Origin of the sequence: Ochrobactrum sp. WV_118_8, from assembly GCF_039631535.1 — a bacterium.
GTDB classification, from domain to species: domain Bacteria; phylum Pseudomonadota; class Alphaproteobacteria; order Rhizobiales; family Rhizobiaceae; genus Brucella; species Brucella anthropi.
In genome coordinates, this window is the sequence record NZ_JBDIUZ010000001.1 from 1,823,488 (window position 1) to 1,881,158 (window position 57,671).

Consider the following 57,671-nt stretch of genomic DNA (forward strand, 5'->3'; position numbering starts at 1 on the left):
CTGCACAGCCTCGGGTTCCAGACCATCGGTCTTGATTCGGAAGGGCCGCAGGAAATGGAAGCCACCTTGTCCGGCGGACGAATCGCCCTGGTACTGGGTGCAGAAGGCAAAGGCCTGCGTCAAAAGACGCGCGAAACAGTCACCGCGCTTGCCCGCCTCGACATGCCGGGCGAAATCAAGTCGCTCAATGTATCGAATGCGGCTGCAATCTCGCTTTATGCTGCTGAGCGATATCTGCGCGCACGTTGATTCGAGTATGACTCTTCAATGAAATGCCTCCCGGCCGGTTGTCCTGCCGGGAGATACAGATATCGAATCGCGATGACCCGGAGCGGTTCCAGCTCAAACAGAAGCGTGGAACCGCTCTATCTCTTTGTTTATACGCATTATCCTGCGCGAAACCGCTTCGCACTTTCGCTGGAAATGCTCTCAGGCAGTGGCGATATAGGTGCGAATATCTTCCGCCTCGCGCTCAACATCTTCGATGCGCCGCTTCACAACGTCACCAATCGAGATGATTCCCACGAGCTTGCCATGTTCTTCCACCGGCATATGGCGGAATCGGCTTCGTGTCATGATTTCCATCACCTGATTGATCGTGTGATGTTCGCGACAAACCTGCACTTTTGCCGTCATGACCTCGGTGACCGGCATGCTCATGGCCTTGGTTTCTTGAGCGGCAACAGCACGCACCACATCGCGCTCTGACAGGATTCCCTTGATTCGACCGGCCTCGTCGCACACCACCAGAGCGCCGATCTTGTATTTGTTCAACATGGCGACAGCATGGGATAGTGTATCGGCAGGTGCGATAACCACTACATCCCTGCCCTTTGTCTCGAGAATCGATCTTACGGTCATGCCAAAGTCCCTCCAAGATTTAGCACTCGCTGCTTCTGGCGTTCAAACGCCATATGAAGCAGAACGCAGCTCCTCCCACCACGTTCCATGATGGTGCGCTTCGATCGTCCGATTAGCAAGTGGCATCAAATGGGGAGAAGGCTTTGTCAAAGCCAAAAGAGTGCAGAACCCTATCGCCTCAGCACGGCATCATAGCTGCGTGGTCGGTCCATCAGTGAAATACCGAAGAAGCCGGCAATGAAGCCGCCTATATGCGCTTCCCAGGCAATGCTGGAAAGGTCCGCCCCGCCAGTCGAATAAAGACCGGTAATGATGTTGATCAGGAACCAGACACCCACAAAAGTCAGGACGGGCTTCAGCGTCAGGGTCAGCCCCACCGGAAGAACGGGACCTGCGAATTCCGATCTGCGTCCATGGCCGATGCGACGAAAACCGTAACGCGCCGCTGCACCCATCATTCCCGAAATCGCGCCCGATGCGCCCACCAGTGGCGAAACGCTGTCCGGATAGATCGCATAATGGGTCAACCCGGCAATCACCGAAGTGAATATCCAGAAAACGATCATTCGTCCGGTACCGATGCGCCCGGCCAATGGGGAACCGAAAGCCGCAAGCCAGATCATGTTGACGGCAATATGGGCGAAGCCGCCATGCATGAAGGAATAGCTGATGAGCGTAAAAAGTGCGGCGGGATCGGTGAACCCGTCCGCCAGCGAGAACCGCGCCGGAATGAGCGCGAAGTTCAGCATGAATTCATAGTTCTGCTGCTCGCTGATGAGGTAGTTCTGATAAATATAGACTGCGGCGCAGAGGCCAATCAGAGCGAGAACAACGCCCGGAATATTGAACATCGGCTCACTACCGCCCGACCGGCGGTTACTGCCGTTCATTTCCGGCTGGGGAACGCTCATGAACTGCTGCTTTCTATTTTATGCGAAGCACCGCAATTGGACCGAAGGAGCCTTTTGCGTCTGGTCGATGCATGTTGATAGGGCAGAATTTGTTAAAAATAAAGGCCGACGGAGGTTCCCGGTCGGCCTTCACGCGAACAGAAATCTTTCGCGAAATTAAATCTGGAGCTCAGAAAAACGCCAACCAAGTCAAAGGCTTCGTCTGATGCCCTATCAAAGCGCGTCTTTCAGTGCCGTGCAACCATTACTTATTCTTAACCTTAACGGACGAGCCCGGTGGATGAAGAAAGGGTTAAACTGGCATCCTCGCCGTTAATACTATTTTAATGCGTTCAACAGCGGAGCCAGCCTCCGCGTGCAACGGACAAATCAACGGCGCATGATGAAACACCGCAGTACGATCGCGATTTTCGCCGAATGGCAGCGCTTGGCCCGCACTGAAAGCGGTTTCTTTCGCGCGCCGATGCGCGAACAGATCGAGCCGCGCAAGCTCGGGCGCCATCTATCCGACCTCTTCTTCCTTGAGGCTGAAAAAGACGGCGACCTGTCGTTTCGTCTGGCCGGAACACGCATCTGCACCCTTTTCGGTCGCGAACTGAAGAACACACGGTTTCTCTCACTCTGGTCCGAGCGGGACCGGGCAGCCCTTGGCGAACTGTCGGAAAATGTAAGTAGCCTGGAAGTCCCTGCCCTCGTATCGCATGTGGGAATCAGCATGTCCGGGCGAAGCCTCGGGCTGGAAATGTTTCTCGCCCCGCTGGAGGCGCCAAACGGGCAGATCAGCCTGCTTGGCAGCATCGCCGTGCTTGATTCCGTCGCATGGGTCGGAGCCGATCCAATCGTCCTCGGGCATTTGAATTCCATCGACCCGGTGGCGCCCGATCTGATTCTTGCGGATGACATCCGAAAATCGGCTGCCATCACGGTGAATGCACCCCGAACAGGCCGGGAATGGACGAATGTTCGCCTGACGCAGCCACAGGAGCACGCCGCTCCGAAATTGCGCGTCATCAAGGGCGGCAAAGCCTGACGTAGGGTTGAAATCGCGATTTCTCTTTATCGACGGCTACTGTATTGTGACGGATAATAAGAGTACCCAATTTCGAGATGGATCGGCTTTGATGAATAGATTTGCTGCGGCATCTACTGCAAGCAATGTGCGGCAGGAAAATTTCAACGCCGTGAATGTCGATCTCAACGGTCGCTACATGCTGGAAAATCGCAGCGAATTTCCCTGCATCATCAAGCGTATGTCGCCCGGAACTGCCCTGATGAGCGGAATTGCAACGCCGCGCAACGGCGAACGGATCATCGCCTATATCGATCACGTGGGACGGATTGAAGGAATTGCCAACGAGGTTACATCCGAAGGTTTCCACATTCTCCTGTCGACCTCCGAACAGAAGAAAGACAAGCTTTCCGCACAGTTGACCTGGCTTGCCAACAAGCACGAACTTGCCCTGCCCGAAGATCGCCGTCACGAACGTGTTGTGCCACGCAAGACCCAGCAGAACATTACTTTTGCCGATGGCGCCCAAAGACTGTGCCGCATTGCGGACCTTTCGCTTTCCGGTGCGGCAATCGAAAGCGAGTTCAAGCCCGCGATCAAGAGCGGCGTCATGCTTGGACCGATCCGGGGAACTGTCGTCCGTCATTTCCAAGGCGGCTTTGCAATCGAGTTCGCCACCATCCAGACCAGCACAACGCTGGACAATCTTTTCGGCTGAAAGCATCCGCCCAAAAGATGAACGCGCGTCAAGGTTACGGAATGGCAAACCACGAAATGCCCGCATTCACGAAAAAGCCGCAAAAACAGCCCATTTTGCCCTGAATTTGTCCGTTCGTTGACAAAAAGTTTCAGCGTTATTTGCAGTTTTAATCGAATTTGACTCGCATTTTCGCGCGCAAATTTGCGTGCCTTCAAATTGTCTAAGTCATCTTGGTCTCCAACAGGGAGACAAAAGAATGACAAAACAAACAATCATCGCAGCCATCCTGATGCTGCTTGGAATCGGACTGGCAGAGGCAGCAAGCCCCGCCTCCAATTCACCGTGGATGACGACCGGCGAACGCACTTCGCAGCCGATTGGCCACTACGAATTCTGCGATCGCTACAAGTCCGAATGCAACATCACCAGCCGCAACAGCAATATGCTGAAGCTGACACCGGAAATCTGGAAACAGATCATCGCGGTCAATGCGAGCGTCAACGAAAAGATTGCGCCGATGACCGATATGGAAGCCTGGGGTCGCGAGGAATACTGGGAATATCCGACAACAGTCGGTGACTGCGACGACTACATGCTTTTGAAGCGTCGTGAACTGATGGCGCTCGGCATCCCGGCAAATACGCTGCTTTTCACAGTGGTTCGCCAGCCAAACGGTGAAGGCCATGCGGTTCTGACCGTTCGCACCGACCGTGGCGACTTCATTCTCGACAATCTCGATACCCGCGTTCTCGCCTGGAACAAGACCGACTATACCTATCTCAAGCGCCAGTCGACCACGAACACCGGTAGCTGGGTCTCAATCAAGAGCGACCGCGAACTCTTGGTCGGCAGCATCAAGAACTAACCAAAAGACAAACAAACAAGGACGGGCCGTCAGTCTCCCTCTGGCCCCGTCCTTTTTATTTTCAGGCCGGCTCCAGCCCACGCATGAAAGACCGGGCCTTCTCGACGTAATGCTCCGCGGAAAGTCTGAGTTTCTCGACCGCAGCATCGTCCAGTTCCCGGAGGATTCGCGCAGGAGAACCGACGACCAGCGAATTGTCCGGTATTTCCTTGCCCTCGGTCACAAGCGCCCCTGCCCCGATCAGACAGTTTTTTCCAATCTTCGCGCCGTTGAGAACGATAGCTCCCATACCGATCAAGGTGTTGTCGCCAACGGTGCAGCCATGAAGTATGGCCCGATGCCCGATGGTACACCCTGCACCGACTGTGAGCGGAAAGCCGATATCGGTATGCATGATGGTGTGTTCCTGAACATTGGTGTCATCGCCAATGGTGATCGGCTCATTATCGCCGCGCAATACGGCACCGAACCAGAACCCGGCATTCTCACCCACAACGATCTTGCCGATCAGGGTCGCATCAGGCGCGATCCAGTTGCTGCTGCGGTCCGCGAATAGCGGCTTGTGCCCGTTATATGCATAGATCGGCATGTTCTTCCTCCATCAGCAAACTCGATATTGAATTGCTAAGCCGTTTCAAGCCGTCATACAAGCACGACTTCACGCTCTGTTAACCATAAAAGACTGATATTCTTTTGCAATATCATCACCATGACACCCAGATGGAAACAGCACCAGATTACACCGCCTCGAAAATGGGAAGCCGCCTCTTCGGCTGGCTGCTGTTGGCGGTTATCGTCCTGATTCTGCTTTCGGTTGCCGTAAATGTTGGCGGGCGCCTGCTTGGCCCGCTGATTGCGCGCGGCGGACACTCCGACAGCACGCACGGTTATGAAATCATCATTGGCAACAATGTCCTGTCGATTCCAGCCAATATGATCCGCTTTTCGAACCAGCGACGTGACGGGGTGACGGGGCGTCTCGATCTTTATGCCCGCTGGCCGGGGCTTACCGGCTATACGGAACGCGACCGCGCTATCTTCAACCTTCTCACTTCGAAGCGGCATCTCATTTTCATGTCTATCGAACAGCGAACCATGTCCCGCGACATGAGCGGGCGCTATCTGCCCATCTATGCCGAGCTGATAGACCCGAACGGGGAAACCGCCCCCGGAAACCTGACGGTACACCGTTTTCTGGAAAGCAGCGGTTATAAGGGCGAGGAACTGGTCCTGTCCGATCCGAGCAGCGGCAAGCCGGAATTCGTTGCACGATGTCTTGCGGATAGCGGTGCGGAAAGCTTCAATTCATGCGAGCGCGACGTCCAGTTCGGCCGCGACTTGCAGATACTTTATCGCTTCCCCCGCTCCATGCTTGGCGAATGGAAGTCACTGGACAAGGCGATTGTCGATTTTGCGAACGCGCATCTTCTGGGAAACGATACGAAACAGATCGACTGATCTCAAAGCATGTTGCTTAAAAGTGGGAACCGCCTCCGCGGGGAAATCGGTTCACTGGGCTGATTTCTGATCCCCGCTACGATGGGATAAAGACATGCTTGAAAACAAAAGCTTAAAGCGTGCCTTTCAAATTTGATAAAGCGCGACACGCTTTATTGCCCAACCAGATACTGAAATTTGGAGCGACCGTCTTCAGCGAACTTGATCTGGCTGAGCGGAACGCCGCTCAAAAGATGCTCCTCCGTGGCAGCCAGCACGATTTCCAGCTTTAGTATTTCTGCCGACCCAAGAAGCTTCCAGCATCCTTTTCCTGCGAGAAGCGAGTAGTTGTGGTCCATGACATAGGCTGCGGCAGCGAAAGCGCCGTCGCATTTCCCGATGCTTTGCGGTTCATCGAGAATCTCAATGACCGACCGTGAGCCATCGTCCTGTTCGGTTTCGATAGTGCCGAGGACTTCTGCGCGCGCCGCTAAGGACAGGGCCACCAAAAGCATGGCCAATGAAAAACCGAATTTCATAAAGACACCCAAGGGTCAAAACTATTTGGCGTTCTCAGGGATAATCGCAAATCTCATAACCGCTCAGCTCTGATTCCACGCCCGCCTTGATCCAGAAGAAAACGCTGCCTTCGCTCGTCATATGGGCGGTGCATAAAGCGACGACATTTTCCTTGCCGACGGGCGCCTTGCTCGCGCAAGAGGCTTTCCAGCTCGCAATCCGCTCGATGGAATCCTTCTTGATATCGGGAAATCCGAAATAGATGGTTTTGAAGTTCTCTGCGAGCTTCGGGCAGGTTCCGTCATCCTCGATAGCCTGCGCACGGACGACTGATGGCAGCATGACAGAAAGGGCCAGCGTGGCAGCTATGATCTTCATGAATCCTCATTAGTCATATCTGGAGTCATATCTGGACAACAAAACGCCCTCTCCATAGGAAAGGGCGTCAAAGAACATCCCTGCCCGGCATCAGCGTCGTTTGCGACGCGATTACCGCGACCGATCAAAGATCGACGTCGAGAATGGCCATCGAGAAATTGTAGGAGAGTTCGCCTTCATCCTCGTCCTTATAGACCAGGCCCAGGAATTCGTCGTTGAGGTAAAGCTCGGCGGAGTCGTTCTTGCGCGGACGCGCCTTCACCTGCAGGCCGGGATTATTGAAAGTCCGTTTGAAATAGGCGTCCAGTTTTTTGAGTTCTTCGGGTTTCAACCGGCTTCTCCTGATATTGAATTGAGCCGGTTTATTGCACCCGGCAATTTCCTATGTAAACCCCCGATAAACGGGGACTCAAGGGATGTTGGCGTCCAATAGCCTCTTTAGACAGAATATAGGCCGCATACTGGAAAAAACCAGCAAGCGGCCTTGTTCAAGCTGCAACGATACGATGTATCGCCTAAATCCCTTCGCCCAGCATCTGGTCCATGACGCGGGAAGGCTCGGCACAACCCGTATCGCCCATGATCCGGGCCGGCACACCGGCTACCGTGACATTGTTCGGAACAGGCTTCAGAACCACCGAACCGGCTGCAATTTTCGAGCAATGACCGACTTCGATATTGCCGAGAATTTTCGCGCCAGCACCGATCAGCACACCGTGACGGATTTTCGGATGACGGTCGCCGCTCGACTTCCCCGTACCGCCGAGTGTGACACCGTGAAGAATCGAAACATTGTCTTCGATCAACGCTGTTTCGCCGACCACAAGTCCGGTCGCATGATCAAGGAAAAGGCCGCTGCCAAGCCGTGCGGCCGGATGAATATCGGTCTGGAAGATCGATGACGAGCGGCTTTGCAGGTAATAGGCAAAATCCTTGCGGCCTTCATGGTAAAGCCAATGCGCCAGACGATGGGTCTGGATCGCATGGAAACCCTTCAGATAAAGGATAGGGTCCATGAAGCGGCTATAGGCCGGATCGCGATCATAAACCGCCTGAATATCGACGCGGACAATCTGCGACCACTCAGGATTGGCATCCAGCATCGCGTCAAAGGTCTGGCGCAGAATATCGGCGCTCAGATCGGCGTGCCCGAGACGCTCGGCGATACGATGCATGACCGCATCTTCCAGGCTCGGCTGGTTGAGGATCGTCGCATAGAGGAACGTGCCCAATACGGGATCGTTCTTGGCGGCTTCCTCCGCTTCGGCACGGATGGAATGCCAGATAGGATCGACCTGACCCAGACCGGGGGTCGCTTTCGCTGATGTGCGAACGGACATATGCATACTCCAGTTTTGCACCGCGCGAGGAGGAGACGGCAGCCGAACTTTCGCTCAGTCCCCACGCCGCAATACGAGTTCGGCGCGCAGCATAACTTAAAATGGTTTGCCTTGACACAGCCGAATTTGACGCGCCCTGTCGGCGCATTCTTTGTCAGAAATCAAATTCGCTTCAGAGTCGATTTTCTTTCAAAAACTGCAACACCGCCTGCTTGTAGACCTTGTCACCAACGGCCAGCATATGGTCGCGGTCCGGAATATCGACGGCCTGTCCATTTGGCAGAAGATCGGCGAGTTCCTGCGCGCTGCCTGCAATATCGTCGGTCGTGCCGACGGCCACGAGAACAGGCTGCATAATGCGTGCAATCGCAGCGGCGGGAACCAACTCCTTGGAGGTAATCACACAGGCTGCAAGGGCGATGCGGTCACTCTTCGTCTGGTCGGCAAATTTCCGGAACATCTGCCCACGTGGATGGGTGATGGTGGTCGGATCTTCTGCAAGCAGCGCCTCGCCAATAGGCTCCCAGTCGCCAGCGCCAGTCACCATACCGATGCCAAGCCCGCCGAAAACAGCGCTATGAACGCGCTCGGCGTGTTCAATCGCCAGAAATGCGGTGATGCGTGCGCCCATGGAATAGCCCATGACATGCGCCTTTTCGATCCCGAGATGATCGAGCAGGGCTGCAGCATCAGCCGCCATTTTGGTCGGCGTGTATTCGTCTGCGTCGTGGGGCTTCGCGGAAAGCCCGTGCCCACGATTATCGATGGCGATAACGCGGTATCCGGCTTCGGTCAGCGTACGGAACCAGCCGGGAGAAACCCAGTTGACGAGACTTGAAGAAGCAAAGCCATGAATGAGCAGGATCGGATCGCCTTCTCCGTCCTGACGATATGCCAGACGCAAACCGTCGTGTTCGAAATATTCGATATCGAGGGCACTCACCTGATTATTCCTCTTGATTTTATTACAGCAGCGTCACGACCGGCATTCGCCACAAATCACGCGATGGACCGCTTTGTCACCAATCTTTATGCCGGTTCGTTTAACCGTACCGGCCAGAACCTCCACGACATACGCTGCCGGAACTTCAGATGAAATGATATTTTCGGAGAATGGCACCGCATTTTCGTGAATGGCCGATACGCGTCCCTTGTCATCAAGGAAAACCATATCAAGAGGCGACGGTGTACTCTGCATCCACATCATGACGCGGCGCATTTCTCCGAACACGAAGATCATGGCGCGATCCTTGGGAAAATCCGTGCGCCACATCAGGCCGCGCACACGCGCATCGTCGCTTTCAGCCACTTCCAGCGCAAAATTTACCTTGTTGCCATTGGAGGTAATGAATGTCAGCGGTTCCTTGTCGACCGGCAGCCGCATCGGCTGTGTCTCATCGGCCTGAGCAACGAATGCGAAGAAAACAAATGCAAAAGCGAGAAAAATGCGGCCCATACCCTGCCCACTCAGATAAACAAACTGGCTTGTAAACAAACAGGCTTGGAACCTAGCAACGGGACAGAGTGACGACAAGACCGCTCAGGCCGCACAAAGCGGCCTTCACCTGCTTGTTACAAGAATTGAGAGATTTGGCGCGCTTTTAACGGTCGCGCCCTAGATCCGTTCTGGTTAAAGCGGAATCATTGGAACCGCTCTATCCATTTGTTTTTTAGCATGTCTTTACCCCGAAACCGGTTCCCACTTTCGGGAGACATGCTCTAATGCGAAACCGGGATTGCCGTGCCGATATCCGGATGGATTTCAGCCGCCATCAGGCCCTTGTCGCCTTCGCCGAAGCGAATAAGCACGACCTGACCGGGGCGCAGCTCCATCATGCCGAAACGACGCAGCGTTTCCATATGGATGAAAATATCTTCCGTCCCCTCGCCGCGCGTCAGGAAGCCGAAGCCCTTGGTGCGGTTGAACCACTTGACGATCACGCGCTCAAGGCCGCTCGACGGCGTAACAGTCACATGAGTGCGCTGTGGCGGCATCTGCGCCGGGTGAACGGCAGTAGACGTATCCATCGACAGGACGCGGAAACATTGCAGGCCGCGATCGCCATTGCGAACTTCACAAACGATGCGTGCACCTTCCAGAGCAGTCTGGAAGCCGTCGCGGCGCAGTGACGTCACATGGAGAAGAATGTCATTAAGGCCCGGCTGGTCTGGAACAATGAAGCCGTAGCCCTTGGCTACGTCGAACCATTTGATATGGCCCGAGACTTCGATGATATCGCCCAGCTCTTCCGAGGCGTGCTGGCTGTGAAACTGGTCATTAGACACAGACTTGTCCGCCATGCGTTCGCCCCTCCTCTGTTCTTCCGTTGCGATTCCGACCTGATTCTTGTCCAAAGAATAACACTTCCTTAACCGGAGGCGGCAAGCCCAAACTTGCATCCGTCCCCATGAAGACCACAGACTTCACAACTTCATGGTTACTTTTCCCGGCACAGCAGCGTTTGAAACTGACCCACCACCTGAAATATGGCCGGTCGTCAATTTGGCAATGACATGTTCAGGACATTTCCGGTCACATCTGCTGCTCAAAATTTTTGAACGTCACTCTGTCCATGATAACTTGACGTTCGGCCTCCGACATCGGATTCGATGTCCTTGCGTTTCCCGAACGTCAACCGCCCGAATTACAACAGCCGAGGAAAAGACTATGCGCTATCTGCACACGATGGTCCGAATTCGCGACATCGACGAATCTCTCGATTTTTATGTAAACAAACTCGGCCTCGAAGAAATCCGCCGCACTGAAAATGACAAAGGCCGCTTCACGCTGATTTTTCTTGCTGCGCCCTCCGATACGGATCGGGCGAAGGCAGAGCGGGCGCCGGAACTGGAACTCACCTTCAACTGGGATCCGGAGACCTATACGGGCGGCCGCAATTTCGGCCATCTCGCCTATATGGTCGATGACATCTACACCACTTGCCAGAAGCTGCAGGATGCGGGCGTCACCATCAATCGTCCGCCGCGTGACGGGCACATGGCCTTCATCAAATCGCCCGATGGCATTTCCATCGAACTGATCCAGAAAGGCGACCGTCTGGCGCCGCAGGAGCCTTGGGCTTCAGCCGAAAATATCGGTAGCTGGTAACAGACCTTGTCTCCCGAAAGTGGAAGCCGGTTTCGGGAAAAAGACATGCGTAAAACAAAAAGCCCGGCCTCACGACCGGGCTTTTTCTCAATACTGAACAGTTATTCCGTTCCCTGAATGGCTGCGAGAAGCCATTCACCGCCATCCGTGCGGGTGAACGTCCAGAGCTCGACGCTTTCCACCGGCTCATCCGGATTGCCTTCGACGACAGCGCCGGTATTGCGATCCAGCATCACGTCGATCGCCGAATAGCGGATTGCAACGGTTGCGTATTCGACATCGCCTTCGCGCCAGGCTTCGGAAACGTCACCCTGCAGAAGCTTGACGTCCTTCACTTCGTTGCGCATGCCGCTGGAAGCGATCTCGCCCAGTTCTTCCGCCAGATAGGACATGGCTTCCGGGGTAGCGAGCTTGCGCAGCGCGGCATAATCCTCACGGCCATAAGCGGTCTGGACTTCAGCAAGCATCTGTTCGAAACGATCCAGATCCTCCTGACCGACATCCATCGGTTCATCTTCAACCGCCGGAGCGGCGGGAGTGACCGGAGCAGCTGCCTGCTTGGTCTCGAACGGGTTCACCGAAGGCGTACGGCCACCAAAACCGGCCTGAGAACCAGCTTGCGGGGCTGCTGTCTTTGCCGCACCGAAAGGCTGCGCGCCTTTGTTACCGGCGCCTGCCGCTGCCGGCTGGCGACGATTTGCGAACATGCGCATGACAAACATCGCAATGAGCGCGATCACCGCAACCTGCAACAACAAGCCAAACATGCCGGCAAGACCGCCAAGGCCGTTGCCGAGCAGCATGCCGATCAGGCCACCGACGAGAAGACCGCCCAGCATGGAACGACCGAAGTTACCGAACATACCGCCGGAACGCTGTGCCTGCGCAGCATTCTGCGTACCTGTTGCGCCCGGACGGTTGGTCTGCGTCGCGCCGGTATTCGGCGTCATCGAACGTTCCATCGGCGCGGCATTGTTAGGTGCAGTGCGCGTCGGCGCTGGCGCCTGATAAGTGCGCGCGCCACGGCTGCCGAAACCGCCACCGCCCGCACGGCGAGCCTCGGCGAAATCGACCGCAGCAAAAGAGGCAATCAGCCCTAATACCATTGCAGCTGTCAGTTTGGTCAGGCGGCTTCCGGAACCCGGCATCGGTTTCTCCCACTTAGAGTCATGTCTGAATGTTTAAATCAGTGCTCATATGGGAATTCGCCCCCACACCTCACAAGAGCGTGAAGACAAAAAATCCAGAAATTTCAAATGGACCCAGAACCTTCAAACGAGCCCGGAACTTTAAACAGGCAAAGCGGCATCCAGAATCTGTATCTGAGGCGTGACCGAGCCATTCCAATGATTTAGTGACAGATTGCCTGCCACATGGACGCTCTGACCGATATTGTTGAACAGGAACCGCCCCAGATCGCCTTCCGCCGCCCGGAAGGCGATGGCATTGACGCGCTTTCCATCCGCGCCACGCAACGCGACACGCACATGATCGCGCCCCACGCCACGCACGTCGGCCAATATATGATGCGGCAGCGCCAATATGGGCTGCGGATGCGCAGAACCGTAGGGCCCAGCCTTCTGCAAAGCTTCGTAGAGCGACACTGTTGCGCCCGATGCGGCCAGCGCGCCGTCGATGGACAGGCTCTGGTTTTCGCGCAGGCGCGAAACGATATGCGCCGATTCTTCTTCAAGATAGGCACGCAACGCGCCAAGATTTGCGCGCTCGATGGTGATACCAGCCGCCATGGCATGGCCACCACCCTTGACGAGCAGCCCGCGTTCCACCGCGCCCCGCACCAGCTTGCCGAGATCAAGCCCCATGATCGAGCGCCCGGAACCCGATCCGACACCGTTGGCGTTGAATGCAATGGCAAAGGCTGGCCGCCGGGCCTTTTCCTTAAGCCGCGAGGCCAGCAACCCGACGATACCGGGATGCCAGCGGTCACTTGCCGTCACGATCACCGATGCGCCCGCACCGCCGGATATTTCCAGCGAAGCCTCCGCTTCGGCCTCCATAAGCATCTCGGCTTCCATGGCCTGACGCTCCTGATTGAGCCGGTCAAGTTCCACGGCAATACGATCCGCCGTTGCGGGATCATCCAGCGTCAGCAATCGAGCGCCAAGCCCCGCATCGCCGATACGTCCGCCAGCATTGATGCGCGGCCCAATGAGATAGCCGAGGTGAAAGACATTGAGCGGTTCGCCAATGCGGGCAACGCGCGCCAAAGCCGCAAGACCGACATTGCTCTGCGACCGCGCAACGACCAGTCCTTTGACGACGAAAGCGCGGTTCACGCCGGTCAACGGCACCACATCGCAAACCGTTGCCAGCGCCACCAGATCGAGCAGGGAAAGAAGATCAGGGCCTGGTCCCTTGCCGCGCTCACGCAGGATTTTGGTCACCTGTGCCAATGTCAGAAAGACCACGCCTGCGGCGCAAAGATGCCCCTGCTGCGAAATATCGTCTTCCCGGTTGGGATTGACGATAGCCACCGCATCTTCAGGCAGATCGCCGCCGACCTGATGGTGATCGAGCACGACGACATCCGCTCCAGCCTGCTTGGCGGCTGTAATCGACGGTGCGCTGTTGGTGCCACAATCGACTGTGACGATAAGGGTCGCACCCTTGGCGACCAGATCGCGCATGGCATCGGGATTGGGGCCGTAACCTTCAAAAATCCGGTCGGGAATATAGATGGAGTGCTGAATGCCGTAATGTTTGAGAAAACGCGCCATCAAGGCGGAAGAACACGCCCCATCGACATCGTAATCGCCAAAAATGGCCACGGTCTCGCGACGCAGAATGGCATCGGCAATACGGCTTGCCGCATTTTCCATATCTGTGAGCGTCGCCGGGTCGGGCATGAGATTGCGCAGCGTCGGATCGACAAATTCCGGCGCGTTTTCTACCGACACCCCCCGCCCGGCAAGCACGCGTGCAACCAGATCGGAAATGCCGTGATGCTGCGCAATGGCAAGCGCCGTATTGGCCTCCCGCAGGCCAAGCCGGTCTACCCATTTCTGTCCGGTTGCGGATTGTTTTATTCCGAGGAAAAAGCGCTCTGTCGTCATAAGTTTCTAAAGACACAAAAGGCGGCAAACGGTCAAGACAGACGATTTTTATCTCGCCAATCAGCGGGACTAAGCGACGTCACCCGTCGAAACTCGCGATTGAAGTTCGATTTGGTCTGAAATCCGGATTCAAACATTACAGCCGTTATAGAAGTGTCGGACTTTTGAAGCCGCCGACAAGCTTCGGCAATTCTATAGTCATTGATGAAGCGGGAAACATTCTTGCCTGTCAGCCGATTGATGGCTCCCGATATTTGACGTGTCGGAATGCAGGCGCGCCGCGCCAACCGCGATAGCGTCAGGTTCTCATCGAGAAAAAGTCTTTGTTCAGTCAAGAGCGCTTCGATCTTGTCCAGAACATTGCGATCCGCTTCCGCGTTTGGTTCGGGTGGTGCTGTTTCGAAATCCAGTTCCGGCGCGACTTTCGCGCGGGCTGCCACCAACGCTGTCAGGCCGATGAGAAACAGACCCAATAGATTGCCATTGCCGATGATCGCAGCCGCAGAATCGCCTTTCTGCCATTGGAAATCCAGAACCACCACCAGATCAAACAAGGCAGAAAGGCACAGCGATGCAGCAGCAATCACAAGAGCCCGATGCGCTGCCACCGCACTATCCAGGCGTGCCGCATCCAATGCATCTGGACCTGAGCGCCCAAGCAACAACAGGGCAAATGCATAGCCAACGTAAAGTCCAATTAGCGCCAGATCGATCAGACCCGGTGCAAAATATACAAGTGCAGCAACACCAAATGGCGGCAATACGTGAAACCAGCCAAGAACGTTATCGCCTGCTTCATCCCGATGGATCAGGCTTCTGAAACTCGTGAGCGTCAGTCCCGGCAAACAACTGGCCAGAACAGGTAAAACATAGCGGAGTTCTGTAACGCCATAGCCCCAGCGCAGTCCTACAATGAGGGATTGCAAGGCACTCAATCCCAACACGAAAAGGAAGGGGCGGTTCGCTCCGTTCCAACCGAAACGGTGCAGCAATACGGCCAGCAGTAACAGAAGCAAAAGTGTGGAGACGAATGGCAAAGGAATGAAAATCATAAAGCACACACGATCAATACGCAGACAACCGATCATGGCCGAAATCGCGATTAGAAACGACCTGAATCATGATTAAGGACGCAACTCTCGCGAAAACAGGTGACGTTTTCCGTGTTCTGTCAACCACGGGAGATAACCATGTTTCGTTTTCATATCGTCAGCGCCCTTCTCACCCTTTTTATCGCCGTACCCAGCCAGGCCCATGATGTCGGCCAGCGAGAAATCAAAATCAGCGGCGCTGAACCGGGCCGCAATCTTGAAGTCAGTGTATGGTACCCAGCCGCAATCGATGGCAAAGCTACCCTTATCGGGGACAATATAATTTTCAAAGGCGCTCCGGCTGTAATCGACGCCACACCGGAAAAGGGTAGCTTCCCACTGCTTGTCATGTCGCATGGCTCCGGCGGCCGCGCTCAGGGTATGGCCTGGCTTGCAACCGAACTAGTCAAGGCAGGCATTATCGTCGCGGCCCCCAATCACCCCGGCACGACCAGCGGTGATTCCACCCCACAAGACACGCCGAAAATCTGGCAACGCACAGGCGACCTGTCAGCAGTAATCGATACGATGACTACAGATCCCGCATGGAGCGGAATAATCGACAAAAACAAGATTAGCGTTCTCGGCTTCTCGCTCGGCGGCGCCGCAGCAATGGAAATTGCGGGGGCAAGAGCCAATCTCGAAGCTTATGCCCGTTATTGCGACACCTACGGCAAGTGGGACTGCGCATGGTATGCTGGCGGCGTCGGCTACCGAGATGATAAGCAGATAAAAGTCGATAAAGTCGATTTGCGCTCAGTGGACAAGAGCCGCTTCGAGCAATCCAATCTCGACCGCCGCATCGCGTCAGCCATAATGATCGACCCCGGCCTCGCGCAAGCTTACAATGCACAAAGCCTTGCATCGATTTCAATTCCCATGAGCTTCATCAATCTTGGAGAAGTTGAGACAATCCCTCCGGGAGTGGTTGCCGATAAGCTGGCATCGATCACACCGCAGGGAACTTATGTCACTGTCGCTGGCGCAACCCATTTCAGCTTTCTGCCCGAATGCAAGAAAGGCGCTGCAGACCGGCTCAAATCTGCGGGTGAGGTAGACCCCATTTGCAGTGACGATGCCCGCCGTCCGCGTGCGGACATCCACGCGGATATCACAAAGCTGGTTCTGAAAGCATTGCAGTCTATGCCCAAAACCTGAGATAACGAGAACATGACAAAGGCGGCATTTTTGCAATGCCGCCTTTGACTATTCTACGCTCAATCCTGCCAAGATTTAGGCTGAACCGTTCTCGCGCAATCCCCTAAAGCATGTCGCTGTTAACCGGATTCGGGATTCCCGTTTGGCTTGATCTGTGATTCACTTGTCTCATGGAAGGAGATGCACCATGGGCAAGCCGCATCCGATTGAGTTGCGTGAGCGTGTCGTTGCGTTTGTGAATGAGGGCAATAGTCACCGGGAAGCCGCTCGGCATTTCCGTGTTTCGCCTCGGTTCGTCAACAACATGATGATCCTGCATCGGTCATCCGGCTGTCTGGCCGCCGCCAGGCAGGGCCACCCGCCTGGAAGTGTGAAGCTTTTGGCTCATGGTGATTGGGTCCGCGAGCAGATGTCCGCCCGTGGCGAAACGACTTTGGACGAACTGTGCGTTGCGCTCGCGGAGCGCGGTATTGAAGTCCACCGCGCCACGGTCGGGCGATTTCTACACCGACTTGGGCTGAGCAATAAAAAAAAGCCTCAAGGCAAGCGAGCAGCGTAGACCAGAGATCGCCAAGGCGCGTGATCTTTGGATCAATCGCCGAAAGCGGTTCTTCAACAAGGCCTTGTCGCGTCTCATCTTTATCGATGAGACTTCCACGAATACGCGCCTGACAAAACGCACCGGATGGTCTGCCAAAGGCAGGCGCTTTGCCGCCTATGCGCCATTCGGAAAATGGAAGACACAAACCTTCATTGCCGGACTGCGCTGCCATGGCCTGACCGCGCCATGGATCGTCGATGCACCGATGAACAGCCGCATCTTCGAAACCTGGATCGAGACACAGCTTGTGCCGACACTGTCAGCCGGTGATATAGTCATCCTCGACAATGTCGGCTTCCACAAAAGCCAGAAGGCTGAGCAACTGGTCAAGGCAAAGGGCGCTTGGTTTCTCTTCCTGCCGCCCTATTCGCCGGACCTGAACCCAATCGAAATGGCTTTCTCAAAACTCAAGGCACTTCTGAGAAAGCGAGCAGCACGCAGCTTCGACGCCATCTCAAAAGCACTTGGCGATATCATCAGTCTCTTCTCCATCAATGAATGCCAGAACTTCTTTAAGGCTGCTGGGTATGAGGCCGAATAAATGCGACACGCTTTAGAACTTGGACAGATCCTGATGCCTTGCCTTGATTTCACGCACCGTCTGTGAGCTTGAACGCATGACGATAGTGTGCGTCTGGATATAGTCGCGGGCAAACTTCACACCGGAGAGCATGTTGCCATCCGTCACGCCGGTAGCGGCAAAAAGCACGTCGCCCTTGGCCATTTCTTCCAGAGAATAGACCTTCTTGGGGTCCGCAATGCCCATCTTCGCGGCACGAGCGATCTTTTCATCGGTATTGAGCTGCAGACGACCCTGCATCTGGCCACCAATGCAGCGCAACGCTGCCGCAGCCAGAACGCCTTCAGGAGCGCCGCCAATACCGATATAGATGTCGATCCCGGTTTCGTCCGGGTTGGTCGTGTGCATCACACCGGCCACGTCCCCGTCGCCGATGAGGCGGATGGCAGCGCCGGTCGCCCGCACTTCCTCGATCAGACGCGCATGGCGCGGGCGATCCATGATGCAGGCGGTGATTTCATTCGGCTTCACGCCCTTCGCCTTGGCGACCGACATGATGTTGTCCGTCGGGCTGGCATCTAGGTCCACGACGCCCTTCGAGTAGCCCGGACCAACGGCGATCTTTTCCATGTAGACATCAGGCGCATAAAGCAGATTGCCCTTCTCGGCGATCGCGATGACAGCAAGCGAGTTCGGCAGATTCTTGGCGCAAATCGTGGTGCCCTCCAGCGGATCAAGCGCGATATCGACGTCCGGTCCCTGCTTGGTACCAACTTCTTCGCCGATATAGAGCATCGGCGCTTCGTCACGCTCGCCTTCACCGATAACAACCGTTCCGGCGATCGGAAGACGGTTCAATTCCTGACGCATGGCATCGACGGCGGCCTGATCAGCAGCCATTTCGTCGCCACGGCCACGCAGCCTCGCCGCGGCGACCGCTGCACGCTCGGCCACGCGGACCAGTTCGAGTGTGAGAATGCGATCCAGTCCGTGGGGGTGCTGCTCTGCGGTCTTGGCCATTTGAACAAAGTCCTGAATTCGAATTGCGTGGACGCGGCGCATGAAGCCCGCGATTGCCGCCTCTTATAGCGACACTGTGCAAACCTTTTGTCAAAGTCCCCCGCCCCCTGCAAGGGCGAGAGAGCTAAAAACAATGTACGCTCAAACTCTTAATCGATTTAAGCTATACACGCTTCGTTTCATGTCCGGGCCGGATGTGAACGCTCACACCCGGCCAGAAGTTGCAGAAATCGTTAAACAACCAAAAGATGTTGCGGGCAATCAGCTTCCGATTCCATCAAAGAAAAACTCCGGACTTTCCACTTCGACCAGCTTTTTTCTTTCGATCACCCAGAAACGGTTGCCGACATTGCGAACAAAACTGCGGTCATGCGAGACGATCAGGCTCGCCGCCTCGTTGCGCAGCAGTTCCACCTCCAGCGCTTCCTGACCTTCGATATCGAGATGATTGGTTGGTTCATCAAGAATATAGAAGTTCGGATTGGTCAGTCGCAGAACCAGCATGGCAAGTCGCGCCTTCTGCCCGCCGGACAAGCGTTCCAGCGGCTTGGCCTGCATTTCAAGCGTCATGCCCGCCCCGGCCAGCAAGGATCGCGTCCGCTGGTCGCCAATATCGAACCTTCTTGCAATCGTCTCGAATGGCGTCCAGTTCGAGCGAAGTTCCGACAGGGCCTGATCGCTATATCCAAGCACCAGTGACGGCGTTGCCTTGATACCGGCCTGTGCCTGATCCGGCGCAAGAATGGTCTCGCGCACGAGCGTCAGCAACCGGGTCTTGCCCATGCCATTGGCCCCCAGCAGAACAATACGGTCGCCGGGATTGATCCAAAGCTGTCCTGTCTTGAAGAGAAGCCGCCTATCGGGCGTGGCAATTTCGGCCTGATCGAGAACAACCAGCGCCTTGGCGTGGCTGCCTCGACTGCTCAGTATAATCTTGCCGGCTGAGCGCTCCACATGCCCCGCCCTGGCGCTTTCCTCGATCTTGTCGGCCCGCGCTTTCAACTGCTTGGTCTTGATCACGAGCAGATCACTACCCGAATTGATGCCAATATTGTTGAGCTTCGCCGCCTGCTTGCGCAACTGCTGGACTGTTTTCATGTCCTTTTCAAATTGCCGGGCATCGGCCGCGTCGATTTCATCGAGCGCAACACGCGCCTGACTATATGGCAAGGCGAAAACCGGTGATTTTTCCGCCCGCAGAAACAGCGTTCGCTTCGTAACCGCATCAAGGAAAGCGCGGTCGTGACTGCTGACGACCACCGCAACCGAACGCGGCAGCGCATTCAGCCAGTCTTCCAGCAACCGCACTTTTTCAAGGTCCAGATGGTTGGTCGGTTCGTCGAGAAGAAGAACATCAGGTTCGGAAACCCAAGCGCGCGCCAGAAGTGCAAGCCGCTGCCAGCCGCCGCTCAACTGCCCGATGGAGCGCTGCCGCAGTTCTTCGGTGACGTTGAGGTCATCCAGCACGATATCGGCGCGCCAGCTTTCATAATCGCGCGCTTCTTCGTCAAGCCCATCCAGCACGACCTCATAGAAACCGCGGTTCAACAGGTTTTCGGGCACATACTGGCTGACATAGCCGATCTTCAACCCGCGCGACCGCGTGATGGTGCCAAGTGTCGGATCGCCCTCCCCGACAAGGAGGCGGAGAAGGCTGGTCTTGCCGCGCCCGTTGGCAGCGACAATGCCAAGCCGCTCGCCCTCGCCTATGACGAGATCGAGATTGGCAAACAGAGGTTCATGAAGGGTCAGGGAAAGATAATGGATAGAAACAAGAGACATGGCAATCAGCCCAATTCTGCCACGCACGAATGCCCGGTTTCCAAACCGTGACACGAATAGATGTGCTGGCGAATGTCCGGCAGCGGTTCAACGCCGCGCCTTTAGGAAAAGGCAGAACAAGACAGTGATTTCAGTCTTTTTCCGCCCTGCACAAGTTACTTATGCAGGGCAAAATCGGGGCCGTGCTGACGGTGATGATCATGACGCGTCACATACATCATACAGCCCTCCTTTTCCTGTTTTGTCTCTTGAAACGAATAAAGCCGGATCAAATCCGACCCGGCTTTCATAACAAAGGTGAATCCAACCTGCAAGAGAGGCAGGCACGCCGGTTCTCACCCGGCGCGTTCGATGCGGATCATCTGCGGTTTATCGACCAGATGATCGTCCTTGAGGATTGCTTCCAGCGCTTTCTTGACGGCTGCTTCAGTCGTCTCATGCGTGACGAGGATGACCGTCTTGATGCCTTCGTTGGCTGCGCCATCCATTGGTGGACGCTGGACGATCGATTCCAGCGAAATATCGTTTTCAGCCATGCGCTTGGCAATGGCCGCAAAAGCGCCAATGCGGTCAAGGACGGTCAGGCGAATGAAGTAACCGCCTGCATGCTTGCGCATCTTGGCCCGTTTGTAAGGCTGCAATGCCTTGGCAGGCGTACCGAACACAGGACCGTGCTGGAAACCCGGACGGCTCTTGGCGATATCCGCAACATCGCCGATCACGGCGGAAGCCGTCGCATTGCCACCTGCACCGGGACCGGAAAGCAAAAGCTCGCCCAGAAGATCGGTTTCGATTGCCACGGCGTTGGTGACGCCATGAACCTGCGCGATGACCGACGAGGTCGGCACCATGGTCGGGTGCACGCGCTGTTCAATGCCCGTATCGGTCTTCTGCGCGACGCCCAGAAGCTTGATGCGATAGCCGAGTTCATCAGCGGCGCGAATATCGGCCAGCGAGATATTGCTGATGCCTTCCAGATAGATATCGTCGGCAGCGATCTGCGTACCAAAGGCAAGGCTGGTCAGGAGCGCCAGCTTGTGCGCCGTATCATTGCCTTCGATGTCGAACGTCGGATCAGCTTCAGCATAACCGAGGCGCTGCGCGTCCTTGAGACAGTCTTCAAACGAAATACCCTCTTCCCACATCCGGGTCAGGATATAGTTGCAGGTGCCGTTCATGATGCCATAGACGCGCGAAACCGTATTGCCGGTCAGCGATTCACGCATCGCCTTGATGACCGGAATGCCACCCGCAACAGCCGCTTCAAAATTGAGCAGAACGCCCTTGTCTTCGGCGATCTTGGCAAGCGCAACGCCATGGCGCGCAAGCAGGGCCTTGTTTGCGGTGACGACATGGCGACCGGCGCGCAGAGCTGCTTCCACGGAAGCCTTGGCCGGGCCGTCCTCACCGCCGATCAGCTCGACAAAAACGTCGATATCGGCAGATTTGGCCAGTTCCACCGGATCGTCGAACCAGGCAATACCGGAAAGATCGATACCGCGGTCCCGCGTGCGGTCGCGGGCACTGACCGCCGTAACCGTTACGGGCTTGCCGCATTGGCGCGTGAGCATTTCGGACTTGTCACGCAGGATACGCAACACCGAAGCACCAACGGTGCCGAGCCCGGCAACGCCGATCCGTAATGCATCACTCATTATATCGACCTTCTGTATGGAGTGGCTTATCGGGTGGGATGCCACGGGCTGCATGATGCCGCCCGTAGCCTTTTGAAATATTATCCGCGACGACCTTCGAGCGGTATCACATTCTGCAGGTTCTCATCCTTGGTGGAGAGGAACCGCTTGATGTTGCGCGCGGCCTGACGAATGCGATGTTCGTTCTCGACCAGCGCGATACGCACATAATCGTCGCCGTGTTCGCCAAAACCAATGCCCGGCGCAACGGCCACATCGGCCTGCTCGACCAGAAGCTTGGAAAATTCGAGCGAACCCAGTGGACGGAAGCGTTCAGGGATCGGAACCCAGGCGAACATGGTTGCCGCTGGCGGCGGAACATCCCAGCCCGCCCGACCGAAGCTTTCGACCAGCACATCGCGGCGCTGTTTATAGACATTGCGCACATAGGCGATGTCCGAACCGTCACCATTCAACGCTGCCGTCGCGGCAACCTGGATTGGTGTGAACGCACCATAGTCGAGATAGGACTTCACGCGGGTAAGAGCCGCGATCAGGCGCTCATTGCCAACCGCAAACCCCATGCGCCAGCCCGGCATGGAAAACGTCTTCGACATGGAGGTGAACTCCACCGCCACATACATGGCGCCCGGCACTTCCAGCACCGACGGTGGCGGATTGCCATCGAAGTAGATTTCCGAATAGGCTAGATCCGACAGGATGACGATGTCATGCTTGCGCGCAAATGCGACGACATCCTTGTAGAAATCAAGCGTTGCTACATAGGCCGTCGGGTTGGACGGGAAATTCAGGATCAATGCGATCGGCTTCGGGATCGAGTGCTTCACGCCGCGCTCAAGTGTCGGAATGAAGGTATCATCCGGCTTGGCCTGAACTGAACGGATCACCCCGCCCGACATGATGAAGCCGAAGGAGTGAATCGGATAGGTCGGGTCCGGGCACAAAACCACATCGCCCGGCGCGGTGATGGCCTGCGCCATATTGGCGAAACCTTCCTTGGAACCGAGCGTGGCAACGACCTGCGTATCGGGATTGAGCTTCACACCGAAGCGGCGCGCATAATATTGTGCCTGCGCGCGACGCAGCCCCGGAATCCCCTTGGATGAGGAGTAACGATGCGCGCGCGGATCCTGCACGGCCTCACACAGCTTGTCGACAATGTTCTGCGGGGTCGGCAGATCGGGGTTGCCCATGCCCAGATCGATGATGTCGGCACCCGCCGCTCGCGCCGATGCCTTCAGACGATTGACCTGTTCAAAGACATAAGGGGGCAGACGACGGACTTTATGGAATTCTTCCGACATGATCCTGTTCCAGTGGAGGGTTGAACGTAATGGCGCGTATGCGCCGCGATGGAGCTATACACCTGTTCTCGAATCGGGTCGAGACGTGTTGCCGCGTCAAAGAACGCGGATTTCGTCTTTAGAGCACATCCCGAAAAGTGTGAAACGGTTTTCGGATAAGATGCGCGCCAAAAAACCAAGGAAGAGGATTTACTCTTCCCCGCTTTCGATCTGTTTCAGGGTAGCGTCCGTTTCCTGCTGCGCCTGCTGACGCAAGCTCGCAGCCTCGGCGGGCGTGAAGCCGGCGCCGATGCCTCTGGATGCCGCCAGACGCGTGCGGTCGGCATCAAGCTTGGTTGTAAGCTGCTGCTTTTCTTCTGCGGTGATCTGCGTGGTCGCAGCCTTCGGCATATGGCCGAATGTGGGGAAAACACCGGTGCGCGAAGCACCTTCCTGCGGCGTACCCTGAAACTCTTTTCCGCCCGCGCATGCCGTGAGCATCGCCGCCGCCGTTGCTGCCAGCAAAAGATTGGCGATCTGCCGCGTGCGATTGGTCATGTTTCTGTTCCCGGTTAATGCCGCATAAGGTGCCGTTGGCCACAACACCAGACAAAGATAAAGCAATTGCGAAGGGATAGCACCAAGTCGAGGCACCCTGTCAACAAGTGAGTGATGTAAATCGGAAATTCGCCTTGCCGTGAAGCCGGATCAGGGCTCGCAGACTATCGTGCGCGACGGATAGGAACGGCGAATGTAACCAATGGTTACATAAAGTAATATTTCGTTATTGGCGAATATTCCGCACGGACTGCGAAGTCTTTTAACTCTAAATGTGCATCAATAGTTGCGCTCGGCGATTAAAAAACTTAAAAATTGGTAACCAATTGCCAATCAGGTGATTTGTCCAATACAGCGAAATGACAATCATAACTCTGAAGTGACCATCATAACACGCTGATATTTCTGAATTTCTTTCCCGGCACGAACAGTCGGGAGCTGTGGGGACGATAGCCATCAGGGATGATGTCAGCCTCGCACGGGAGAGCCGATCTCCCGAAACCAGGTAGGCTCGAATGGATTCGGGTCGCCAAACTGGTCAGGGAAATCGAGCTGGAGCAGACTGTTGAAATTTGCGCATTCTACACACCGGACCACCGGCAGGTTTCTTTCAGGCAGCGTGGCTTTGCTTGCGCTTCTTGTCACGTCCTGTACGTCAACCGGTACAGGCCTTGACGGTAAGCCGCTCCAGATGACCTCTGCAACCGGTGGCTCCATGATTGCGGACACATTGCAAAGTGCCGCCGATCAGACAGCTGCCGCAGAAGCGACGGCTGCAACTCCGTCAACAGAAGAGAAAAAGGCCGAAGCCAAGCCGGGCGAAACTAAACCCGCCACAGTGGCTGAAACGACAAACACCAATAATAAAGAGCAGGCAAAACCGGTCGAGACTGCAACTGCCACAGAACAACAGCTGGCACAGGTAGCAGCCCTCGCCCCGCAGCAGCCGAAGAGTTCATCGCTTTTCGGCATGTTCGGTGGCAACAAGCCCGCTGAACCTGAACCTGCGCAAGCCGCAGAACAACCTGCGGCAGCCGCTCCAGCCGAAACCACGAAAAAGCAGCAGGAACCGGCAAAGGACGAAAAGCCTGCCGAAGCTGCAGAAACACAGCAAACCGCAGCGGCAAAACCTGCCGAAGCTGAAAAGCCCGTTCAGGTCGCTTCATTGTTCGGCTCAACGAAGAGCGCTTACGCCTCGCCGCAGCGCCCAACGGCTTCGCAAGGCAGCATATCCCGACTTTTCTCGGACGAATCGACCGGAAAACGCTCAGACAGAACCGAAAACAAGAAGCTTGCTGTCGCCAAACCGGTTTCGCCATCTGCGAAGCATGAATACAATTATTCGCTGCCGGGCGTGCGCCCCAATGGCGGCGTTGAAATCAAGCATCGCAACAGTCTTTATGACGATAGCGATATTGACGCGAACGAAGATGATGAATTTGCGAGCGTAACACTTGCTTCGGCTCCGGGTCTTGCCCGCCTTGCGCCCAATGGCCTGAAAGTACAAAGACAGACCGTGGATGTTGCCTGTCTCAAGCCGCAACTCGTATCCATGCTGAAAACCATGGAGCGACATTTCCGCCGTCCGGTAATGGTAACTTCGGGCTATCGCAGCCCGTCCTATAACCGGAAAGTCAATGGTGCCCGCAAATCGCTCCATATGATCTGTGCAGCCGCAGATATTCAGATCGACGGCGTTTCCAAGTGGGAAGTCGCTCGCTTCGCCCGGTCCATGTCGGGACGTGGCGGCGTCGGCACCTATTGCCATACGACTTCGGTTCACGTCGACGTTGGGCCGGAACGCGACTGGAACTGGCGCTGCAAGGGCTAAAAAAGAGGCGTCCCAGGGATACACGGAAGCCGGATCATATGATCCGGCTTTTTCTTTTGTCTTTATATTCAAGGAAATAAGGAATCCACCCGCCGAAGTTTCCCCCATTTTTGCAGTACATTCGATTTTTTTCAGAAAAGTGTTTTTTGGGGCTTGCGAGTCAGAACCTTCCTGAATATAAGCCCACTCACACCAGCAGGCGCCCATCGTCTAGCGGTTAGGACAGCGCCCTTTCACGGCGCAGACAGGGGTTCGATTCCCCTTGGGCGTACCATTGCTGGTTTTTCTTTTTCCCTTATAATTCAATCCATTAGCGCTTGATTGGCGCCGTTTCGTGCTGCCTGAACTTATTCACAGACAGGTGAAAAAAGGGGCTTGCATGTCAGAAATTTCCTGACTATAAGCCCCCCACACCAGCAGGCGCCCATCGTCTAGCGGTTAGGACAGCGCCCTTTCACGGCGCAGACAGGGGTTCGATTCCCCTTGGGCGTACCATTGCTGGTTTTTCTTTTCCTTTAGAATTGACGCAAATATTACTGGCTGAATTGCCAGGATGCTGTTACGCGCCGGGCTGCAACCTTTTCGAAAGGACAGCATAATGTCGAAAGCAACAGCAATCGTTCCCACCGCCCATGCCAGCCGCTACCTTCAGCAGCTCTGCAAACATTGGGCGCACAAATTCGCAGTCGAATTCACGCCGGAACACGGCACCATCGATCTCGGCGAGAATCGTCTCGTGATTCTCGATGCCGATGCGGAAAAACTGACCACAACGGTTGAAACCTCGGAAGAAAACCTCGCCCGCCTCGAAGAGGTCGTGGCAAGTCACGTCGTCCGCTTCGCTTTCCGCGAGGAACTCGTCTTCAATTGGGTAAAACAGTAACACAAGCGGGGCGGCGTTTACCCTATCTGTAAAAAGCCCGCAAATTGCCCGGAATAGCCATTATCGCATCACAATCCGGGCAAATTCTCCCGCGAAATTCTTCCCAACTTCGAACAAGTGATTTGATGGGGAAGAATAATGACAAGCGAAACAAGAACCACCCTCACCTTTCTCGGGGCCGGCCTCGTTGCAGCCGCAATGGTTCTCGGTGCGGATATGAGCTGGGCCGACGTCGTTAAGGCGCTGTTCTAGGCCAACTGCTCTCGTTCACTGACTAATTTCGCAACGTAATCAGAAAAGCCTTTCGCGCACGCGCCGAACTACTCTAAATCGGCACATGATTTTTCAAACACCTTTGGTTACCGGCAGGCTGGAACGCCGCTACAAAAGATTTTTGGCCGACGTCACACTTGACGATGGGCGCTTCATCACTGCTTCCGTGCCCAATACCGGCTCCATGTTCGGATTGACCGCTCCGGGTTCCCGCGTCTGGCTGAGTGTTTCGGATGCTCCTCACCGCAAATATGCCCATACGCTGCAGATTGTCGAAGCGGATAACACACTGGTCGGCGTGAACACCGGCTTGCCGAACAGGATCGCCGAAGAAGCAATCCTCAACGGTCTTATTCCTGACCTCGCAGGATATGCCAGCCTCAAGCGTGAACAGAAATATGGCCGCAACTCGCGCATCGACCTTTTACTGGATGACGGCCCGCGCCAGCGAGCCTATGTCGAGGTCAAGAATGTACACTTTATTCGCACGCTCGGATTAGCGGAATTCCCCGATACGGTGACAGCGCGAGGCGCAAAACATCTTGATGAACTCGTCGACGTTGTTGCCGCTGGTCATCGGGGCGTGATGCTGTTTATTATCCAGCGAAACGATTGTAGCAGATTCAGCATTTCGGGTGATCTCGACCCCACTTACGCACGCGCTTTTGAACGTGCGCGTGCAAACGGGGTTGAGGCTTGGGCCGTTCGGTGCCACATAACGGACAAAAGCATTGATGCCAGTGAGCTGGTGCCAATTGAGTAGATTAAGACGGATCGAGTGATGGTAACCTATATCGAAGCAACAAGCGCACCCATGAAATATACGGGCCAGATCAGGCTCTATGGCCCCGAGGCTTTCGAGGGTATGCGCACGGTCTGCAACCTGACGGCACGCTGTCTCGATGCCCTCAACGATATCGTCAAGCCGGGCGTGACCACCAATGAAATCGATCGCTTCGTGTTCGAGTTCGGCATGGATCACGGCGCGTTTCCGGCAACGCTGAACTATCGCGGCTACACGAAATCAACCTGCACGTCGATCAATCACGTCGTCTGCCATGGCATTCCGAACGAGAAGCCACTGCGCGAGGGTGATATCGTCAATATCGACGTGACTTATCTCCTTGATGGCTGGCACGGCGATTCAAGCCGCATGTATGCGGTAGGCGAAATCAAGCGCGCCGCTGAGCGATTGCTTGAAGTCACCTATGAAAGCCTTCTGCGTGGGATTGCCGCCGTAAAGCCTGGCGTGAAAACCGGTGCTATCGGCGCCGCAATTCAGACTTTTGCCGAAGGCGAGCGCTGTTCCGTTGTGCGCGATTTCTGTGGTCACGGCGTAGGACAGCTGTTCCATGACGCGCCGAATATCCTCCATTACGGCACGCCGAATGAAGGTGTCGAGATCAAGGAAGGCATGATCTTCACGATCGAGCCGATGATCAATCTCGGCAAGCCGCACGTGAAGGTTCTCGCCGACGGCTGGACCGCGGTTACCAGAGACCGTTCGCTGACGGCACAATATGAACATACGGTGGGTGTTACGAAGGATGGCTGCGAGATATTTACACTCTCTCCGGCCAATGTCTTCGGCCCATCTTCCATGAGATAACAACGAAGAGATATAGTTCTCGGTAATTGTCTGGTCTGTTTTTGCGGGGGTTTAAACAGGATGGCAAAGAGCAAGAATGAGCCGGGTAACATTGAGTTGCCCGGTTTCAGTGATACACTTCAACTTACGCCGAAGATCGACAAGCCGCATTATGCCGGACATCGTGATCGTCTCAAACAGCGCTTTCGGGATACTCCCGATGCGCTGGCTGATTATGAACTGCTCGAAATGTTGTTGTTTCGCGCCATTCGCCGCGCCGACACCAAGCCGCTCGCCAAAGCTCTGCTGATGCGGTTCGGCTCGATTGCCGAAGTACTGGCCGCCCCCGAAAAGCTGATTGCCGAAGTTCCCGGCGCCGGTCCTACTGTGGCGCATGAACTCAAGCTTGTAGAGGCTGTCGCCAAGCGAAGTGCGCGCAGCACTGTCATGGAGCGCGAAGTACTCGGCTCTTGGAACAAGGTGATCGAATATTGCACCGCGGCCATGGCTTACGAGACCCGCGAGCAGTTCCGCATCCTGTTTCTCGACAAGAAGAACAAACTGATTGCCGATGAAGTCCAGCAGACGGGCACGGTGGACCACACGCCGGTCTATCCGCGCGAAGTGGTCAAACGGGCTCTGGAACTCTCCGCCACCGCCATTATTCTGGTCCACAACCATCCCACTACCCCCTCAATGATCACGTTCGATCACGCTGAATACCGCTGAATCATCAATGAAATAGCCGCTTTTCGCGCATTGCGTACAGGGGGCGGTTATGGCAAATTGGGAGCGGTTAGAGGGGTTGAAAGCGGCTTTCCGATCCCAGCAAACGATCCCCGTTTCTCCTCGACCGATCCCAGTTGCGGAACAGGAGAAAACGCCATGCCAAGCCTGACCGACACCGCGATCCGACATGCGTTGAAGCGGGTTGAGCTAAGCCAGAAGCAGGAAAATCTCGCCGATGGCGAAGGCCGCGGCACCGGTCGCCTCGTGCTTGTCCTCAAGCCCATGCCGAAGCGCGTCACAGCGGACTGGATGGCGCAGCAGTGGCGTGACGGAAAGCGGACCAAAAAGAAGCTCGGCGCGTACCCTTCCATGTCGCTCGCTCAGGCGCGCGAGATGTTCAAGCGCGACTTCGCCGACGTCATCCAGAGGGGCCGGAGCATCAAAATTGCGACCGATACGCGTCCCGGCACGGTCGCCGATCTGTTCGAAGGCTATGTTGCCGCGCTCAAGGACGCGGGGAAGCCGTCCTGGAAGGAAACGGAAAAGGGCCTCAACAAGATCGCCGATACGCTCGGACGTAACCGCCTCGCCCGCGAGATCGAGGCCGAGGAGATCATCGAGCTGATACGGCCGATTTACGAGCGCGGCGCGAAATCAATGGCCGATCATGTCCGCTCCTATCTCCATGCGGCATTCAGTTGGGGCATGAAGTCCGACAACGACTATCGGCAGCAGTCTTCTCGGCGCTTCCGGCTTCCGTTCAACCCGGCAACCGGCATTCCTACCGAGCCGAAGGTCCAAGGCACGCGTTGGCTCGACGAAGACGAGTTTGTTCAGCTCTATTGCTGGCTGGACCACCCCGACACGCCGGTTCACCCCTCCTATCCACGAGCAGTGCAACTCATCATGCTGACCGGCCAACGCGTCGAGGAGATTGCGCGGCTTCATGTCGATCAATGGGACGCCAAGGAGCGGATCATAGACTGGTCGAAAACTAAGAACCTCCAGCCGCACGCCGTCCCTGTACCGTTGCTCGCCGCTGAACTGATCGAATCGATCAAGCCGAACGAGTACGGCTGGTTCTTCCCCTCCGCGAAGGACCCGTCCAAGCCGGTCAGCCACGGCACTCTGTACAGCTTTGTCTGGCGGCAGAGAGATCGCGGCGTGATCCCGTATGCGACAAACCGCGATCTTCGCCGCACGTTCAAGACGCTCGCCGGCAAGGCAGGCGTGCCAAAGGAAATTCGCGATCGCCTGCAGAACCACGCGCTGCAAGATGTCAGTTCCAAGCACTACGACCGCTGGCACTACATGGTCGAGAAACGCGCCGGCATGGCGAAATGGGATAAATTCGTCCGCGCCATGCTGGCGAAGAAGCGCCTGAAAGCGGCCGCATGACCTCTCGGCCGCCGAAACCCGTCCATTCTCGGCGAGCGAAGGCTTCCGCTCCCTCGACCGAGGTCAATGCACACACCTACGCCGCGTTCGTCGGAGTCCTGAAGCAGAAGATCGCCGCTGCCCGCCACCGGGCCGGCCTGTCCGTCAATCGCGAGCTGGTGGTGCTCTATTGGACCATCGGTCGCGATATTCTGAGTCGGCAGGAGCGCGAGGGATGGGGCGCCAGGGTCATCGACCGGCTGTCGGAGGACCTCCGCCAAGCCTTTCCCGAGATGACCGGACTTTCAGCCCGAAACCTGAAATATATGCGCACCTTCGCAGAGGCCTGGCCCGACGGCGAATTTGTGCAGCAGCTTGCTGCACAATTGCCATGGGGCCACAACATGCTCCTTCTCGATGCCACCACGGCATCTGAAGAACGCGCTTGGTATGCCCGGCAGACAATTGAGCACGGCTGGAGCCGGAACGTTCTCGCCCACCAGATCGCAAGCAATCTCTTCGCCCGTCAAGGAAGCGCGCTGACCAACTTCTCGCAGACACTTCCGGCCGAGCAATCCGAGCTGGCCCAGCAGATTCTCAAAGACCCCTATACGTTCGACTTCCTCTCGCTTGGCCCCGATATGCTAGAGCGCGATCTCGAACGCGGCCTGATCGAACACCTCCGCTCGCTCATCCTCGAACTCGGCAAGGGCTTCGCCTTCGTCGGCAGCCAGTACCATCTCGAAGTCGGCGGGCAGGATTATTACCTCGACCTGCTGTTCTACCATCTGCGACTGCGCTGCTTCGTGGTGATCGAGCTGAAGATCGAGGATTTCAAACCCGAGTTCGCGGGCAAGATGAATTTCTATCTGTCGGCCGTGGACGAGCAATTGCGCCATCCCGACGACAAGCCGACGATCGGCATCATCCTGTGCAAGGGACGCAACGAGGTGATCGTCGAGTACTCCTTGCGAGATTCGAGCAAGCCGATGGGGGTGGCTCAATATCAACTTTCGCAGGCGCTCCCTCCTCAGCTCCAAGAAGATCTTCCGACGGTCGAGGAGCTTGGGCGGGAATTCCCGCTCATGTCGGTCGTCAAGCTTCGTATCGAAATCGAGCGCGCCCTGCGTGAACTCGTCGTCGCTAAGGGCATCGATCCGCGTCGGATGGGCATCTCGCAGATGCTCGGCAAACTGCAAGGCCTGGGAGTTTCTCCAGCCAGCATCAGGCAAATGCACGGCGTCGTGCAATCCATGCTCGAGGCATCGCACGGCGTGGATGTCGACTCGGACGCGGCCAAGCGGGCCGTGGAAATCGGCACGGCTTTCCTTGCTGATCTCAGGACAATAAACGCCGACGACTGACCACTCCACGAAGAACACCAATATTGATAAGTAGTGTGTAATCGCGTCGCTCGATCGGCGCATACGATCAAGGCGCCGGGGAAGGCAAATGCCAGCAACTGCATTTTCTATAAGGTTCGCGCGCGAACTCGACGTTGACCAGCTCGCGACCCTGATGACCGGCGCACAACCAACGCAGGACCGCGACGGGGCTGAACTTCTAAGCGGGTTTGGCGATGCGATCCGCGCCGATATTCAATGCTCATCGTGCGGCAAATTCGGTGCTGGCGTCGTTCGATCGGCAAGATCGCGGGCCTCTAAGGCGGTTCTCCGACAGGCACATTTCAGATTTGTCGATCCCAGCGGCGGCGACGCCCATCATCCGTTCTGTGAATTCTACGGCGACGACGAAACGCGCTCGACTCAGGATAGCCTTCTCGACTTCGGATCAGAAAAGAGCGCGGAAACGCGCGCGATTCGGCTTCTCGTCTGCAAGGGCATAGAGCAGGGTATCTTTGACCAACGTCGCATCCGGGACATGCGGCAGTGGTTTTTCGATCTCAAGTCCGCCACCCGCTTCACGGTGTCCTTGCCGCTAGAGGCGATCCCATGGACACAGGCGCTACAGCGACATCCCTACCATCAGCGCTGGCCGTTCCACCCATCCCACGGCGACATGCCGGCCTTCGATTGGAAAGCCGCCGCGAAGAAGCAATTCACCGAAAAGCACCTCGATCTGTTCGATCTGGTGAAAGGCGGCATCCTGCCTTTCGAAGAGGCGACGTGGCGACAGGCGGCCGAGCTCGCCCGGAAAAACCATGGGCGCGAGGTTTTCGACGCCACCAAACTCCAGCCCTACTATGAGGCCGCGATCTCGCTCTGCACCTTCGTCGCTGCGAACGGTGGCATCGATTTCGGCAAACGACATCGCGAAATTTATCGATGGAAAGGCGCTCCACCCGTTTTGCTTGCCCTCTGCGCGCTGGTGTTGTTCGTCTCCGATTGGAACATGAACGCCGCGACCACAGCCTTCGCGAAGCTGTTGGCCGCGCCGCCGCCCAGCGATCTCGTGCTCGGCAACGTCATTGGACTCAATCCCTTTCACGACTATGGCGCGTGGCGTCTCGTCATTGCGTCCTCCGAGGTCGCCGCCAGAAGCCCAAACGGCCTGGATTACGGGGCCCGGCTAGCAGCCATCGAGGCGGAGCTGCGCGAGCAGCATCGCCTATGGAAGAGCGAACAGCCCCGCGGCTAGGCCTGCCACCTGAGGAATAGCGTATGACCGTCGAATGGACGCCAGTGTTCGTCCTACCCAACGTGCCCCTCGACCAGGCCGTCGACTGCGAGATCGCGGCGATCGCGCCGGCTCATGACCCTCGCGTCAAGGCCCTGAAGCGCGCCCATCCGACGTTCAAGCAATTCCTCAATCGCTTCTCGGATAATTTCGGAGAGAAGTTCGAGCCGGCCGTCCTCCTACTCGATGCCGATGCGCCACCAAGCTTCCGCACCGTCGCCGCCCTGGGAAGTTTCCGAGACACCGTCGCACTGTCGGCCATCACCCACGGGCGCGCTATGGAGCTTCGCTATCCGCGCGGGCACCGCGTTCTGTTCGGCGAGGCCTTCGCGATCTACCCGTGGATGCTCGACCGGCACTACAAGGACGTCATTGGCAGCACACCGGCCATCCTCGGCACGCATATGGTGTCTAGCTTCCGAGGCCAGTCATCACCGACCATCTTCCGCACGCCGCTCGCGGCGAGCGACATCGACGAACCACTGCTCAGCGCGCTGTTGGCACGTTGGCGCCGCCGATATGGGGCCCATGAGCCGGCATGGGAGGACGTGGCGCTGATGCGTTCTCTCAACATGGCCTACCAGGCTTCGCTGCTGCCTGCCGGGACCGACACGACGTTCTATGATGTCGGCCGGATCGTCTCGCTCTGGGTCAGCGCTTTTGAAATTCTGGTTCACCCGGGCGGAAGCGGTCAGGCGGATCGCAAAAAGGTGTTCGAACTGATCGAGCGGACGCGGTGGGCGATTCCGGCCAGCGGCCAGCTCGCACATGACACCGGCGGGAAGACGAAGGTGAAACGGACTCTGGCGTCATGGCTGGTCGAGACGCTCTATGTTTGCCGAAACGATTTCCTTCACGGCAATCCCGTGGACCGGAGCACGCTGCTGCTCGCCACGCCTCAGCGCACCATCTTCGAGTACGCCGCGCCGCTCTACAGGATCGCGCTCACAGCCTTCCTGCCGCTCACATACGACGCGCCGATTCCGTCAAAGGAGAACCCTGAAGCCTTGGGCGAATACATCGCCGATCGCATGACGTTCATGCACCTGCAGAAAGCGGCCGAAGAGGGATTACTGACCGCGACGCAGCCGCCGCCCATTCCAGGCACGCGCCGCCCCCGGATCATACGACCGGCTGGAAACATCTAGCGGTGCAGCTTCGCCACTGCCCTCCCTTGCTCGCTCTCGGTCTCATCGCCGCCTCGCCCGCGACGCACATCATTGATGGCGACACCTTCACGCTCGGCGGCGAGCGCGTTCGGCTGTGGGGCATAGATGCACCCGAAGCCCTCCAGATCTGCCAAGACGCCGCTGGTCGTGGCTTCAGATGCGGGGAAGTGGCGCGTGAGCGCCTGATCGCCCTGATCGGCGGCCGATCCGTGGATTGCCGGCAAAAAGACCGAGACGGCTATGGCCGGATGGTCGCCCAGTGCAAAGTCGCGGGCCATAACCTTGGCGAGGCCATGATCCGCGAAGGCTGGGCGGTCGAATACCGCCAGTTCAGCCGAGGAGCCTATGCCGCTGCCGAGCGGGAGGCCCGGTCGGCCAAGCGCGGCCTCTGGGCTGGAACGTTCGAACCGCCCGACCATTGGCGCGCCGACGCCCGAGCGGAGCGACCGGCTCCGCAGTCCCCGCCAGGGTCCTGCATACTGAAGGGCAACATCAACGCCAAAGGTCGCAAGATCTTTCACACACCTGGCCAGCGAGACTACGGCGTCACGGTGATTGACACCGCGCACGGCGAGCGCTGGTTCTGCAGCGCGGCGGAAGCGATCGCGGCGGGTTGGACTCCCGCCGCCCGCTGAGGAGCATGGGTGCGTCTCACGCCATTCTCGGTGCTTGCGTCCGCCCGCGCTCAATACACTATGAGATCAATTCTATCTCACCGGCTTCGAACCAACCTTGTCTGATCATTGCGTCGCGCGCGAGCGCGGGATCAGCTGCGTAATACACAACGGCAAGGCTCTCTTCAGCGCGGCTGCAGGTCACGTAAAACAGCCGTCGCGTCCTATCGATCGTTGTCTCCTTGCCGGCAGCTTCATTATCAAGATCCGTCTTGCTCTTCGCCTTTGTCGCGAAAAGCTTGTCGTAAGCAAACATGAAACCGCGGGCTTCATCGTCGCTAACAACAACCATCACCCTTGGAAATTCTAGCCCTTTTACCCCCTGATGCGTGTCGAACTGCGAGAGGCCCCGAACGTAGCGATCATATCGCTCGATCTGGTCGAACGGCGCCTCAAGCGCCAACCGCCAACCGCCCAACTCGCTTTTGACATCGACTTCTTCTTCTTGGTCGTCGGCGTCGCCGGCTGCGTCACCCTCGCCTTCCACGACGACGGCATCGGCGGCGGAAAACGGAACGAGCACCTCTGGTATCGTGAAGAGGTTAGCTTCGGCGACATAGCGCAAGACCGAGCGCGCGGTCGGCTTCTCATCCTCGTTCACCAAGGCCAGCAGGCCATCGCAAGCAGCCTTGACCTCGCTGAGAAGGCCAACCTGCTTCTCGCCTGCAGCTTCAAGCGCCTTGCGCTCGAGGAGTGGAGATGTGCGCCGAACGACCGCAGCGACAGCAAACCGATCTCCCGAGCGCAGGGCCGTGACCAGCGGCAGTATCTCGCGCGTGAAAAGTCCGATGCCCGCCCCCGTCCCTTGTAGAAAGCTCGTGCGGATGCGCTCGACCGCATAGAGAGGCTCGAAGAATTGTTCGAAGCCAAACCGGCGTGCGGACATCAGGTGCTCCAGCGCCAGCGTCTTGATCGCCTCTGCTCCCGCCGCCCAGCTCGGATCGCCAGTGAGCTCTGCCATTCGCGCCGCCACGGTGGCCTCTGCGGCGCTCTTGTCAGCTATTGACTGCGAGACGACGAACAGCCGAACAACACCCTGTTTCGCATCGCTCCGCGGCTGCTGTTCCTCGTCATCCTCATCTCGTCTGATTTTGTTGATGAGCGTAATAACCCGCGTGGGACAACGATGGTTCATCCGCTTCCTCGGCCTAGCCCAGGCCTGCGGGATCGCCTCCGCTAAACGCTCCTTACCGTCGGCGTAAATGCGCTGCATCGTGTCGCCAAAGAGTCCCAGGCAAAAGGCCTCGCGATATCCCGCCTCGACATCGAGCAGCGCATCCATGAGCCTCCGGCTCGTATCCTGGCTCTCGTCGATCAGAAGAATGGGGAAGCGGGTCACCAGCAGCCGGCGCAAACCCGGCTTCGCGCCGAGAAAATCGGAGGTCATGGCGATGACCTCTGCGTGACTCAGAGCGTCTCTGGTGCGGTTGTCGCCCGTCGGGCTGTAAACAAACCGCGTAATTTCGGCGAGGTTGTCGCGGCGACGCCGCTTGCTCTCTATCGAGCGAGCCCGGTCCGACGCAGCTTTGCTGTTTGCCCGACCCTTCGCCTGTGCTTCTTCCAGCTCCGCGATATCCGCCAGGAGCCGAGTTGACAGCCACCCGCGAATATCACCGTCGTAACCGGCAATCAGCGACCACGCGAATGCGTGAATGGTCGACACCTCTACGCGAGGATCGAACTCGAGCCGTTGCTTGATCTCGTCGCAGGCGGCATTGGTATAGGTAATCACCCCGATCTTCTGACCAGATAGCGACAACCGCCGCCCCTGCTCCTTACACACCGTCCGTATCGCCTCGACCAGCGAGCGCGTCTTGCCCGAGCCGGCGCCGGCATAGAGAAAGAAGCTCCTCGGCTTATCGACGTTCAGGCAGGCGAGGATCGTTTCATCGGCTTCGGAATCGAATTTGTCGTCGACCGCGCTCATGCGTCGGCCCCCTCGATTTCAGCGACGACATGCTCTTCGACCGGCGAGTCAGCCTCAATCTCCTCCTCGGGCGGTGCCTCTTTGACCAGAGGCAGAATCTCAACCTGCTTTTTCTTGAGCTGCGCAAGTAGCCATTCTAGTCCCTCGGCGATGTAGCGCGGCACGACGATCGTGTCGAAATTCTCAACCTCCATAACGTCAAGCGCAAACTCAGCTTTCTTGCCGTTCTTGAGAGCGAGGTACATTTTCCCGCCGATCGCGGCCGCCCCACCACCATCAGCGATCGCATCGCGAAACTTGCGGACCAGGCCAGTGCCATCCAGTTCGGCGAAGAAGCTGAGATTCTCGAACGCCAGTGCGTCCTCAAACGTATAAGGATATGCGACCTCCGGTCCGACAATACCCAGGGATGTCAGACCCAACGGGATCTGATACGCGGCCCGCACAGCAAATAGCGGGTCGTCGTCCTCATGTAGCGTCTTCGTCGCGGCATCAGCTCGCATCAACTCATCGACGTCGTCGAGCTTTGGCACCCATGTCTTCAACGTCGCATTGTTGGTTTTCTGACTAGCACCTTTCGCGGGTGGGACGGAGGCGCCCCCCGTTTTATCCAGCGTATCCAGGTCAGTGATAATAAGGGTCAGCAAGCCGAGATGATCAATCAAAGGCTTGAGACGATGCGCGTGGCTTCCTCCAATCTCAAGCAGGGTGATGTAGCATTGGTTGAGCTCGTCATAGTGCGCCCGGATGAAATTGGGGACGAGCATACGTTCCGCTGGCCCCTCCACCAAAATGGCCGCGTCGGCGAAGAACAGATCCGCGTGCTGGGCCCGAAGATATCGGGTCACGAAACGCTCCGTCTCACTGCCCGGACCAAAAACCTCCGACAGATTGATAACAGTGGAGACCGGCACTTTCGCGGCCATACCCGCAGGCAGCCGCCGGAAGTAGCGCAGGCAAGAGAACGACGTCTCATGCGCGACATGGCTCGAATGGGTGCTGACAACCAATTGGGTGCGCAGCTTTTGGTCGTCACCAAGGTCCTCGTGCGCACGCAGCACCGCGTAAGCCTTCTTGATGAAGACTTGCTGGACCTGCGCGTGCAAATGCGCTTCCGGTTCCTCGACCAGAACGAGATGGAGAGGCTCGGTCGTGGTCACCGTCGCACCGGTTGATGCCTTCCCGACGCGCATCCAGGCGTCACGGAAGCTCATCAACCGGAATATCATCGAGATCAGGTTTTGATAGCCGAGGCCGTTATTCGCCTCGGGCAACCGCAACACGGGCGTCGCCGCGCCGTCCTCGGCAATGACGTCCACTTCGAAGCTGATCGCCGCATTGTGGTTGAGACCGTCGATAGCCTTCAGGCGCGTCGAGACGCGCGGACGCGGATCGGTCACGCCAGGGTATCCCATGCCCTCGACCTCGGTGAACGCTGCCTTGAAACTCTCGGTCAGCCGCTGGTCGAACGCGTCCTGGGCGGCTTCTATCGCCTGCAACGCGCCGAGGTCCTTCGGATCAGGTCCCTTCGTCGGGTCGAGGTGCTTGGCGTAGTAGCTTCTGAGCTGATCGGACAGCCGACTGCCACTTGCCGACACCGGGGCGTCCTCCTCCTCAGCAGCCTGCTGTTCCTCACCGAAGCCCCTCTGCGCCGGGATATCATGGACACGGATCAAGCCGCTCAGCGGGTCCCCGTCGATCGGCCGAGAACCGCCCGGAAGGACCTGCGGACGCGCCAGAGACTTTGCGGGGGCGACAAGCTGACCCGGATCCAGGGAATAGGCCCGAATGGTGAAGTGCGTGGACAAACGTTTACTCAGGAAATCGACCAGACTCTCGGGCCAGATCGTCAGCTTAGGCGGAGTGGCGGGTGGATCAGCGTCAGGATTCTCCGCCGTGGCGGCCGCGGCGGCTGCTGCCCTCATCGTCTCGGCATCGCTCACCGCCCCCATGTACTCCTTGTACAAGAGCGCAAGATCCTTCGGCTCATAGCGCAATCGGACGCCGAGTCGTCCCCCCTCCCAATCCAAGGTCGGGATGAGGTCGCGAACGTGGTGCATCTCCCCCGCTTCGACATGCAGCCACAGATCCAGCGTCGGCAACGCGCTCACCCAGGGGTCAACGACGAGGTCTACGATTTCCTCAGCGTTTCGGGCAGCGATCCACGCCTCGCCCAGGGCAATGATCGTGGGCCAATGACACAACGTGAAATCGTGCATCTCGAACGGGCAGCGGCGCGGCGACAGGAAGCGCCGTAGCGCAAGCATCGCCGATGTCTTACCGCTATTGTTCGCCCCAACGAAGAGTGTGGTCGTGGTAGATAGATCAACCCTTGTCGACAACAACTTCCTGAAATTGGCGATCTCTAGAAATTCAATATGCACTGCCAGATTCCCCCAATCCTGGTCCGCGGTAGTTACATCCGCATATCCTTTTTCGCGTTATACTTATCTTGACCGATGGCGACAGTCACTGAACGCACCGCTTACGCGTCCGCGCGTGGCCACCTCATCTTGCCGCGGCCAATTCGCAACACGTCCACCAGCGTGGTCCGGCCAGGAATTCGACCTGAGAAAAGACTCGGCTTTGGATCGACGGCGGGCTTCTTGAACTGGAACAACGGCCGGTAGTCCGGCGTCGCGAGCCAAGTCTGTCCGTCCCCAGCATCCGTGATGATCCGATACAAGCCAGGCCCGGGCGCTCGCTCGCCAGCGGGCACATCGAGAAGGCGCTTGTTGGGCTCGACGTTCCACTTCTGAATGCCGCCACTCAGGGCTTCGGTTCTAAACCGCGCCCAGAGCGCCGCGGTATCCGGCGTCGGCCAATCGCCCAGATCGGTGAATGCGGTAATCTCATCGGATTCCAGCCAAGCTCGCATCTCGGCCGGCGTCACAAAGATGGGCTCGGCACTCTCGATCGCGGCTATCGCAGCGCGACGCGACGGCAAGCCAGCGCGGATCAACATCGACATCATAAACCGCGGCACGCCAGTCTCGAGCGCGGCCGCCCCGCCACCGGGAATGATGTCTGGCGACCATCCGAGCGAAAGGCGCCGCGTGCGGATCGCCTCGAGCGCCCAGACCAGCCGATAGGTGAAGGCTTCCTCGACAACCCGCATATTGTCGGGGCCGATCTCGGCCACCTCCGCACCCGACACCCACTGGCGGAGAATCCTTCGCCAATCTGCCGGGAGCGCGTTTCTTTTGTCGGGAATGAATGGGCGCATGACCAACAGCCGCTCGGCCAGACCAGAAAGCGCGTCGGCGAGTTCATCGACATCACCCGGCAGCGACGCGGCATCGGCTCGATCCACTAGCGCTCCCAACTCGTCCGCCATCGCATCTATAGCCAGGCCCGCCTCAAGGCCGACACCCATCGCGAAATGGCCCTTGCGCGCCTGCGGCGTCGTCACGCTCCAAATCAGATGGGCGCGAGCCTCGAAGACCTTCCGATGCTGCGCCACTGTTGCTTCGCCTTCGCGAGCGATCTGGCGCGCCCAAAGCGACCCCTGCAACGCCTCATCCAGCAAACGCGGCAGATCCGCTCGATCAGCATCCAGGGCTTCGATCAAACCGAAGACGGTCGCATCAAGGCGCTCGACGAGTTGGGACAGCGGCTCTTCTTCTATGTTTTCCTCTTCGTCGCCGCCGCTATCCCCTTCCTCGCCTTCGTCTTCGTTCTCGTCATCATCGTCGGCGCCCGGATCAGCCAGTTCGGCGGCCACCGCGGCTTCTTCCGCCTCTGATTTCCAACCGTCCCTTGAGTTCGCCAGATACTCCCAGGCGTCAGCTCGCGCGAGAATGCCTTCGCGCGTCAGGCGCTCCAGGATCTCTGCGACGATCTGAATCAGGCCGCTTTGCAACGTCCGCGCCTTCGACGAGGCGACCAGTTGGCGCCACTCGCCGCTGCGCCAGTCAACCCGATCGAACATCACGTGGACGATGAGGCCCTCGACGTCGACAAACGCTCGGCCAGCTCGACCGGCGACGTTCGCGAACTCCTCGCCGGTGATGAGCTCCCCAGAACGGTAGAGCGCCGGCACGAGCAGCACCGCCGCGTTGAGGTTGAGGCCCTGAGACAACGTCGGAGACGCGACGATCACCTTCAGCACACCCTCCGATAGGAGGACCTCCAGCTCGCGCAGAAATGGGCTAGGCAGGCGACCGTGATGGATGGCGACACCGACCTTCAGACTGGCAACGGCGGGATGATCCTCGCCTAGCCATTCTTTCCCGACTTCCAGCGCCCTTGCGATCGGGCCTTCGTCTTCGAGAAGCGGCTCCAGATAGCCTCTGCGGCACAGGTCGACCACCCGCTTGCCGTAGCCCTCGACCCAATTGGCCTGCGTAGAGAAGATCAGGGTCCGTTTGCCCTGACCGGCAAACTCCCACGCGGCGAACAAGGCGAGATGACCGGCCTCGCGCGGGTACGGCTTTTTCTCCCGACCAAGGGGCGGCTTTTGAACGACAAATCGATCGATGAACGGTCCATTCGCTGTAAGATCGAGTGTCAGGCGGGCATCGAGCCCGCGCCATGTCAGCATGCCGAAACGCTGGCGCGTCGGCCGCCAGTCCGACCGCACGGGTTCGCCGGGCTGATCGGATCGTATCCACGCGGTCAGATCGTCAAGCTCATCGCCGCTCGGAAGGATGGCCGACAGGCACACGATCCGCCGGTCGGCGGCGTCACCACGCCGGAGCAAGCGCTGAACCAGCGTTTCGTAGCGGATTTCGCGCTCGCTCGGGCCGATCATATGGCCTTCGTCGAGAACGATCAGGCCGACGTCGTCGATCAAACTTGGGTCGCTTCGAAGCGCGAAGTCGAGTTTTTCAGGCGTCGCGATGATGATCTCTCGCGACCGCAGCGCGTCCTCGTCCCCAGCGGACAATCCGCTTGCGCCGTAGAGCGACGAAACGCTGAAGCCCAAGGGCGCGAATGTCTTGCGGAACGAGCGCTCCGTCTGCGCTGAGAGCGCCCGCAGCGGCGTGACGATCAGGACGCGACGCGCAGCCGATAGCGTCATCATCGCGGCGATCTCAGCAACGCGCGTCTTTCCGGCGCTGGTCGGAAGCGCCACAACGAGATCGTCGGTCATATCCGTCGATCGACGCGCCGCTTCACGCTGCGACGGCCACAGCTCGACCTCGGAACTCTTGCGCGCGAACAGCGAGCCGATGAAAAGCTGCCGAAGCTCGGGATAGCGCTCTTCGGCTCCGTCCGGCGGATCGATCGGCAGATTTTGGTGCAGCGAATGCGACCAAAGATCATCGATCAGATGGCGGCAGAGGTTCGAGGTCCACCAGAGCGGCACGTTCTGGGCGTTGTCCGCCAGACTGATGGCGGTGGCCAGCAGGCTGCGGGCCGTCTCCAGCGGCTCCTCATCGCCGGTGGCAAGCGCAAACTCGAAGTTAGCCAAGGCGCGGCAGATCGTAGTGTTGAGGATCGTTGCCAGCACTTCGTCGGGATCGGCTTCCTCGCCGCGCAGCTCGGCCGACATCTGCGCATCGCCATGCGCTTCGTCATTCAGCCAGTCGCGGACATAGCCGCGGAGCCGATCAAGGTCCCGCAGTATGAGCAACATGACGGCTGTCTCGCCGGGCGCAGCGTTGAGATCGCCAGGCACTTCGTTGAACAGCGAGTACGCAACGGCCGAATAGCCGGCGAGATGATAGGCGGCCGCCGCGATTGTCCTGCGAAACCCACGATCCGGCGCTTCCGGGTCTCCATTGCGGACGAGAGCTTCGAACGCGTTGGCCGCTCGCTCGAAAGCCTTGCTGGTAAGCGGCGATGCGCCTTCGACGGTGCGAAGCGCCATCGCGCCACGCAGCAGCGCGAAACCGTGCTCAGCCAAGTCCGTCTCGATCGTCGCGCCCAGCGCTGGCGCGTCGGCCGGCAACACGCCATCGCTCCGGATCAACGACCAAGCGGCTCCTCGGTAGAGCAACCGACGCAGAATTCCGTCCTGGGTGGCGGCGGTCAGAAAAGTCCGCAGTTCGTCAATCGTTTCCAAGGTCTTCCGCCTCTTCGTACATCTCCTTGATGAAGTCCTGGTGGTCCTCGATGCGGAGGTTCACCACGAACTGGTCGCGGTTGGTAGTCGCCGCGTCGAGGTCCTCTTTCAGCGCGGCCGGCGGCGCGTTGCCCGACATTGTGAACAGCATGTGGTCAATGCGGCCCGCGCGCGGCACTTTCAGACCTATCTCATCGCGGATCGCCCGCCCGAGCGCGACGTCTTCGGCCTCGTTGCTTTCCAGCAAGCGATTAGCGACGAACAACAGCGAGTCTGGCGTGCATCGCCCGCTGTCCCGATTGAGAACCTTGCGCGCCGCCGTGACGGTCGCTTTACCCAAGACGCGATTGCTTTTCGCTTCGCCCTTGAGGAGCCACAGTTCGCCGTCGTCACCAGCCCCATATCCGGCGCCGATGAAGTCGTCGCCTCGCATCGCCATATTGCGTCCGTCCTTGTAGCGGAGCCGGCGAACAGGAACGCGGAGGCCGATTCCTTCCTCAACAAGCTCGGTCGCAAGAATCTCACCGAGATCGCCAGAGCGTCCCTTTGCCGTCTGCGGAAGCTGCGCGCGGAGGATTTCGGCGGCGCCCTCATAGCCCAGGCGCGCAACATCATCCGCAATGCGATCAAGCCGGTCGTAATGAGAGCGGACAGTCTCCGCCAGCGACTCGCGGATAGCATCACGCCCGCCAGCTTTTTCGACGAGGCACCAATACTCTTTGCGCTCGTCTTTTTCTTTCGTGGTATCGCACCACTCTTCGTACAACGGCACGTCGCGCCTCCCCAACGACGCTGACGAACAAACTCTACTTTCGTCCCTTGAACGACTACGTCGTGCCGGTCGTTGGAAGGTTGTGCCTCGCGCCCAATTCTGATTCACACATCATACACTCAGAGCGTGTCCACGTCGCTAGAGAGTTGGGCGCACAGCGAAAGACGCAGCGGTCGCCAAATCAATACGACTTGTTCGACTGCAACCCTTGCTCCGGATGAAAGGCGCTTGACTCTTAGCCGCCAAAGAGAGAACAAATGGAGAACATGATGACGAAGCTCTTCCCGGAGGTCAACAGGAAGCTTGCGGCCGGAGCCCGCCATAGAATTCTTGCGCGCGCAGATCGAAAAGATCGAAGGCAGAAGCCGGCGCGCCAGATCGGTTCTCCCCTTCGGGATCACCGAGGTGGATTCGCGACTACCTGGCGGCGGCCTCGCGCTCGGCGCGCTGCATGAGATAGCCGGCGGCGGTAATGGCGCCGTCGATGGCGCGGCGGCAGCATCATTCAGCGCAGGCCTCGCCGCTCGCACCAAGGGCAAAATCCTTTGGTGCATCACGCGCGCAGACCTTTTCGCGCCGGCCATCGCCCAGGCGGGCCTCGCGAGCGATCGGGTGATCTACCTCGAAGCTGGCGACGACAAGACTGTGCTCGCCTGCATGGAAGAAGGATTGCGCCACGGCGGCCTCGGGGCTGTCATCGGCGAGGTCGCCCGCCTTTCCATGACGGCCTCACGGCGGCTCCAGTTGGCTGCAGAGGGCACCGGATCGCTCGGCATCGCCCTGCGGCGCTGGCGGCGACAGACGGAAGCGACGGATTTCGGGCAGCCTACCGCGGCGATGACGCGCTGGCGCGTCTCCGTGCTGCCCTCGACGCCGCTACCGGTTCCCGGCGTAGGCCGCGCCCGCTGGCTGGTTGAACTCATCCGCGCGCGAGCGGGCGAAAGTGCAGATTTCGAGTTGGAGGCGTGCGATGACACGGGTCGTCTCGCTCTTCCTGCCGAGCTGGTCCACGGACCGGCTTCGGCGGAAGGCTGGCGACGCGGCGCCTCCGGCTGAGGCGCCGCTCGTCCTGATTGGCCGCGACGGGAACAGGCGGGTGGTGCTGGCGGCGGATGCTGCGGCCCGGGCCGCCGGCCTGCGCGCCGGCATGCCCGTCACCAAGGCGCAAGTGCTGGTGCCCGGCCTCATTGTGCAAGATGCCGATCCCGCTGCCGACGCCGAGGCGCTTGAGCGTCTCGCGGTGTGGCTTCTCCGGTATGCACCAATCGTCGCCCCCGATCCGCACGACGGCCTCATCATCGACTCGACAGGCGCTGATCATCTCCACGGCGGCGAGACTGTCATGCTGGACGGCTTGATCGGGCGCCTCGCCATGTCCGGGATCTCCGCGAGAGGCGCGATCGCCGACACCTGGGGAGCAGCCCATGCGCTGGCCCGATTTTCAGCGCTGCCGACTGTCATCGCGCCCGAGGGGCACGGCCCGTCCGTCTTGGAGCGGTTGCCGCTTGAGGCGTTGCGCATTCCGGCCCCCACTGTCGCCGCACTGCGCACGCTCGGCTTCCGAACGGTCGGCGATCTTCTGGCGCAGCCGCGCGCGCCGCTCACCCTTCGCTTCGGACCAGAACTCGGCCGACGCTTGGACCAGGCCTTGGGCATTGCAGCCGAACTTATCGAGCCGGTCCGCCCGGCCGATCTCATAGAGGTACGCCGTGCCTTCGCCGAGCCGATCGGCGCGGCAGAGACCATCGCCCGTTACATCGGCAAGCTCGTCACCCAGCTCTGCGAACGTCTGGAGGCAGGCGGCCTCGGCGCTCGCCGGCTCGATCTCATCTGCCACCGCGTCGACAGCCGAGCCCAGGCCGTGCGGGTCGGCATGGCCACGCCGGTCCGCGATGTGAAGCGGCTGACGCGCCTCCTGTGCGACAAGATCGAGACCATCTCGCCCGGCTTCGGCATCGAGGTGATGACCCTCGCCGCAAGCGTCGCTGAGCCGCTTGAGTGCAAGCAGATCGTCAGCTCGCTGGTCGAAGAGAGCACCCCGGACGTCTCCGATCTAATTGACACCTTGATGAACCGCGTGGGCGAGCGTGCCCTCTATCGGCTTGCACCGGTCGCCAGCGATGTTCCGGAGCGATCTGTCTGTCGTATCCCGGCGATAGCGGCCGATACGGGAGCGGGCTGGCCCGGCCATTGGCCGCGGCCCTCCCGCCTTCTGCCGGCCCCTGAGCCGGTCGAGACCGTGGCGTTGCTTCCCGACCATCCGCCGGTGTCTTTCACCTGGCGCGGCATCCGCCGCCGCCTTCGGCGTGGCGACGGGCCGGAGCGCGTGTTTGGCGAATGGTGGAAGCGCGATGCCGAGTTGGTTGCCGTCCGCGACTATTTCCGGGTCGAGGACGACGCCGGCGAACGCTACTGGCTGTTTCGCGCCGGCGACGGCGAGGACACCGCCACAGGCTCGCACCGCTGGTTCATTCACGGGGTCTTCGGATGAGCGAGCCCCGCTACGTCGAGCTTCAGGTCACTTCGCATTTCAGCTTTCTCCGGGGGGCCTCGTCTTGCGAGGAGTTGTTCGCCCAAGCCGCGCTCGCCGGGATCGAAGCGCTGGCCGTGGTGGACCGGAATTCGCTCGCCGGCATCGTCCGGGCCCACGAAGCGGCGAAGACGACCGGGGTTCGTCTGATTGTCGGCTGCCGTCTCGACCTCACCGACGGCATGTCGGTGCTGGTTTATCCAACCGACCGACCCGCTTATTCCCGTCTGTGCCGGCTTCTGTCGCTCGGCAAGCGGCGCGGCGGAAAGGCGAAGTGCGTGCTCGAATGGCAGGACCTCGTCGCCTACGGCGAAGGCTTGATCGCCGTTCTCGTGCCGGATCTCGCCGACGAGGAATGCGGCCTTCGGCTGCGCCGCCTGCGCGACGCGTTCGGCGATCGGGCCTACCTGGCGCTGACGCTGCGCCGTCGGCCCAATGACCAGCTCCGCCTTCATGAGCTGTCGAACCTGGCCACCCAGATGCGAGTTGCGACCGTGGTGACGAACGACGTCCTCTTCCATGAGCCCGCCCGCCGGATCCTCCAGGACGTCGTCACCTGCATCCGGCACAATGTCACGATCGACACGATCGGCGACCGCCGGGAGCGTCACGCCGATCGGTACATCAAGCCGCCCGAGGAGATGCACCGTCTCTTCAGCCGCTATCCCGAAGCGCTCGCCCGAACCCTGCAGATCGCAGCCCGCTGCCGCTTCAATCTCGACGAGCTGGCCTATCAATATCCCGAGGAACGCGACGATCCTGCCCTTACACCGCAGGAGACGCTGGCGAAGCTCACCTGGGAAGGCGCCACCGAGCGCTACCCAGAAGGCGTGCCTGACAGTGTGACTGCCGCGCTTCAACATGAGCTGCGGTTGATTGAGAAGCTCGACTACGCGCCGTATTTCTTGACCGTGAATTCGATCGTCCGCTTCGCGCGATCGAAGGACATCCTTTGCCAAGGTCGCGGCTCGGCGGCCAACTCGGCGGTCTGCTACGTCCTCGGCATCACGTCGATCGATCCCGGCCGCAATGATCTTCTCTTCGAGCGCTTCGTGTCCGAGGAACGCCGGGAGCCGCCAGATATCGACGTCGATTTCGAACACGAGCGGCGCGAGATCGTCATGCAGTGGGTGTTCGACACCTACGGCCGCGACCATGCCGCGCTCTGTTCGACTGTCATCCGCTATCGCACCAAAGGCGCGCTGCGGGATGTCGGCAAGGCGCTAGGCCTGCCAGAGGATCTGATCGGCACCTTGTCGTCGCAGGTCTGGGCCTGGTCGGAGGAAGGCGTGGAACAGAAGCATGTCGAGGAGCTGAACCTCAATCTTGCCGATCGCCGCCTTCGCCTGACGCTCGATCTCGCTCGGCAGCTCATGGGCGCACCGCGCCATCTCAGCCAGCATCCAGGCGGTTTCGTGCTGACCCACGACAGGCTCGACGACCTTGTACCGATCGAGCCGGCCGCGATGAAGGACCGGCAGGTCATTGAATGGGACAAGGACGATATCGACGCCCTGAAGTTCATGAAGGTCGACGCCCTGGCGCTCGGAATGCTGACCTGCATGAAGAAGGGGCTGGATCTCCTGGCCGAGCACAAGGGCGTCAATCTCGATCTCGCCGCCATCCCAGCCGAGGACCCGCGCACCTACGCGATGATCCGCAAGGCGGACACGCTCGGGACCTTCCAGATCGAGAGCCGGGCACAGATGTCGATGCTGCTGCGTCTGAAGCCGCGCACCTATTACGATCTCGTCGTGCAGGTCGCGATCGTCAGGCCCGGTCCGATCCAGGGCGACATGGTGCACCCCTATCTTCGTCGCCGGGAGGGCCTTGAGCCCGTCCACTACCCGAAGCCCGAGCTGGAGAAGGTGCTCGGCAAGACGCTCGGCGTGCCGCTCTTTCAGGAGCAGGCAATGCGTGTCGCCATCGAATGCGCCGGCTTCACTCCCGGCGAGGCCGATATGCTTCGCAAGTCGATGGCCACCTTCAAGTTCACCGGCGGCGTCTCCCATTTCCGCGACAAGCTGATCGCCGGCATGGTGGCTAATGGCTATGAGCAGGCGTTCGCCGAGCAGACTTTCAAGCAGCTTGAGGGCTTCGGCAGTTACGGATTCCCGGAAAGCCACGCAGCCTCTTTTGCGCTGATCGCCTATGCCTCGGCCTGGCTGAAATGCTGGCACCCGGAAATCTTCTGCGCCGCATTGCTGAACAGCCAGCCCATGGGCTTCTACGCGCCGGCCCAGATCGTCCGCGACGCGCGCAATCATGGCGTCGAGATCCGTCCGGTCTGCGCCAACGCCTCCCGATGGGACTGCACGCTCGAGCCCACCGGCACCGATGAGCGGTTCGCCGTTCGCCTCGGTATGCGCATGGTCAAAGGGCTCGCCAACGGCCACGGCGCGGCGATCGTCACGGCCAGGGCGGACCAGCCCTTCGGCTCAGTGGACGATCTCTGGCGCCGTGCCGGCGTGCCCGTCGCGGCGCTCACTCAGATCGCCGAAGCGGACGGGTTTCGCCCGCCCTTCGGCCTCGCCCGTCGTGAGGCCCTATGGGCGATCAAGGCTCTGCGCGACGAGCCTCTCCCGCTCTTCGCCGCCGCGTCGGCCCGCGAGGAAGAGATCGTGCCCGAGGTTGCCGAGCCGGCCGTCATCTTGCGCCCGATGACGGCGGGCGGTGAAGTCGTCGAGGACTACCGGCATGTCAGCCTGTCGCTACGCGACCATCCGGTCTCGTTCCTGCGCCCGGAGCTGCGCCGCCGTCGTATGGTCTCCTGCCAAGAGGCGATGGATGCAAAGGAGGGCCGGTGGCTGGAGGCTGCCGGCATCGTGCTGGTGCGGCAACGTCCCGGCAGTGCCAAGGGCGTCATGTTCATCACGCTCGAAGATGAGAGCGGGATCGCCAACCTCGTGGTCTGGCCCAAGGTCTTCGAGCAGAACCGCCGCACCATTCTGTCGGCCGGCATGATCGCGGTGCGCGGGCGCGTTCAGCGGGAGGGCGAAGTGGTCCATCTTGTCGCCCACAGGCTGACCGATCTCTCCGCCGAGTTGGCCAGCGTTGGCGAGCGCGACACGGCCTTTCCATTGCCGCATGGGCGCGGCGACGAATTCCACCATGGTTCGCCAACCCCGGACCCTCGCGGTCAGCCGCCGCGAACGGTTCGACCGCGCGACATCTACATCCCCGACCTGCACATTGATACGATCAAGGTGAAGACGCGCGATTTCAGATAAAGACGGAGAATAGTTCCCCGCGCGACTCACCCCGCGACATGGCCGGTCTCAACAGCGAAGCGACCTGAATACTATGCGTCTCTACCATTTCACGTCGCAGAAATACGGGCTTCTCGCGCTCAAGCAACGACGCCTGAAACTCGCTCGGATCAACGAGCTGAACGACCCCTTCGAATTTCTCGGCTGGAATCTCCGCGACAAGCGCGCCCGCGCGTTCCTGCGCAACTGGAAGAATGAACGCGATCGCGAGTATGGCCTGCTGTGCTTCAGCCACAAATGGTCCCATCCGCTGCTTTGGGGCCATTACGCCGAGAAACACCACGGCATCGTCATCGGGTTCGAAGTGCCCGACAAAAGCGACCTGTATCATCCGGTGAAGTATCGGCGAAAGCGCCTGCCGGCGCCGTCCGACCGCGATCTCGTCGGCGCGGACGTGGAGGACCTGCTTCTGACAAAGTTCACCGCCTGGAGATATGAGTCGGAATATCGATCCTTCAGCCGGCTCGCCGACAGCGTCCACGAAGGCGGCCTATACTTCGAGCCCTTCACCGACGACCTGAAGCCGGTGGAAGTGATCGTCGGCGATCGATCGACGATCACCCGGGCAGACCTGGCCGAAGCGCTGGGCGACGCCCGCGATCATGTCACCGCCTTCAAGGCGCGGCCCGCGTTCGGCAGCTTCGATGTGGTCAGAAACAAGAACGACGCTCTCTGGAGATAGCAGGAATGGACAGGAGGGCCGCCGGCGGGATGCCGGCCAATCTCGCGAGGTTGCATGCCGGCGAGGAGGAGCTGCGGCAGAAGGCTCTCGAAATGATCGCTGCGGACGACCACCGCGCGTTGCATCTCGCAGTGACCGAAGCCGCCATGGACCTCGCCGACATATTGCGACAGTTCGACACCGCAGACGAAGATCTCAAGGTCATCCAGATCCTCGGCATGCGAACCTTCAACGCGTTTGGCGCGAGCATCAAACTCGCGCTCTCAGGCTATAGCCAGAATAGCGCACTCATCCTCCGCGACGTTCTCGAGACGGTTTTCCTCCTGAGCTACTTCGCAGGCGACCGAAGCCTGATCGGTCGTTGGCGCCTCGCTGATGAAAAGACGCGTCAGCGAGAGTTCGGCCCCGTCAAACTCCGCGAAGCCATCGACGCGCGCGAAGGGTTCACCGGCAAGAAGCGCTTCGAAACCTACAAGATGTTCTCTGAGCTCGCCGGTCACCCGACGATGAAGTCCGCCCTGATGATGCGGCCGCAGCGCGACGGCGATGCCGTGATAGGCCCATTCATGGAAGCGACGACGCTGGATGCAGTCGTCTCGGAGATCGGAAAGCTCGCGGTTCAGGTTGGCGAGCAACTCACGTCGTTCTTTCCACCGTCCTGGGCCGTGCGCCTCCCGAGCCGACTCGCATTGCCACACTCAAGCAGCGCTGGATCGCGACATTCTATTCGACGACCATGGCCTCCACGTCCGACTAGATCTTGCGGGGAAAGCCTTCCCCTGCGTCCGAGCCAACGTCTCGGCCGACCCCTTCTGCGGGGCTCGCCGTCCCGCAACGCCCCCTTTAGAGTGAGAGTGCGGACCGGCGTTGCCGTGACGGGTTGAGGGCTGGGAGAGAGGCTTCCGGCGCCCGTCGCGGAGATCCGTGATGTCCAGAAGAACCCCATCCGCTCGCGCCGGCCAGGACCGCACGAGCCTTTACGACGAAATCACCGGCAAGATCATCGGCGACCTGGAGACCGGTCGCGTGCCCTGGGTCCAGCCCTGGGGCACGGCGGCGGCGAAAGCGCCGCTCGCCATGCCGAGCAACGCCGCCACCGGCCGGCACTATTCGGGGATCAATGTGCTGATCCTCTGGGGCGCCGTCATCGAGCACGGCTTTCCCGGCCAGAGCTGGCTCACCTTTCGCCAGGCGCTGGCGCTCGGCGGCCATGTCCGCAAGGGCGAGCGCGGCACGACCGTGGTCTATGCCGACCGCTTCGTGCCAGACGACGAGAAGCGGCGCGCCCGCGAGACCGGCGACGAGGCCCAGGCGGTCCCATTCCTGAAGCGCTTCACGGTGTTCAACGCCGCGCAGTGCGAGGGCCTGCCGGAGGACATCGCGATCGTCGCGCCGCCGCCGTCGCCAGGCCTGATCGAGCCGCAGGTCGAGGCGCTGATCCGGGCGACGGGCATCGACTTTCGCATCGGGGGCAATCGCGCCTTCTACGTGCCGGCGCTCGACTATGTGCGGGTTCCGCCGCCCCAGGCCTATTTCGAGCCGATCAACTGGCACCGGACCGCGCTGCACGAGTTGGGTCACGCCACCGGCCATCCGTCCCGTCTCGGCCGCGACATGAGCGGCGGTTTTGGCACCAAGAAATATGCGGTCGAGGAACTGGTTGCCTTATCCTGACTCTGTGATCCTGTCTCAGAATCATGCATTGGAGGCGCCTCACCACGGCTCCGGTGAAGCTCTTCAGACGTCCGGGTCAAGCGTTCCCGCAGCGTAGCGAGGACAACGCTTGACGCGGCGGCGGCACGACAAGCTGTTCATGGGGTGCAGGCTAAGTCCTGCACCCCTGCCACGCGGCGAGCGGGAGAGCGCGAGGGGAACCCCTCGCATTCTAAACAATGAAGTTGCGCCGAAGGCGCTCCGCTTGGGTATCGTGCGTGCATTTGTATTTTACCGATCTTGACACTATTTCGCGTCCGCTTTTCCTTGATGACCTTGCAGTGAGCCTCGCGCCCGGTGCGCTCGACGCGGTCGAGCGCACCGGGCTGATTCACGGCATGCCGTTCATCCTGATGGATGACGGCAGCTACGATCTCGCTCTCAACCGGTTCTTTCGTGCCTGTCCTGCTATGGGAGCGCGATCGCCGAACACGTGGCGCTCCTACGCCCGCGACATTCTCGTCTGGGCGCGCTTTCTTGTCGAACGGCGCGGCGGCAAGACGGTCTGGCAGGGCGGCCGCGACGATGTCCTGGCCTTTCACCGGGCGCGTCGGCTGTCGGCAGCTCCCTACCGCATCTCGGCTGCGAGCTGGAACCGGAGCGTTGCCGCGCTCGACAAGCTCTATCGCTGGGCTGTCGAGGAAGGAATCATTGCGATCTCGCCCTTCAGCTACGGCGCCACCCTTCGCAGGGCCGGCGGTAGCCGCGCAGTGCTCGCTGTGACGACGAACCGTGCCCGCGAGCGCGCCGCGCGGCGCCACGATACCCGTTACATCGATCTTGGCCGCTACCTGCTGTTCCGCGAGGTGGGATTGCGCGGCCGGCTTCCCGACGGCTCGGAGGACGCGACGTGGCGCGGCCGCAACGGCGAGCGCAATGCGTTGTTTGCCGAGCTTCTCGTCACGACCGGCCTGCGGCTGACAGAGGCCGGCAGTCTGCTGCTGAGTGAGCTGCCGCGCCTGACCGATCCCGAATCGCGCTCGGTGCCGTTCGATCTCCCCGGTCCGATCGCCAAGGGCGGACGACCACGGCGCATCCGCGTTCCCCGCCGGGTACTGAGATTGATCGGCGACTATGTCGATCTCGAGCGCACGGTCTCTGCCGCGCGCTCAGAGCCTTCGGTGTCCGATCCGCTCTGGCTGATGCTGGAGGACGGGAAGGCAACAGACGCGGCGGGCAAGCGTGTCCGGCTCGACCGTCTGACGCTGGGCGAACGCCGCCGCGTGCTGGTCGGCACGCCCGGCCAGGCGCAGCATGCCTTGCTCTGGCTGACTGAAGGCGGCAAGCCCGTGCCCTCGGCGACTTGGGAAGCTGCCTTTCGGCGGGCCTGCACCCGCTGCCGCCGTTTCGGCATCGAGGTCGAGGTGACGCCACACACGCTGCGGCACACCTTCGCCGTCAACATGCTCTCCATGCTGATCCGCGAGCAAATCGGATCCGTGTTCGATCCGCAGGACCAGCACGGCGCAGCCTATCGGCGGATTCTCGGCGATCCTCTGCAGAAGCTCCAGCACCTGCTGGGGCATGCGAGTATCACCAGCACCTACATCTATCTCGACAGCCTCGCCGAGGCGCAGGAGCTGGTCGAGGCCGCCGCGGATCGCTGGGCCGAAGACACGGCTGGCGGCGCGGCATGACCGCCGCGGCGGCTCCATCGGTGCGGCGGCCGGGTCGCCGCGCCCTCTTTCCCGAGGCGCTGCCCGATCCCGAGGGCGAGGCCGCCGCTGCGATCGCATCGCTGCGCTTTACCGTCACGCTGGCGGATCGCAGCAAGACGATCGACCTGACGATGCTCGCCGGCCGCAAGGCATTGGCGCGGACCTTTGCCGGCGCGCTCTGGCGCGCCTGCCAGGTCGGTGGTCCGGCCGGCTCGATCTCGACGGCCTACGCCTATGCCAATGCGCTCAAGACATTTTGGCGCTATCTCGATTCCGCCGGATCGCACGTCGCCCGTCTCTCCGACGTCAGTGCCGTCTGCATCGACGGCTTCGATTCCTGGATGGAGGGGAGCGGCCTGCATCCCAATCACCGCCTGCACCGCATGAGCAAGGTGCTCAACCTGCTGCGGCTTGCCGAGGCCGCGGAGCCCAGCCACCTGCCGCCCGATGCCTCACGCCGGCTGATGTACACGAGCGATCGGCCCGGCGTGCGCGCCAGGCCGCGCGATGCCTATGGCGATGATGTCGCCGCGGCATTGCGGAAGGCGGCGCGCACCGATCTCGCCGCCATCATCCGCCGCTTGGGCGAGGCCGATCGTATTCCGGCGGTCGAGGATTCCGATCGGAGCAAGGCGCTGGCAGCAACCCACAAACAGGTAATGGAAGTGATCGACGCGGAAGGCGTCATCGGGCACAGGCACCCTCTCTTCAAGCGACTCTACACGCTCCGCCGCGAGAGTGGCCTGCCGAACGATCGCCTGATCCACGATCTGCATGGCCGCCGGCATCTCATCGCCGCCGATCTCGTGCCGCTCATCGTGCTTATCTCGCTCGACACCGGCATGGAGATCGAAGCGATCAAGGGCTTGCGAGCGGACTGCCTGAAGAACCCGGCGGGCGGCTATGTCGAGATCGAGTATTGCAAGCGTCGGGCGCGCGGCGCCGAGTGGAAGCGGCTGCGTGTGCGCGACGGCGGTTCCTCGACGCCGGGCGGCTTGATCCGCAAGGCGCTGCAGTGGACCGGTCCGGCGAGAAGCCGGCTCGGCGCCGACACGCTCTGGGCGCACTGTGCCTGGGGCCGCCTGACCCCTCGGGTGCTCAGCATGAAGGAGCTCGCGGCTTCATGGACGCGCCGGCACGGCATCCTTGATGAGCGGGGCCAACGCCTTCGCCTCAATCTGACGCGCCTGCGCAAGACGCATAAGGCGGCATGGTACCGGCGCACGGGCGGCCAGCTCGACCGCTTCGCCGTCGGCCACACTGTCGCGGTCGCGGCCGACCACTACGCCGACATTCCCGCGCTTCGTCATCTGCACGAGGCGACAATTGCCGACGCCATGACCGATGCGCTCGACGCCGCGTTCCCCCCCTGTGTCCTGTCGTCGGAGGAGGAAGCGGCCGTCCAGACCGATCCCGACAAGGCGACCGGCCTTCCCGTTGTCGGCGCCGCCGCGGTCAAGGCGCTGTTCGGCGGCGAGCAGGACGTCTGGCTCGCCAGTTGCGGCGGCTTCTACAACAGCCCGTTCGGCTCGGAGGGAGAGGCCTGTCCGTCCCCCTTCTGGGGGTGTCTCGAATGCAGCAATGCCGTGGTCACCGCCCGCAAGGTGCCCGCGCTCCTGGCCTTCCTCAACTTCATCCGGGCGCAGCGGCAGGTGCTGAGCGAAGCCGACTGGATCGCCAAGTTCGGCCGGGTTCACGGACGCATCGCCGAACAGATTCTGCCCCGGTTCGCCGACGCCGAGATCGAGGAAGCCCGTCGGATTGGGTCATCGGACCCCGCGCTCCTCTACCTGCCGCCCGAAGCGAGAGCGCCATGATGCCGGCACCGATCAAGCTGCCGCAGCACGCGTCGCTGCCTTCGGCCATTTATGGCAACGACGAGCCCGTGCTTGCCGGCGTGGCGGTCAGGGACGATGCCGACCGCACGCGACTTCCGCGCTTCGGTGACGATCTTTGGGACCTGGGCGCCGCCATTTTCCGGGTGAACGCCCGCTACAGCAATTACCGGCTGAACCTCGCCCGCATCGCCGATCCCGTCACGCGGCGGCTGGCGAAGGAGTACGTGATCGCCCGCCTGCGCATCCATGTGCCGGGATATCGGGCGCCCTGCGGCGCGACCTCGGCGATCCGCCTGCTGCGCTACATCCAGCATTTCGCCGCGTTCCTCCGCGCAAGGACTGGCGCCGTCGATCTCAGCCGGATCGATCAGGCGCTGCTCGACGCCTATCTGGCGTATGCCCGTGACGGCGGACGGCGAACGCCTCACGAGACGGTGAAGTATGTCGAGGTGCCGATCGACCTGCATCACCTGGCGCCATGGCTAACCGGCGGCGGCATCGGTTTCCTGCCGTGGCGTGGACGTGCGGCGCACCGCGTTGCCGGCCGGCCGCCAGCGCCCGCCGAGAACGCCACGCCGCGCATTCCCGAGCCGGTCATCGGCGCCATGCTGCGCTGGGCGCTCAAGTATGTCGAGGTCTATGCGCCCGATATCCTCGCGGCGCGGGCCGAGCTTGACGCTCTCGAAGCCCGCTGCGCCCGATTGATGGCGCGGGACGCGCGGGCCGGACGGGCCGTGGCCAAGAACTATCGCGCCCGCGTGGCCAAGTGGCTCGACGTGCGCCGGGCCATGGGCCGAGGCGTGCCGATCTGGGAGCACGCGCCCAATGTGGCCCGCCGCATCGACCCGCTCACCGGCGAAGAGACCCCGCCCTACAATCTCCATCTGATGCGCCTTCACGCCGGCGCTCCGCAGAGCGGCCGCATCAGCCAGTCCGAGCCGACTGCACGACTGATCGAGAAGGCAGCCGCCGAGCTCGGAACCGAGATCGGCGGGCTCGATACGCCGATCTCGATCGATCCGGACACCGGACTGCCATGGCGCGAGCGCTTCGACGGCCTCAGCCTCGCCCGCGAAGAACGGATGTTGCAGGGCGCCTGCTATCTCGTCTGCGCCTACCTCACCGGCATGCGCGACAGCGAGGTGCAGGCGATGCAGCCGGGTTGCGTGTCGCCGGTGCGCAGCGCCGACGGCCTGGTCGAGCGGTACCGGCTGCGCAGCACGGTGTACAAGCGCCATGGCGCGCGCGGCGTCACGGCCGACTGGATCACGATCGAGCCCGTCGCTCGCGCCGTCGCGGTGATGGAGGTTCTCTCGGCACGCAATCGCCGAGAGAAGGAACTGTCATCCTTGTGGGTGGCGCTGAAGGACTGGCCCTGGAGCAACGATCATCTCGGGATGGGTGCAACGCCGACACTCAACCTTTTCCGCGAGGGCCTCGACACGCGCTCGGAGGCCGCGCCGGCGATTCCGCGCATCGGCGACGAGCCTTGGAAGTTTACGACCCGGCAGCTCCGACGCACGATCGCTTGGTACATCGCCAACCGGCCGTTCGGCACGGTCGCCGGCAAGATCCAGTACAAGCACGCCTCGGTCGCCATGTTCGAAGGCTATGCCGGATCGGCGCAGGCCGACTTCCGCTTGGCGATCGAGCGCGAACGTGCACTCGGCCAGCTCGACGACATTGTCGCCCATTACGAGGCCTATCTTCGCCGTGAAGGCCCGGCGGGACCGGGTGCTGCGCGACTGCGACGCGAGTTCGGCCGCGTGCAGGAGGAACTTGGCGATCTTCCCGGCCGGATCTTGGACCGCAAGCGGCTGCGCACCATGGTTGCCCATCTCGGGCGGACCCTGCATGTCGGTTTCCTCAACGACTGCCTGTTCGATGCAGCGACCGCGCTCTGCCTCACCGGCGCGCCAGATGCCGAGCGGACGGCGCCGGCCCTATCGCGCTGCAGCCCCGACCGGTGCCCGAACGCCTGCCTGACCGCCCGGCACCGCGAACCGTGGCAGGCCTCGATCGTCGAGGGCGAAGCGCTTCTGGCCGACCGGCGTCTATCGCCGCTGCAGCGCACGGCGATCCTGCGGGACAACGAGCGCAAGTGCCGGCTGATCGCGCCTCTCATGGACGGTGACGCATGACCGCGCTCGGGCCGAAGAGCCAAGCGGCGCTAAGGGCTGCCATGAAGCGGTTGCTCGACGGCCGCCCTGAACGCACCGACGGGGCGCTGACCGTCGCCA

At 59.8% G+C, this 57,671-nt stretch carries 50 protein-coding genes, 2 tRNA genes and 1 pseudogene (2 of these 53 only partly in view); 31 read left to right on the forward strand and 22 right to left on the reverse strand.

From position 1 onward, the window contains the following. Positions 1–249 carry the 3' portion of a 23S rRNA (guanosine(2251)-2'-O)-methyltransferase RlmB gene (rlmB, locus tag ABDF71_RS08800; protein WP_043063103.1) on the forward strand. 612 nt of this gene lie to the left of the window's left edge, so the window shows 249 of its 861 coding nt (coding positions 613–861); the start codon falls outside the window, past its left edge; the stop codon is at positions 247–249. 180 nt (positions 250–429) lie between these two features. Here rlmB and ABDF71_RS08805 read toward each other — a convergent pair whose 3' ends face one another. Both ABDF71_RS08805 and ABDF71_RS08810 read right to left on the reverse strand, forming a co-directional pair. Continuing rightward, a complete protein-coding gene (locus ABDF71_RS08805; protein WP_010659899.1) occupies positions 430–861 on the reverse strand; it encodes a CBS domain-containing protein in 432 nt (143 codons plus the stop codon). 170 nt (positions 862–1,031) lie between these two features. After that, positions 1,032–1,772: a rhomboid family intramembrane serine protease gene (locus ABDF71_RS08810; protein ID WP_029928849.1), complete on the reverse strand. Its 741-nt coding sequence runs from the start codon at positions 1,770–1,772 to the stop codon at positions 1,032–1,034. A 382-nt stretch (positions 1,773–2,154) separates the two neighbouring features. On the opposite strand from ABDF71_RS08810, the gene ABDF71_RS08815 reads away from it, so the two are divergent. The 3 genes from ABDF71_RS08815 to ABDF71_RS08825 all read left to right on the forward strand — a co-directional run bounded on the left by ABDF71_RS08815 (position 2,155) and on the right by ABDF71_RS08825 (position 4,346). Continuing rightward, positions 2,155–2,802, forward strand: coding sequence for a PAS domain-containing protein (locus tag ABDF71_RS08815; RefSeq protein ID WP_029376087.1), 648 nt, complete (start codon positions 2,155–2,157; stop codon positions 2,800–2,802). Positions 2,803–2,893: 91 nt separating this feature from the next. After that, the gene (locus ABDF71_RS08820) at positions 2,894–3,499 is read left to right on the forward strand and encodes a PilZ domain-containing protein (protein WP_010659896.1); all 606 of its coding nucleotides are present in this window, start codon (positions 2,894–2,896) and stop codon (positions 3,497–3,499) included. 238 nt (positions 3,500–3,737) lie between these two features. Continuing rightward, the gene (locus ABDF71_RS08825; RefSeq protein ID WP_010659895.1) at positions 3,738–4,346 is read left to right on the forward strand and encodes a transglutaminase-like cysteine peptidase; all 609 of its coding nucleotides are present in this window, start codon (positions 3,738–3,740) and stop codon (positions 4,344–4,346) included. 61 nt (positions 4,347–4,407) lie between these two features. Here the strand turns inward: ABDF71_RS08825 and ABDF71_RS08830 are convergent, their stop codons facing one another. After that, positions 4,408–4,935, reverse strand: a complete 528-nt coding sequence (locus tag ABDF71_RS08830) for a gamma carbonic anhydrase family protein (protein ID WP_029928855.1) — start codon at positions 4,933–4,935, stop codon at positions 4,408–4,410. 131 nt (positions 4,936–5,066) lie between these two features. On the opposite strand from ABDF71_RS08830, the gene ABDF71_RS08835 reads away from it, so the two are divergent. Continuing rightward, complete coding sequence (locus ABDF71_RS08835; protein ID WP_029928857.1) at positions 5,067–5,804, forward strand: hypothetical protein; 738 nt, start codon at positions 5,067–5,069, stop codon at positions 5,802–5,804. Positions 5,805–5,956: 152 nt separating this feature from the next. Here the strand turns inward: ABDF71_RS08835 and ABDF71_RS08840 are convergent, their stop codons facing one another. The 7 genes from ABDF71_RS08840 to ABDF71_RS08870 form a co-directional block, all read right to left on the reverse strand. Further along, positions 5,957–6,322, reverse strand: a complete 366-nt coding sequence (locus ABDF71_RS08840; RefSeq protein WP_029928859.1) for a hypothetical protein — start codon at positions 6,320–6,322, stop codon at positions 5,957–5,959. Between the two features lie 34 nt (positions 6,323–6,356). Next, on the reverse strand, positions 6,357–6,680 hold the full coding sequence (locus tag ABDF71_RS08845) for a hypothetical protein (protein ID WP_012091896.1): 324 nt from the start codon (positions 6,678–6,680) through the stop codon (positions 6,357–6,359). A gap of 124 nt (positions 6,681–6,804) precedes the next feature. Beyond that, positions 6,805–7,011: a DUF3126 family protein gene (locus tag ABDF71_RS08850; protein ID WP_010659890.1), complete on the reverse strand. Its 207-nt coding sequence runs from the start codon at positions 7,009–7,011 to the stop codon at positions 6,805–6,807. A gap of 184 nt (positions 7,012–7,195) precedes the next feature. Next, on the reverse strand, positions 7,196–8,020 hold the full coding sequence (cysE, locus tag ABDF71_RS08855; RefSeq protein ID WP_010659889.1) for a serine O-acetyltransferase: 825 nt from the start codon (positions 8,018–8,020) through the stop codon (positions 7,196–7,198). Positions 8,021–8,192: 172 nt separating this feature from the next. After that, positions 8,193–8,963 (reverse strand): alpha/beta fold hydrolase, encoded by a 771-nt coding sequence (locus tag ABDF71_RS08860; protein WP_012091895.1) that lies wholly within the window; start codon positions 8,961–8,963, stop codon positions 8,193–8,195. Between the two features lie 33 nt (positions 8,964–8,996). Continuing rightward, on the reverse strand, positions 8,997–9,476 hold the full coding sequence (locus ABDF71_RS08865) for a DUF192 domain-containing protein (RefSeq protein ID WP_151663006.1): 480 nt from the start codon (positions 9,474–9,476) through the stop codon (positions 8,997–8,999). A 263-nt stretch (positions 9,477–9,739) separates the two neighbouring features. Further along, entirely contained in the window at positions 9,740–10,321 is a 582-nt protein-coding gene (locus tag ABDF71_RS08870) for a cold-shock protein (protein WP_010659886.1), read from the reverse strand. A gap of 367 nt (positions 10,322–10,688) precedes the next feature. Here ABDF71_RS08870 and ABDF71_RS08875 point away from each other — a divergent pair, with 367 nt between their 5' ends. After that, positions 10,689–11,129, forward strand: a complete 441-nt coding sequence (locus ABDF71_RS08875) for a VOC family protein (RefSeq protein WP_010659885.1) — start codon at positions 10,689–10,691, stop codon at positions 11,127–11,129. Positions 11,130–11,230: 101 nt separating this feature from the next. Here ABDF71_RS08875 and ABDF71_RS08880 read toward each other — a convergent pair whose 3' ends face one another. The 3 genes from ABDF71_RS08880 to ABDF71_RS08890 all read right to left on the reverse strand — a co-directional run bounded on the left by ABDF71_RS08880 (position 11,231) and on the right by ABDF71_RS08890 (position 15,291). Beyond that, on the reverse strand, positions 11,231–12,277 hold the full coding sequence (locus tag ABDF71_RS08880) for a Tim44 domain-containing protein (RefSeq protein WP_151663005.1): 1,047 nt from the start codon (positions 12,275–12,277) through the stop codon (positions 11,231–11,233). Positions 12,278–12,418: 141 nt separating this feature from the next. Continuing rightward, a complete protein-coding gene (gene recJ / locus ABDF71_RS08885) occupies positions 12,419–14,203 on the reverse strand; it encodes a single-stranded-DNA-specific exonuclease RecJ (protein ID WP_010659883.1) in 1,785 nt (594 codons plus the stop codon). Between the two features lie 32 nt (positions 14,204–14,235). After that, on the reverse strand, positions 14,236–15,291 hold the full coding sequence (locus tag ABDF71_RS08890) for a helix-turn-helix domain-containing protein (RefSeq protein WP_151663004.1): 1,056 nt from the start codon (positions 15,289–15,291) through the stop codon (positions 14,236–14,238). A gap of 102 nt (positions 15,292–15,393) precedes the next feature. Here ABDF71_RS08890 and ABDF71_RS08895 point away from each other — a divergent pair, with 102 nt between their 5' ends. The 3 genes from ABDF71_RS08895 to ABDF71_RS08905 all read left to right on the forward strand — a co-directional run bounded on the left by ABDF71_RS08895 (position 15,394) and on the right by ABDF71_RS08905 (position 17,594). Beyond that, positions 15,394–16,452, forward strand: coding sequence for an alpha/beta hydrolase family protein (locus tag ABDF71_RS08895; RefSeq protein ID WP_151663003.1), 1,059 nt, complete (start codon positions 15,394–15,396; stop codon positions 16,450–16,452). Positions 16,453–16,639: 187 nt separating this feature from the next. After that, positions 16,640–17,011, forward strand: coding sequence for a winged helix-turn-helix domain-containing protein (locus ABDF71_RS08900; protein ID WP_011982874.1), 372 nt, complete (start codon positions 16,640–16,642; stop codon positions 17,009–17,011). A gap of 64 nt (positions 17,012–17,075) precedes the next feature. Beyond that, positions 17,076–17,594, forward strand: coding sequence for an IS630 family transposase (locus ABDF71_RS08905; RefSeq protein WP_040128162.1), 519 nt, complete (start codon positions 17,076–17,078; stop codon positions 17,592–17,594). A gap of 12 nt (positions 17,595–17,606) precedes the next feature. Here the strand turns inward: ABDF71_RS08905 and glpX are convergent, their stop codons facing one another. The 5 genes from glpX to ABDF71_RS08930 all read right to left on the reverse strand — a co-directional run bounded on the left by glpX (position 17,607) and on the right by ABDF71_RS08930 (position 23,871). Then, entirely contained in the window at positions 17,607–18,593 is a 987-nt protein-coding gene (gene glpX / locus ABDF71_RS08910) for a class II fructose-bisphosphatase (protein WP_010659880.1), read from the reverse strand. Between the two features lie 261 nt (positions 18,594–18,854). Further along, entirely contained in the window at positions 18,855–20,375 is a 1,521-nt protein-coding gene (locus ABDF71_RS08915; RefSeq protein ID WP_151663058.1) for an ABC-F family ATP-binding cassette domain-containing protein, read from the reverse strand. Positions 20,376–20,710: 335 nt separating this feature from the next. Beyond that, a complete protein-coding gene (locus tag ABDF71_RS08920) occupies positions 20,711–22,030 on the reverse strand; it encodes a homoserine dehydrogenase (protein ID WP_010659878.1) in 1,320 nt (439 codons plus the stop codon). Between the two features lie 80 nt (positions 22,031–22,110). Then, on the reverse strand, positions 22,111–23,334 hold the full coding sequence (locus ABDF71_RS08925; protein WP_500061472.1) for an LL-diaminopimelate aminotransferase: 1,224 nt from the start codon (positions 23,332–23,334) through the stop codon (positions 22,111–22,113). Between the two features lie 189 nt (positions 23,335–23,523). Then, positions 23,524–23,871 carry a hypothetical protein gene (locus tag ABDF71_RS08930; RefSeq protein ID WP_500061473.1) on the reverse strand — a complete coding sequence of 116 codons (348 nt, stop codon included), beginning with the start codon at positions 23,869–23,871 and terminating at the stop codon, positions 23,524–23,526. Between the two features lie 565 nt (positions 23,872–24,436). On the opposite strand from ABDF71_RS08930, the gene ABDF71_RS08935 reads away from it, so the two are divergent. The 12 genes from ABDF71_RS08935 to ABDF71_RS08990 all read left to right on the forward strand — a co-directional run bounded on the left by ABDF71_RS08935 (position 24,437) and on the right by ABDF71_RS08990 (position 34,993). Continuing rightward, positions 24,437–25,702 (forward strand): YcbK family protein, encoded by a 1,266-nt coding sequence (locus ABDF71_RS08935; RefSeq protein WP_500061474.1) that lies wholly within the window; start codon positions 24,437–24,439, stop codon positions 25,700–25,702. Between the two features lie 199 nt (positions 25,703–25,901). Beyond that, a tRNA-Glu gene (locus ABDF71_RS08940) sits at positions 25,902–25,976 on the forward strand. Between the two features lie 146 nt (positions 25,977–26,122). Then, positions 26,123–26,197 (forward strand) — tRNA-Glu (locus ABDF71_RS08945). Between the two features lie 103 nt (positions 26,198–26,300). Then, positions 26,301–26,585 (forward strand): DUF2218 domain-containing protein, encoded by a 285-nt coding sequence (locus ABDF71_RS08950; protein WP_010659874.1) that lies wholly within the window; start codon positions 26,301–26,303, stop codon positions 26,583–26,585. Positions 26,586–26,922: 337 nt separating this feature from the next. Further along, positions 26,923–27,621: a DNA/RNA nuclease SfsA gene (sfsA, locus tag ABDF71_RS08955; RefSeq protein ID WP_125300166.1), complete on the forward strand. Its 699-nt coding sequence runs from the start codon at positions 26,923–26,925 to the stop codon at positions 27,619–27,621. 18 nt (positions 27,622–27,639) lie between these two features. Continuing rightward, positions 27,640–28,467: a type I methionyl aminopeptidase gene (gene map / locus ABDF71_RS08960; protein ID WP_010659871.1), complete on the forward strand. Its 828-nt coding sequence runs from the start codon at positions 27,640–27,642 to the stop codon at positions 28,465–28,467. Positions 28,468–28,527: 60 nt separating this feature from the next. Further along, positions 28,528–29,175: a JAB domain-containing protein gene (locus ABDF71_RS08965; RefSeq protein ID WP_308669807.1), complete on the forward strand. Its 648-nt coding sequence runs from the start codon at positions 28,528–28,530 to the stop codon at positions 29,173–29,175. 156 nt (positions 29,176–29,331) lie between these two features. After that, positions 29,332–30,573 carry a tyrosine-type recombinase/integrase gene (locus tag ABDF71_RS08970; protein ID WP_088217391.1) on the forward strand — a complete coding sequence of 414 codons (1,242 nt, stop codon included), beginning with the start codon at positions 29,332–29,334 and terminating at the stop codon, positions 30,571–30,573. Next, the gene (locus ABDF71_RS08975; protein WP_094513803.1) at positions 30,570–31,916 is read left to right on the forward strand and encodes a PDDEXK nuclease domain-containing protein; all 1,347 of its coding nucleotides are present in this window, start codon (positions 30,570–30,572) and stop codon (positions 31,914–31,916) included. Before ABDF71_RS08970 ends, ABDF71_RS08975 begins: the two co-directional genes overlap by 4 nt. A gap of 88 nt (positions 31,917–32,004) precedes the next feature. Beyond that, positions 32,005–33,150: a hypothetical protein gene (locus tag ABDF71_RS08980; protein ID WP_088217388.1), complete on the forward strand. Its 1,146-nt coding sequence runs from the start codon at positions 32,005–32,007 to the stop codon at positions 33,148–33,150. A 23-nt stretch (positions 33,151–33,173) separates the two neighbouring features. Then, positions 33,174–34,337 (forward strand): hypothetical protein, encoded by a 1,164-nt coding sequence (locus tag ABDF71_RS08985; protein ID WP_088217387.1) that lies wholly within the window; start codon positions 33,174–33,176, stop codon positions 34,335–34,337. Positions 34,338–34,339: 2 nt separating this feature from the next. Continuing rightward, positions 34,340–34,993 carry a thermonuclease family protein gene (locus ABDF71_RS08990; RefSeq protein WP_217872224.1) on the forward strand — a complete coding sequence of 218 codons (654 nt, stop codon included), beginning with the start codon at positions 34,340–34,342 and terminating at the stop codon, positions 34,991–34,993. A 58-nt stretch (positions 34,994–35,051) separates the two neighbouring features. On the opposite strand, the gene ABDF71_RS08995 is transcribed toward ABDF71_RS08990, so the two are convergent. The 4 genes from ABDF71_RS08995 to ABDF71_RS09010 all read right to left on the reverse strand — a co-directional run bounded on the left by ABDF71_RS08995 (position 35,052) and on the right by ABDF71_RS09010 (position 43,741). Beyond that, the gene (locus ABDF71_RS08995) at positions 35,052–36,959 is read right to left on the reverse strand and encodes a UvrD-helicase domain-containing protein (protein WP_088217386.1); all 1,908 of its coding nucleotides are present in this window, start codon (positions 36,957–36,959) and stop codon (positions 35,052–35,054) included. Continuing rightward, a complete protein-coding gene (locus ABDF71_RS09000) occupies positions 36,956–39,343 on the reverse strand; it encodes an AAA family ATPase (RefSeq protein ID WP_088217385.1) in 2,388 nt (795 codons plus the stop codon). Before ABDF71_RS09000 ends, ABDF71_RS08995 begins: the two co-directional genes overlap by 4 nt. 101 nt (positions 39,344–39,444) lie before the next feature. Beyond that, the gene (locus ABDF71_RS09005) at positions 39,445–42,969 is read right to left on the reverse strand and encodes a DEAD/DEAH box helicase (RefSeq protein ID WP_088217384.1); all 3,525 of its coding nucleotides are present in this window, start codon (positions 42,967–42,969) and stop codon (positions 39,445–39,447) included. Then, on the reverse strand, positions 42,956–43,741 hold the full coding sequence (locus ABDF71_RS09010) for a Hachiman antiphage defense system protein HamA (RefSeq protein WP_088217383.1): 786 nt from the start codon (positions 43,739–43,741) through the stop codon (positions 42,956–42,958). Before ABDF71_RS09010 ends, ABDF71_RS09005 begins: the two co-directional genes overlap by 14 nt. Before the next feature lie 330 nt (positions 43,742–44,071). On the opposite strand from ABDF71_RS09010, the gene ABDF71_RS09015 reads away from it, so the two are divergent. The 10 genes and pseudogenes from ABDF71_RS09015 to ABDF71_RS09060 form a co-directional block, all read left to right on the forward strand. Further along, positions 44,072–44,797 (forward strand): ImuA family protein, encoded by a 726-nt coding sequence (locus ABDF71_RS09015; RefSeq protein ID WP_223850347.1) that lies wholly within the window; start codon positions 44,072–44,074, stop codon positions 44,795–44,797. Next, a complete protein-coding gene (locus tag ABDF71_RS09020) occupies positions 44,712–46,232 on the forward strand; it encodes a Y-family DNA polymerase (RefSeq protein WP_088217381.1) in 1,521 nt (506 codons plus the stop codon). Before ABDF71_RS09015 ends, ABDF71_RS09020 begins: the two co-directional genes overlap by 86 nt. Then, entirely contained in the window at positions 46,229–49,501 is a 3,273-nt protein-coding gene (locus ABDF71_RS09025; protein ID WP_088217380.1) for an error-prone DNA polymerase, read from the forward strand. The genes ABDF71_RS09020 and ABDF71_RS09025 overlap by 4 nt, the downstream gene beginning before the upstream one ends. A 73-nt stretch (positions 49,502–49,574) precedes the next feature. Next, on the forward strand, positions 49,575–50,222 hold the full coding sequence (locus ABDF71_RS09030; RefSeq protein WP_088217379.1) for a DUF2971 domain-containing protein: 648 nt from the start codon (positions 49,575–49,577) through the stop codon (positions 50,220–50,222). A 5-nt stretch (positions 50,223–50,227) separates the two neighbouring features. Next, the gene (locus ABDF71_RS09035) at positions 50,228–51,106 is read left to right on the forward strand and encodes a hypothetical protein (protein ID WP_231771185.1); all 879 of its coding nucleotides are present in this window, start codon (positions 50,228–50,230) and stop codon (positions 51,104–51,106) included. 43 nt (positions 51,107–51,149) lie between these two features. Continuing rightward, positions 51,150–51,887, forward strand: a pseudogene (locus ABDF71_RS09040) (ArdC family protein); the annotation flags it as partial. Positions 51,888–52,153: 266 nt separating this feature from the next. Further along, positions 52,154–53,572: a tyrosine-type recombinase/integrase gene (locus ABDF71_RS09045; protein WP_500061475.1), complete on the forward strand. Its 1,419-nt coding sequence runs from the start codon at positions 52,154–52,156 to the stop codon at positions 53,570–53,572. After that, the gene (locus ABDF71_RS09050) at positions 53,569–55,410 is read left to right on the forward strand and encodes a site-specific integrase (protein WP_012112822.1); all 1,842 of its coding nucleotides are present in this window, start codon (positions 53,569–53,571) and stop codon (positions 55,408–55,410) included. The genes ABDF71_RS09045 and ABDF71_RS09050 overlap by 4 nt, the downstream gene beginning before the upstream one ends. Continuing rightward, positions 55,407–57,572 carry a hypothetical protein gene (locus tag ABDF71_RS09055; RefSeq protein ID WP_012112821.1) on the forward strand — a complete coding sequence of 722 codons (2,166 nt, stop codon included), beginning with the start codon at positions 55,407–55,409 and terminating at the stop codon, positions 57,570–57,572. The genes ABDF71_RS09050 and ABDF71_RS09055 overlap by 4 nt, the downstream gene beginning before the upstream one ends. Continuing rightward, positions 57,569–57,671: the beginning of a hypothetical protein gene (locus tag ABDF71_RS09060; protein ID WP_012112820.1), read on the forward strand. Its footprint extends 338 nt past the window's final position; only the first 103 of its 441 coding nucleotides appear in the window; its start codon is at positions 57,569–57,571; its stop codon lies off the right edge, out of view. The genes ABDF71_RS09055 and ABDF71_RS09060 overlap by 4 nt, the downstream gene beginning before the upstream one ends.

Coding starts and splice junctions, on each gene's coding strand:
- ABDF71_RS08805 (WP_010659899.1), bottom strand. CDS start 861: ATGACCGTAAGATCGATTCTCGAGACAAAGGGCAGGGATGTAGTGGTT.
- ABDF71_RS08810 (WP_029928849.1), bottom strand. CDS start 1,772: ATGAGCGTTCCCCAGCCGGAAATGAACGGCAGTAACCGCCGGTCGGGC.
- ABDF71_RS08815 (WP_029376087.1), top strand. CDS start 2,155: ATGAAACACCGCAGTACGATCGCGATTTTCGCCGAATGGCAGCGCTTG.
- ABDF71_RS08820 (WP_010659896.1), top strand. CDS start 2,894: ATGAATAGATTTGCTGCGGCATCTACTGCAAGCAATGTGCGGCAGGAA.
- ABDF71_RS08825 (WP_010659895.1), top strand. CDS start 3,738: ATGACAAAACAAACAATCATCGCAGCCATCCTGATGCTGCTTGGAATC.
- ABDF71_RS08830 (WP_029928855.1), bottom strand. CDS start 4,935: ATGCCGATCTATGCATATAACGGGCACAAGCCGCTATTCGCGGACCGC.
- ABDF71_RS08835 (WP_029928857.1), top strand. CDS start 5,067: ATGGAAACAGCACCAGATTACACCGCCTCGAAAATGGGAAGCCGCCTC.
- ABDF71_RS08840 (WP_029928859.1), bottom strand. CDS start 6,322: ATGAAATTCGGTTTTTCATTGGCCATGCTTTTGGTGGCCCTGTCCTTA.
- ABDF71_RS08845 (WP_012091896.1), bottom strand. CDS start 6,680: ATGAAGATCATAGCTGCCACGCTGGCCCTTTCTGTCATGCTGCCATCA.
- cysE (WP_010659889.1), bottom strand. CDS start 8,020: ATGTCCGTTCGCACATCAGCGAAAGCGACCCCCGGTCTGGGTCAGGTC.
- ABDF71_RS08865 (WP_151663006.1), bottom strand. CDS start 9,476: ATGGGCCGCATTTTTCTCGCTTTTGCATTTGTTTTCTTCGCATTCGTT.
- ABDF71_RS08870 (WP_010659886.1), bottom strand. CDS start 10,321: ATGGCGGACAAGTCTGTGTCTAATGACCAGTTTCACAGCCAGCACGCC.
- ABDF71_RS08875 (WP_010659885.1), top strand. CDS start 10,689: ATGCGCTATCTGCACACGATGGTCCGAATTCGCGACATCGACGAATCT.
- ABDF71_RS08880 (WP_151663005.1), bottom strand. CDS start 12,277: ATGCCGGGTTCCGGAAGCCGCCTGACCAAACTGACAGCTGCAATGGTA.
- recJ (WP_010659883.1), bottom strand. CDS start 14,203: ATGACGACAGAGCGCTTTTTCCTCGGAATAAAACAATCCGCAACCGGA.
- ABDF71_RS08890 (WP_151663004.1), bottom strand. CDS start 15,291: ATGATCGGTTGTCTGCGTATTGATCGTGTGTGCTTTATGATTTTCATT.
- ABDF71_RS08895 (WP_151663003.1), top strand. CDS start 15,394: ATGTTTCGTTTTCATATCGTCAGCGCCCTTCTCACCCTTTTTATCGCC.
- ABDF71_RS08900 (WP_011982874.1), top strand. CDS start 16,640: ATGGGCAAGCCGCATCCGATTGAGTTGCGTGAGCGTGTCGTTGCGTTT.
- glpX (WP_010659880.1), bottom strand. CDS start 18,593: ATGGCCAAGACCGCAGAGCAGCACCCCCACGGACTGGATCGCATTCTC.
- ABDF71_RS08915 (WP_151663058.1), bottom strand. CDS start 20,375: ATGTCTCTTGTTTCTATCCATTATCTTTCCCTGACCCTTCATGAACCT.
- ABDF71_RS08920 (WP_010659878.1), bottom strand. CDS start 22,030: ATGAGTGATGCATTACGGATCGGCGTTGCCGGGCTCGGCACCGTTGGT.
- ABDF71_RS08925 (WP_500061472.1), bottom strand. CDS start 23,334: ATGTCGGAAGAATTCCATAAAGTCCGTCGTCTGCCCCCTTATGTCTTT.
- ABDF71_RS08930 (WP_500061473.1), bottom strand. CDS start 23,871: ATGACCAATCGCACGCGGCAGATCGCCAATCTTTTGCTGGCAGCAACG.
- ABDF71_RS08950 (WP_010659874.1), top strand. CDS start 26,301: ATGTCGAAAGCAACAGCAATCGTTCCCACCGCCCATGCCAGCCGCTAC.
- sfsA (WP_125300166.1), top strand. CDS start 26,923: ATGATTTTTCAAACACCTTTGGTTACCGGCAGGCTGGAACGCCGCTAC.
- map (WP_010659871.1), top strand. CDS start 27,640: ATGGTAACCTATATCGAAGCAACAAGCGCACCCATGAAATATACGGGC.
- ABDF71_RS08965 (WP_308669807.1), top strand. CDS start 28,528: ATGGCAAAGAGCAAGAATGAGCCGGGTAACATTGAGTTGCCCGGTTTC.
- ABDF71_RS08970 (WP_088217391.1), top strand. CDS start 29,332: ATGCCAAGCCTGACCGACACCGCGATCCGACATGCGTTGAAGCGGGTT.
- ABDF71_RS08975 (WP_094513803.1), top strand. CDS start 30,570: ATGACCTCTCGGCCGCCGAAACCCGTCCATTCTCGGCGAGCGAAGGCT.
- ABDF71_RS08980 (WP_088217388.1), top strand. CDS start 32,005: ATGCCAGCAACTGCATTTTCTATAAGGTTCGCGCGCGAACTCGACGTT.
- ABDF71_RS08985 (WP_088217387.1), top strand. CDS start 33,174: ATGACCGTCGAATGGACGCCAGTGTTCGTCCTACCCAACGTGCCCCTC.
- ABDF71_RS08995 (WP_088217386.1), bottom strand. CDS start 36,959: ATGAGCGCGGTCGACGACAAATTCGATTCCGAAGCCGATGAAACGATC.
- ABDF71_RS09020 (WP_088217381.1), top strand. CDS start 44,712: ATGACACGGGTCGTCTCGCTCTTCCTGCCGAGCTGGTCCACGGACCGG.
- ABDF71_RS09025 (WP_088217380.1), top strand. CDS start 46,229: ATGAGCGAGCCCCGCTACGTCGAGCTTCAGGTCACTTCGCATTTCAGC.
- ABDF71_RS09030 (WP_088217379.1), top strand. CDS start 49,575: ATGCGTCTCTACCATTTCACGTCGCAGAAATACGGGCTTCTCGCGCTC.
- ABDF71_RS09035 (WP_231771185.1), top strand. CDS start 50,228: ATGGACAGGAGGGCCGCCGGCGGGATGCCGGCCAATCTCGCGAGGTTG.
- ABDF71_RS09050 (WP_012112822.1), top strand. CDS start 53,569: ATGACCGCCGCGGCGGCTCCATCGGTGCGGCGGCCGGGTCGCCGCGCC.
- ABDF71_RS09055 (WP_012112821.1), top strand. CDS start 55,407: ATGATGCCGGCACCGATCAAGCTGCCGCAGCACGCGTCGCTGCCTTCG.